Annotated in this window: 51 protein-coding genes (1 of these 51 running past the window's edge); 22 read left to right on the forward strand and 29 right to left on the reverse strand. The window is 72.1% G+C overall.

Annotated features, from left to right (window positions below):
- Positions 1-21: 21 nt before the first annotated feature.
- Entirely contained in the window at positions 22-1362 is a 1341-nt protein-coding gene (locus ABZU32_RS00255) for an NAD(P)/FAD-dependent oxidoreductase (RefSeq protein WP_354915052.1), read from the reverse strand.
- Positions 1363-1463: 101 nt separating this feature from the next.
- Here ABZU32_RS00255 and ABZU32_RS00260 point away from each other — a divergent pair, with 101 nt between their 5' ends.
- The 3 genes from ABZU32_RS00260 (at position 1464) to aceE (ending at position 5823) form a co-directional block, all read left to right on the forward strand.
- On the forward strand, positions 1464-1955 hold the full coding sequence (locus ABZU32_RS00260) for a MarR family transcriptional regulator (protein WP_354915055.1): 492 nt from the start codon (positions 1464-1466) through the stop codon (positions 1953-1955).
- Positions 1956-2147: 192 nt separating this feature from the next.
- The gene (locus ABZU32_RS00265) at positions 2148-2786 is read left to right on the forward strand and encodes a GntR family transcriptional regulator (protein ID WP_354915058.1); all 639 of its coding nucleotides are present in this window, start codon (positions 2148-2150) and stop codon (positions 2784-2786) included.
- Positions 2787-3153: 367 nt separating this feature from the next.
- Positions 3154-5823, forward strand: coding sequence for a pyruvate dehydrogenase (acetyl-transferring), homodimeric type (gene aceE, locus ABZU32_RS00270; protein WP_354915061.1), 2670 nt, complete (start codon positions 3154-3156; stop codon positions 5821-5823).
- A gap of 81 nt (positions 5824-5904) precedes the next feature.
- Here the strand turns inward: aceE and ABZU32_RS00275 are convergent, their stop codons facing one another.
- Positions 5905-9030, reverse strand: coding sequence for a hypothetical protein (locus tag ABZU32_RS00275; protein WP_354915064.1), 3126 nt, complete (start codon positions 9028-9030; stop codon positions 5905-5907).
- 656 nt (positions 9031-9686) lie between these two features.
- On the opposite strand from ABZU32_RS00275, the gene ABZU32_RS00280 reads away from it, so the two are divergent.
- Positions 9687-11207 carry a M1 family metallopeptidase gene (locus ABZU32_RS00280; protein ID WP_354915067.1) on the forward strand — a complete coding sequence of 507 codons (1521 nt, stop codon included), beginning with the start codon at positions 9687-9689 and terminating at the stop codon, positions 11205-11207.
- Positions 11208-11286: 79 nt separating this feature from the next.
- On the opposite strand, the gene ABZU32_RS00285 is transcribed toward ABZU32_RS00280, so the two are convergent.
- Positions 11287-12249 (reverse strand): SAM-dependent methyltransferase, encoded by a 963-nt coding sequence (locus ABZU32_RS00285; RefSeq protein ID WP_354915070.1) that lies wholly within the window; start codon positions 12247-12249, stop codon positions 11287-11289.
- Between the two features lie 115 nt (positions 12250-12364).
- Complete coding sequence (locus tag ABZU32_RS00290; protein WP_354915073.1) at positions 12365-12844, reverse strand: pyridoxamine 5'-phosphate oxidase family protein; 480 nt, start codon at positions 12842-12844, stop codon at positions 12365-12367.
- A gap of 178 nt (positions 12845-13022) precedes the next feature.
- Here ABZU32_RS00290 and ABZU32_RS00295 point away from each other — a divergent pair, with 178 nt between their 5' ends.
- Positions 13023-15257 (forward strand): hypothetical protein, encoded by a 2235-nt coding sequence (locus ABZU32_RS00295; protein WP_354915076.1) that lies wholly within the window; start codon positions 13023-13025, stop codon positions 15255-15257.
- A 55-nt stretch (positions 15258-15312) separates the two neighbouring features.
- On the opposite strand, the gene ABZU32_RS00300 is transcribed toward ABZU32_RS00295, so the two are convergent.
- Entirely contained in the window at positions 15313-16173 is an 861-nt protein-coding gene (locus ABZU32_RS00300; protein WP_354915079.1) for an aldo/keto reductase, read from the reverse strand.
- A gap of 106 nt (positions 16174-16279) precedes the next feature.
- On the opposite strand from ABZU32_RS00300, the gene ABZU32_RS00305 reads away from it, so the two are divergent.
- From ABZU32_RS00305 to ABZU32_RS00315, 3 genes are all read left to right on the forward strand, one after another.
- Positions 16280-17185 carry a LysR family transcriptional regulator gene (locus ABZU32_RS00305; RefSeq protein ID WP_354915082.1) on the forward strand — a complete coding sequence of 302 codons (906 nt, stop codon included), beginning with the start codon at positions 16280-16282 and terminating at the stop codon, positions 17183-17185.
- A gap of 124 nt (positions 17186-17309) precedes the next feature.
- Positions 17310-17744, forward strand: coding sequence for a Fur family transcriptional regulator (locus tag ABZU32_RS00310; RefSeq protein ID WP_354834730.1), 435 nt, complete (start codon positions 17310-17312; stop codon positions 17742-17744).
- Positions 17745-17865: 121 nt separating this feature from the next.
- On the forward strand, positions 17866-19053 hold the full coding sequence (locus tag ABZU32_RS00315; RefSeq protein ID WP_354834733.1) for a VIT1/CCC1 transporter family protein: 1188 nt from the start codon (positions 17866-17868) through the stop codon (positions 19051-19053).
- 30 nt (positions 19054-19083) lie between these two features.
- Here ABZU32_RS00315 and ABZU32_RS00320 read toward each other — a convergent pair whose 3' ends face one another.
- From ABZU32_RS00320 to manA, 3 genes are all read right to left on the reverse strand, one after another.
- A complete protein-coding gene (locus ABZU32_RS00320) occupies positions 19084-19821 on the reverse strand; it encodes a sulfite exporter TauE/SafE family protein (RefSeq protein WP_354834736.1) in 738 nt (245 codons plus the stop codon).
- A gap of 162 nt (positions 19822-19983) precedes the next feature.
- Positions 19984-20517 carry a hypothetical protein gene (locus tag ABZU32_RS00325; RefSeq protein ID WP_354915085.1) on the reverse strand — a complete coding sequence of 178 codons (534 nt, stop codon included), beginning with the start codon at positions 20515-20517 and terminating at the stop codon, positions 19984-19986.
- Between the two features lie 12 nt (positions 20518-20529).
- The gene (manA, locus tag ABZU32_RS00330) at positions 20530-21615 is read right to left on the reverse strand and encodes a mannose-6-phosphate isomerase, class I (RefSeq protein ID WP_354915088.1); all 1086 of its coding nucleotides are present in this window, start codon (positions 21613-21615) and stop codon (positions 20530-20532) included.
- Positions 21616-22147: 532 nt separating this feature from the next.
- Between manA and ABZU32_RS00335 the strand changes: the two genes are divergently transcribed.
- Entirely contained in the window at positions 22148-23191 is a 1044-nt protein-coding gene (locus ABZU32_RS00335; protein WP_354915091.1) for a DUF2293 domain-containing protein, read from the forward strand.
- Between the two features lie 58 nt (positions 23192-23249).
- Here ABZU32_RS00335 and ABZU32_RS00340 read toward each other — a convergent pair whose 3' ends face one another.
- From ABZU32_RS00340 to ABZU32_RS00350, 3 genes are all read right to left on the reverse strand, one after another.
- Positions 23250-23843, reverse strand: a complete 594-nt coding sequence (locus ABZU32_RS00340) for a TIGR03086 family metal-binding protein (protein ID WP_354915094.1) — start codon at positions 23841-23843, stop codon at positions 23250-23252.
- 324 nt (positions 23844-24167) lie between these two features.
- Entirely contained in the window at positions 24168-24632 is a 465-nt protein-coding gene (locus ABZU32_RS00345) for an SRPBCC domain-containing protein (RefSeq protein ID WP_354915097.1), read from the reverse strand.
- Positions 24629-24970 carry a metalloregulator ArsR/SmtB family transcription factor gene (locus ABZU32_RS00350; RefSeq protein ID WP_354834754.1) on the reverse strand — a complete coding sequence of 114 codons (342 nt, stop codon included), beginning with the start codon at positions 24968-24970 and terminating at the stop codon, positions 24629-24631. The genes ABZU32_RS00345 and ABZU32_RS00350 overlap by 4 nt, the downstream gene beginning before the upstream one ends.
- Before the next feature lie 263 nt (positions 24971-25233).
- Between ABZU32_RS00350 and ABZU32_RS00355 the strand changes: the two genes are divergently transcribed.
- A complete protein-coding gene (locus tag ABZU32_RS00355; RefSeq protein WP_354915100.1) occupies positions 25234-27255 on the forward strand; it encodes an N-acetylmuramoyl-L-alanine amidase in 2022 nt (673 codons plus the stop codon).
- A gap of 130 nt (positions 27256-27385) precedes the next feature.
- Here the strand turns inward: ABZU32_RS00355 and ABZU32_RS00360 are convergent, their stop codons facing one another.
- Together ABZU32_RS00360 and ABZU32_RS00365 are read right to left on the reverse strand one after the other, a co-directional pair.
- Positions 27386-28774, reverse strand: a complete 1389-nt coding sequence (locus tag ABZU32_RS00360; RefSeq protein ID WP_354834760.1) for a glycine--tRNA ligase — start codon at positions 28772-28774, stop codon at positions 27386-27388.
- 190 nt (positions 28775-28964) lie between these two features.
- Complete coding sequence (locus tag ABZU32_RS00365) at positions 28965-29249, reverse strand: antibiotic biosynthesis monooxygenase family protein (protein ID WP_354834763.1); 285 nt, start codon at positions 29247-29249, stop codon at positions 28965-28967.
- Between the two features lie 80 nt (positions 29250-29329).
- On the opposite strand from ABZU32_RS00365, the gene ABZU32_RS00370 reads away from it, so the two are divergent.
- Positions 29330-29788: a DUF6703 family protein gene (locus ABZU32_RS00370; RefSeq protein ID WP_354915103.1), complete on the forward strand. Its 459-nt coding sequence runs from the start codon at positions 29330-29332 to the stop codon at positions 29786-29788.
- 17 nt (positions 29789-29805) lie between these two features.
- Here ABZU32_RS00370 and ABZU32_RS00375 read toward each other — a convergent pair whose 3' ends face one another.
- The 4 genes from ABZU32_RS00375 to ABZU32_RS00390 all read right to left on the reverse strand — a co-directional run bounded on the left by ABZU32_RS00375 (position 29806) and on the right by ABZU32_RS00390 (position 32922).
- On the reverse strand, positions 29806-30195 hold the full coding sequence (locus tag ABZU32_RS00375) for a Fur family transcriptional regulator (RefSeq protein ID WP_354915106.1): 390 nt from the start codon (positions 30193-30195) through the stop codon (positions 29806-29808).
- 74 nt (positions 30196-30269) lie between these two features.
- Complete coding sequence (locus tag ABZU32_RS00380) at positions 30270-31103, reverse strand: metal ABC transporter permease (protein ID WP_354834772.1); 834 nt, start codon at positions 31101-31103, stop codon at positions 30270-30272.
- A complete protein-coding gene (locus tag ABZU32_RS00385; protein WP_354915829.1) occupies positions 31100-31855 on the reverse strand; it encodes an ATP-binding cassette domain-containing protein in 756 nt (251 codons plus the stop codon). The genes ABZU32_RS00380 and ABZU32_RS00385 overlap by 4 nt, the downstream gene beginning before the upstream one ends.
- A gap of 74 nt (positions 31856-31929) precedes the next feature.
- Positions 31930-32922: a metal ABC transporter substrate-binding protein gene (locus ABZU32_RS00390; RefSeq protein WP_354915832.1), complete on the reverse strand. Its 993-nt coding sequence runs from the start codon at positions 32920-32922 to the stop codon at positions 31930-31932.
- 208 nt (positions 32923-33130) lie between these two features.
- Here ABZU32_RS00390 and ABZU32_RS00395 point away from each other — a divergent pair, with 208 nt between their 5' ends.
- On the forward strand, positions 33131-33679 hold the full coding sequence (locus ABZU32_RS00395) for a CGNR zinc finger domain-containing protein (RefSeq protein ID WP_354834778.1): 549 nt from the start codon (positions 33131-33133) through the stop codon (positions 33677-33679).
- A gap of 84 nt (positions 33680-33763) precedes the next feature.
- On the opposite strand, the gene ABZU32_RS00400 is transcribed toward ABZU32_RS00395, so the two are convergent.
- Positions 33764-34537: an isoprenyl transferase gene (locus ABZU32_RS00400; RefSeq protein ID WP_354834780.1), complete on the reverse strand. Its 774-nt coding sequence runs from the start codon at positions 34535-34537 to the stop codon at positions 33764-33766.
- A gap of 98 nt (positions 34538-34635) precedes the next feature.
- The gene (recO, locus tag ABZU32_RS00405; protein ID WP_354834783.1) at positions 34636-35364 is read right to left on the reverse strand and encodes a DNA repair protein RecO; all 729 of its coding nucleotides are present in this window, start codon (positions 35362-35364) and stop codon (positions 34636-34638) included.
- A gap of 302 nt (positions 35365-35666) precedes the next feature.
- On the opposite strand from recO, the gene ABZU32_RS00410 reads away from it, so the two are divergent.
- Both ABZU32_RS00410 and ABZU32_RS00415 read left to right on the forward strand, forming a co-directional pair.
- On the forward strand, positions 35667-37244 hold the full coding sequence (locus ABZU32_RS00410) for a CDP-alcohol phosphatidyltransferase family protein (RefSeq protein WP_354915109.1): 1578 nt from the start codon (positions 35667-35669) through the stop codon (positions 37242-37244).
- The gene (locus tag ABZU32_RS00415; RefSeq protein ID WP_354834789.1) at positions 37241-37960 is read left to right on the forward strand and encodes a DUF5941 domain-containing protein; all 720 of its coding nucleotides are present in this window, start codon (positions 37241-37243) and stop codon (positions 37958-37960) included. Before ABZU32_RS00410 ends, ABZU32_RS00415 begins: the two co-directional genes overlap by 4 nt.
- Before the next feature lie 46 nt (positions 37961-38006).
- On the opposite strand, the gene ABZU32_RS00420 is transcribed toward ABZU32_RS00415, so the two are convergent.
- Together ABZU32_RS00420 and ABZU32_RS00425 are read right to left on the reverse strand one after the other, a co-directional pair.
- On the reverse strand, positions 38007-38732 hold the full coding sequence (locus ABZU32_RS00420; protein WP_354915112.1) for an ABC transporter permease: 726 nt from the start codon (positions 38730-38732) through the stop codon (positions 38007-38009).
- Positions 38729-39490 (reverse strand): ATP-binding cassette domain-containing protein, encoded by a 762-nt coding sequence (locus tag ABZU32_RS00425; RefSeq protein WP_354915115.1) that lies wholly within the window; start codon positions 39488-39490, stop codon positions 38729-38731. Before ABZU32_RS00425 ends, ABZU32_RS00420 begins: the two co-directional genes overlap by 4 nt.
- Before the next feature lie 93 nt (positions 39491-39583).
- Here ABZU32_RS00425 and ABZU32_RS00430 point away from each other — a divergent pair, with 93 nt between their 5' ends.
- Entirely contained in the window at positions 39584-40051 is a 468-nt protein-coding gene (locus tag ABZU32_RS00430; RefSeq protein WP_354834798.1) for an Lrp/AsnC family transcriptional regulator, read from the forward strand.
- A gap of 36 nt (positions 40052-40087) precedes the next feature.
- On the opposite strand, the gene ABZU32_RS00435 is transcribed toward ABZU32_RS00430, so the two are convergent.
- Positions 40088-40546: a hypothetical protein gene (locus tag ABZU32_RS00435; protein WP_354834801.1), complete on the reverse strand. Its 459-nt coding sequence runs from the start codon at positions 40544-40546 to the stop codon at positions 40088-40090.
- A 662-nt stretch (positions 40547-41208) separates the two neighbouring features.
- Between ABZU32_RS00435 and ddaH the strand changes: the two genes are divergently transcribed.
- Positions 41209-42009 (forward strand): dimethylargininase, encoded by an 801-nt coding sequence (ddaH, locus tag ABZU32_RS00440; protein WP_354915118.1) that lies wholly within the window; start codon positions 41209-41211, stop codon positions 42007-42009.
- On the forward strand, positions 42006-43307 hold the full coding sequence (gene rocD / locus ABZU32_RS00445; protein WP_354915121.1) for an ornithine--oxo-acid transaminase: 1302 nt from the start codon (positions 42006-42008) through the stop codon (positions 43305-43307). The genes ddaH and rocD overlap by 4 nt, the downstream gene beginning before the upstream one ends.
- 214 nt (positions 43308-43521) lie before the next feature.
- Here the strand turns inward: rocD and ABZU32_RS00450 are convergent, their stop codons facing one another.
- Together ABZU32_RS00450 and ABZU32_RS00455 are read right to left on the reverse strand one after the other, a co-directional pair.
- On the reverse strand, positions 43522-45102 hold the full coding sequence (locus ABZU32_RS00450) for an alkaline phosphatase D family protein (protein ID WP_354915124.1): 1581 nt from the start codon (positions 45100-45102) through the stop codon (positions 43522-43524).
- Positions 45103-45277: 175 nt separating this feature from the next.
- Entirely contained in the window at positions 45278-45799 is a 522-nt protein-coding gene (locus tag ABZU32_RS00455) for a MarR family transcriptional regulator (protein ID WP_354915127.1), read from the reverse strand.
- Between the two features lie 94 nt (positions 45800-45893).
- Between ABZU32_RS00455 and ABZU32_RS00460 the strand changes: the two genes are divergently transcribed.
- The 5 genes from ABZU32_RS00460 to ABZU32_RS00480 all read left to right on the forward strand — a co-directional run bounded on the left by ABZU32_RS00460 (position 45894) and on the right by ABZU32_RS00480 (position 50444).
- Positions 45894-46988, forward strand: a complete 1095-nt coding sequence (locus ABZU32_RS00460) for a substrate-binding domain-containing protein (protein WP_354915130.1) — start codon at positions 45894-45896, stop codon at positions 46986-46988.
- 225 nt (positions 46989-47213) lie between these two features.
- A complete protein-coding gene (locus ABZU32_RS00465; RefSeq protein WP_354915133.1) occupies positions 47214-48665 on the forward strand; it encodes an APC family permease in 1452 nt (483 codons plus the stop codon).
- Positions 48662-49672: an acetamidase/formamidase family protein gene (locus tag ABZU32_RS00470; RefSeq protein WP_354915136.1), complete on the forward strand. Its 1011-nt coding sequence runs from the start codon at positions 48662-48664 to the stop codon at positions 49670-49672. Before ABZU32_RS00465 ends, ABZU32_RS00470 begins: the two co-directional genes overlap by 4 nt.
- A 233-nt stretch (positions 49673-49905) precedes the next feature.
- Entirely contained in the window at positions 49906-50187 is a 282-nt protein-coding gene (locus tag ABZU32_RS00475; protein WP_354915139.1) for a hypothetical protein, read from the forward strand.
- Positions 50184-50444 (forward strand): hypothetical protein, encoded by a 261-nt coding sequence (locus ABZU32_RS00480; protein WP_354834832.1) that lies wholly within the window; start codon positions 50184-50186, stop codon positions 50442-50444. Before ABZU32_RS00475 ends, ABZU32_RS00480 begins: the two co-directional genes overlap by 4 nt.
- Before the next feature lie 168 nt (positions 50445-50612).
- On the opposite strand, the gene ABZU32_RS00485 is transcribed toward ABZU32_RS00480, so the two are convergent.
- The 5 genes from ABZU32_RS00485 to ABZU32_RS00505 form a co-directional block, all read right to left on the reverse strand.
- Positions 50613-51542: a Gfo/Idh/MocA family oxidoreductase gene (locus ABZU32_RS00485; RefSeq protein ID WP_354915142.1), complete on the reverse strand. Its 930-nt coding sequence runs from the start codon at positions 51540-51542 to the stop codon at positions 50613-50615.
- 90 nt (positions 51543-51632) lie between these two features.
- Positions 51633-52148: a GNAT family N-acetyltransferase gene (locus tag ABZU32_RS00490; protein ID WP_354915145.1), complete on the reverse strand. Its 516-nt coding sequence runs from the start codon at positions 52146-52148 to the stop codon at positions 51633-51635.
- Positions 52149-52202: 54 nt separating this feature from the next.
- Entirely contained in the window at positions 52203-53132 is a 930-nt protein-coding gene (locus ABZU32_RS00495; RefSeq protein ID WP_354915148.1) for an NAD-dependent epimerase/dehydratase family protein, read from the reverse strand.
- A 38-nt stretch (positions 53133-53170) separates the two neighbouring features.
- Positions 53171-53515 carry a YrdB family protein gene (locus ABZU32_RS00500; RefSeq protein WP_354915150.1) on the reverse strand — a complete coding sequence of 115 codons (345 nt, stop codon included), beginning with the start codon at positions 53513-53515 and terminating at the stop codon, positions 53171-53173.
- 216 nt (positions 53516-53731) lie between these two features.
- A protein-coding gene (locus ABZU32_RS00505) for a S8 family serine peptidase (RefSeq protein ID WP_354915153.1) crosses the window boundary here: on the reverse strand, positions 53732-56820 show its 3' portion. It continues 664 nt past the right edge of the window; only the last 3089 of its 3753 coding nucleotides appear in the window; its start codon lies off the right edge, out of view; its stop codon occupies positions 53732-53734.

Genomic DNA, 56820 nt, shown 5'->3' on the forward strand with positions numbered 1-56820 from the left:
TCCGCCGCTCCCCGCACCGCCTCAGAGGGCGGCGGCTTCGTCGCCGCCCCGGTAGGTGTGCAGGTCGGTGAGGAACTTCTCCCGCAGGGGCGGGATGCGGCTGCTGAGGAAGAAGTACGTGCGGGTCAGGGCGAGGACGGCGCGGCCGATCACGGGTCTGTGGAGGGGGTCGTGGCCGCTGGTGCCGTTCTGGGCCAGCGAGTCGGCCACCCGGGCGAAGCCGTAGGGGATCATCTCGGCCTCGTAGGCGCGGAGGGCGTCCAGCAGGGGTTTGGCGGCGTTGTGCGCGGCGGTCAGTTCCCGGCACAGCAGGGAGGCGTCGCGCAGGGCGGTGTTGGCGCCGACGCCGTGGCCGGGGGTCATGGTGTGGATCGCGTCGCCGAGCAGGGTCACCGTGGTGGTCTCCCATGGCTCGACGGGAACCGAGGTGCGGATCTTGATCGGGAAGCAGCTCCCGGGGTCCGCCAGGGCGAACAGCCTGCGCATGTCCGGATGCCAGCCGGTGGTCATGCCGAGGGTCAGCCGCATCAGCTCCTCGCCGCGCATCTCCATGACGTTCCCGGGGAACCGGCCGGCCGCGGCGGAGAAGCCCCAGTTGATGTAGTCACGGGTGTTGTCGTACAGCAGGCCGGGCCGGCGCTCGATGAGATCGGCGTCGTTCCCGCCGACGCCGGTCCCGGCGGCGTCGTGCCGGTCGAACTCCATGACGTGCCAGACGCAGAACCTGCCCTTGGGGGCGAAGACCAGGGAGATGCCGTGGAACGCCTCGCGTGGCAGCAGGGCCCGGGTCTCCTCGGTGACGGGGACCTTGGCCGAGATCGCGATGACTCCGGCGTCCTTCACCTCGGCGTGCGGGAGGTACTGCCGGCGGACCCGGGAGTTGGTGCCGTCCGCGGCGACGAGCACGTCACCGGTGGCGGAGGTGCCGTCGGCGAAATGGGCGGTGACCGTGCCGTCGGCGTGCCGTTCGTAGTGGGTGAAGGTCCTGCCGAACCGGACGACGTCCTCCATGCCGGTGAGGAGCACCTGGCGGAGGGTCATCCGGGACACCGACCGCTCGCTGTTCACCGGGTCGGTGTCCTCGCGAAGCGGGAAGGACGCGGTCCGCTTCAGGCGCTCGGTGAACACGTTGAAGTACCTGGGCGGCCGCGCGCAGGTGGCGGTGAAGGCGTCGAACAGCTCGGGCGGCAGGCATTCCTTCAGCGCGCGGTTGCCGGTGGGGTCGATGCCGACTCGGTAGCCGTGCAGGCCGTCGGCGCGCGTGCGGTCGCGCTCGTACACCTCCACCGGGACGCCGGCGCGTTTCAGGCCGTGGGCGAGGCACATTCCGCCCGTACCGGCCCCAATAATGATCACCTTCATGAGACGCTCTCCTCCGGCAACGAACAGGCAGGCAGTGTTCCTTGGACGTCGACTATCTTGATGTTCAAGGGGAATATTAGCTTGATAGTCGAGGTACTTGAATGTCAAGGGAAAATCCGGACCGTCTGAGAGAGCGGCTCGGCGTGGAGTCGCAGGCGCACCAGTCGGCCGTCGACGCGCTGGACGACGCGGCGGCCGCCTGCCTGGGCGTCAACCGCACCGACCTGCGCTGCCTGGAGTACCTGATGCAGCGGGAGACGGCGGCGCCCAGCGAGCTGGGCTCGGCGCTCGGGCTCACCACGGGCAGCGTCACCGCGATGCTCGACCGGCTGGAGAGGCTCGGCTACCTGACCCGCTCCCCCGATCCCACCGACCGCCGCAAGGTCGTCGTACGGGTGACACCGGACGCGACGCGCCGAGGCCGCGACATCTACGGGCCGATCGCCGAGGAGGGCGCCCGGTCCATCGCGGCCTCCTACACCGCCGACGAGCTGGAGCTGATCATCGGCTTCCTCACCGGCTCGCGGGAGCTGTACGAACGGCACCTGGACCGCGTCCGCGGCATGCCCCAGGCCGGGCGGCGCGTCCGCTGACCCGGCGCCGGCGGCGGGCCGGCGGCGCACGGTGCGGCTCGCGCCTGGCCGGGGAGGCGGGGCGTACTAGTCTTTTGGGCAGATGACCGCTCACCGATCCCCATCGGCCGGGCCACCGGTACGGACGCCGGCGCGACGGTGCGAGTCCCGGGCACACGGACCGGGCGGGCGGCGATCTTCCAAGGAGCACTCATGGCCTCGCCCGTCGTCCACTCGCTGCGCGAGCAGATCCGCGAGTACATCGTGGAGGGCATCGTCAGTGGACGCTGGAAGCCCGGCGAGCGCATCGTCGAACGGCGGGTCGCCGTCGAGCTCGAGGTCAGCCAGACCCCCGTCCGGGAGGCGCTGCGGGAGCTGGAGGGGCTGCGGCTGATCGAGTCAGCGCCGAACAAGGGGGTCCGGGTGCGCGACCTCACCGTGGCGGACCTGGAGGAGATCTATCCGGTGCGGGCGGGGCTGGAGCAGATCGCCGCCGAGCTGGCCGCGCCCCGGCTGGGCGAGGATGTCTCGGTCCTCGAGCCGCAGGTGGCCGCGCTGTACGAGGCCGACCGCGGACGCGACGCGGAGGCCCAGGTGCGCCACACGGTCGCCTTCCACCGGGAGCTGGTGCGGGCGTCGGGGAACGCCGTCCTGCTGCACACCTGGGAGTCGCTCGGCATCGAGGTGTGGACCGCGCTCTCCATCCGCTGGCTGGGCACCCACCAGCAGTCCTACGCGGAGGAGCACGAGGCGGTCGTCGCGGCCTTCCGGCGGCGCGATCCGGGGGTGGGCCGGCTGGTCAAGGAGCACGTCCTGGCCTGCGCACCGCGCCGCCCCTCCCCTGGGGACTGAGGCCCGTCCCCGATGGCGGCGGCCGCCGGCACGGCCGAAGCCGTGACACCGGATCTGGACGCCGAACCGTGACACCGAACGCAGACGCCGCATCATGACACCAGACCTAGACACCAGACCTAGACACCGAGCTGTGACACCGAACCCAGACGCCGCACCATGACGCCGGGACCCCGCGCCAGGCGGCGTTGGTAAATATCGCTTTCCTTTCGTTTAGCGAAAAATGGACCCCCTGTTTTGATCGATCATCGATCAGTCGTACAGTGGTCCGCGAGCTCACCTGCTCCTCCGCCCTGTCCGGCCGGCAGGGCCCTTTCTCACCGTCTCGTCCTCCACCGAGGTGCGGGCCACTTGGAAGGCGACCCCCATGAGCGATCCCCTGCGTGACCAGCGGAGCCCTCTCGACCAGCTCCCCGACCGCGACGCGGAGGAGACCGCCGAGTGGGCGGCCTCACTGGACGCCGTCACCGAGGCCGCCGGGCCCAGCCGCGCCGCCTACCTCCTGCGCCGCACGCTCGAGCACGGCGAGCGGGCCGGTCTGGCGCTGCCACATCTGCTGGAGACCGACTACCTCAACACGATCCCCACGGCGGCCGAGCCGGAGTTCCCCGGCGACGAAGCCATGGAACGGCGGATCACCGCCTGGAACCGCTGGAACGCGGCCGCCATGGTGACCCGGGGCAGCCGCCTGGGCCTCGGCGGCCACATCGCCACCTTCGCCTCCGCCGCGTGGCTCTACGAGACCGGCTTCCAGCACTTCTTCCGCGGCAAGGAGGCCGACGGCTCGGGCGACCAGCTCTTCATTCAGGGCCACGCCTCCCCCGGCATCTACGCCCGGGCCTTCCTCGACGGACGGCTCACCGAGGAGCACCTCGACCGCTTCCGGCGGGAGACGGGCGGCGACGGCCTGCCCTCCTACCCGCATCCCCGCCGGCTGCCGTGGCTGTGGGAGTTCCCGACCGTTTCGATGGGCCTGGGTTCGCTGGCGGCGATCTACCAGGCGCGGTTCAACCGCTATCTGCAGCACCGCGGCATCAAGGACACCTCCGGCTCGCACGTGTGGGCGTTCCTCGGCGACGGCGAGATGGACGAGCCCGAGTCGACCGCGGCGCTCGCCCTGGCCGGGCGCGAAGGGCTCGACAACCTCACCTTCGTGATCAACTGCAACCTGCAGCGGCTGGACGGGCCGGTACGCGCCAACTTCAAGATCGTCCAGGAGCTGGAGGCCCAGTTCCGCGCGGCGGGCTGGAACGTGGTCAAGTCCCTCTGGGGCTCGGCCTGGGACGAGCTGTTCGCGCTCGACACCACCGGCGCGCTCGTACGCCGGCTGCGCGAGGTGCCCGACGGCCAGTTCCAGACGTACGCGACCCGTGAGCCCGCCTACATCCGCGAGCACTTCTTCGGCGCCGAGCCCGCCCTGGCCGAGATGGCGAAGGTGCTGACCGACGCGAAGATCGCCGAGTGCTTCCGCACCTCCCGGGCGGGCCACGAACCGCGCAAGGTGTATGCGGCCTACCGCGCCGCGGTCGAGCACCGCGGCGCGCCCACCGTGATCCTCGCCCAGACGGTCAAGGGCTACACCCTGGGCGCCGGATTCGAGTCGCGCAACGCCAACCACCAGATGAAGAAGCTGACCGGCAAGCAGTTCCGCGAGATGCGCGATCTGCTCGAACTGCCCATCCCCGACAGCAAGCTGGACGAGGAGCTGGTCCCCTACGTCCACCCGGGCGCCGACTCTCCGGAGGTGCGTTACCTCCAGGAGCGCCGGGCCGCTCTGGGCGGCCCCGCCCCGGCCCGCAGGGTCCACGCGGTGGCGTTGCCCGAGCCGGCGGCCAAGCCGTTCGAGGCCCTCGCCAAGGGGTCGGGCAGCCAGGAGATCGCGACGACGATGGCGTTCGTCCGCCTGGTCAAGGACCTCATGCGCGAGAAGGAGACCGGCAGGCGCTGGGTGCCGATCGTCCCGGACGAGGCGCGCACCTTCGGCATGGAGTCGCTGTTCCCGAGCGCCGGCATCTACTCCCCGCTCGGCCAGACCTACGACCCGGTCGACCGCGACATGCTCATGTACTACAAGGAGGCCGCGGACGGCCAGATCCTCAACGAGGGGATCACCGAGGCCGGCTCGATGGCGGACTTCACGGCGGCCTCCACCTCCTACGCCACCCACGGCGAGCCGATGATCCCGTTCTACATCTTCTACTCGATGTTCGGCTGGCAGCGCACGGCCGACCAGATGTGGGCGATGGCCGACCAGCTCGGCCGCGGTTTCCTCATCGGCGCGACGGCCGGCCGCACGACCATGACCGGCGAGGGCCTGCAGCACGCCGACGGCCACTCCCACCTGATCGCCTCCACCAACCCGGCGGCGCTGGCCTACGACCCGGCCTTCGCCTACGAGGTGGCGGTGATCGTCCGCGACGGCCTGCGCCGCATGTACGGGCCGGACGCGGAGGACGTGTTCTACTACCTGACGGTCTACAACGAGCCGAAGGTCCAGCCCGCCATGCCCGAGGGGGTGGAGGAGGGCATCCTCAAGGGGCTCTACCGCTTCCAGCAGGCGCCGAGCCTGGCCGAGGACGCCCCGCGCCTGCAGCTTCTCGCCTCCGGGACCGCCATCCACTGGATCCTCCAGGCCCAGCGGCTCCTCGCCGACGACTGGGGCGTGGCCGCCGACGTGTGGTCGGCCACCTCCTGGAGCGAACTGCGCCGCGACGCCCTGGCCTGCGACGAGGCGCAGCTCAGGGGCGAGGATCACCTTCCGTACGTCACCCGCGCGTTGGACGGCGCGCCCGGGCCGGTGCTGGCCGTCAGCGACTGGATGCGGGCCGTCCCCGACCAGATCAGCCAGTGGGTGCGGCAGGACTGGCACTCGCTCGGCACCGACGGCTTCGGCCTGTCCGACACCCGCGAAGCGGCCCGCCGTCACTTCGGGGTCGACCCTGAGTCGATCGTGGTCGCGGCGCTCGCGGCGCTGACCCGGCGCGGCGAGGTCAAGCCGGAGACCGTCCAGGAGGCCCGCGCCCGCTACGGGCTGTGACGCAGGGCGGGTCGCGCCGGTCGGCGCGACCGTTCCGCCGGCCGGGGCAGGCCGGCGGGACGGTCGCGGAGGCAGGGCGGATCAGCTCGTCACCAGGTCGAAGGACTCCCAGGCGCCGACGGCGTCGCGGTTGGCGATGAGGGGGGCGGCTCCGCCGTTGTCGGCGCAGACGTACCTGCCGTTGGCCTGGGCGCGCAGGCTGATGGTGCCGTCGGAGTTGGCGACCTGCTGGAAGGTCTCCCACGGGCCGATGGCGTCCCGGTCGGCGACGAGAGGGTCGGCGCCGCCGTTCTCGGCGGTGACGTACCGGTTGTTCGACCGGGCGCGCAGGGCGATGCCGCCGTTGCCGAGGTCCACGCGCTCGAACTGCTCGCCGGTGCCGGCGCTGGAGGCGCCCGCGATCAGCGGGGAGCCGTCCACGGCCGTCACGAACCTGCCGTTCGCGCGGGCGCGCAGGCTCACCGAGGGCGTCCCGGTGGCCTGGGTGCGGACGCGCAGGGCGTCGACCATGCCGACGGAGGTCGCCTTGTTGACGATCTTGATGGTGTGCTGCCCGTTGGACAGGCCGGTCTTGCTGTAGACGACCTGCTGCGCCTGGCGGGCGCCCGCGGCGTACAGGGTGACGTTGGCCTGGAAGACGTTGTCGAGGTACACGTCCACGTTGCCCATGTCGCCGTTGCGCTCGGACAGGTAGTCGATGCCCGTGCCGGTGAAGGTGTACTGGGCGGTGGCGCCGACCGTGGTCGTGTGGTGGGTGTCGTCGTTGTAGTCGCCGTAGCCGCGGCCGGTGGTCTGGTACCAGTTCGCGTCATAGGTCAGCTCGGTGTCGTTGACCAGGCCGCCGCTCTGGCCGGGGACGCCGAGACCGAGGGTGGAGGCGGTGTTGCGCAGGGTCTTGACGCCCTGGTTGGCGGCGCCGGTGAGGCGGGCGGAGGTGTAGGAGCCGAGCGGCTTGGCGGTGCGCTCGACCACGTACACCGCGCCGGACGCGGTGGCGAAGGTGATCTCGGCGGCCGAGCTCGTCGTGATGACCGCGTTGTCGGAGGTCCGGCGGACGCGCACCTGCTGGCCGCTCCACGGGTTGACCACGGTGGCCTGCTTGCCGTAGAGGCTCTTCAGCCCGACGTACTTGGTCTCGCCGCCCTCGCGTTCCGAGCTGACCAGGAAGCCGTCCTTGGCGAGCAGCGTGAACTTCCCGACGAAGGAGGAATCGCCCGGGACGGCCGGGAAGACGCGCACCTTGCCGTTGTAGCTCTGCAGCAGGGACTCGTTGAGCGCGGTGAGGTGGACGCCGAGGTACTCGAAGACGCCGTTGGTGTTGGCGGTCATGCCGTTGGGGTAGTTCTGGTACTTCTGCAGCATGGTCTTCATGCCGTTGTAGGCCTGGTCGCCGAGGCCCAGCCGGGCCGCCTGCACCGCGTCGTTGGACCAGACGTTGCCGTAGGGGAAGGGCCGCTGGTTCCAGGTGTTCACGGCGGTCTGGTAGTCGGGGTAGCCGATGCCGGTGAGGTCGTAGGGCCAGATCAGCTCGGCCGAGACGTTCTCGTTGTTGCGGGTCTGGGAGATCGGCGGCTGGTGCGGCTGGTAGGCGCCGTTGGAGACGACGTAGGGGGTCAGGTGGTCCACGACGTTCTGCCACCCGGCGCGCAGCCCGCCGTCCACGCCGAGCTGCTGGCTCACCTGGATGGTGAGCGGGAAGATACTGCGCACGGCGGCCAGGTCGGTGATGGCGTTGCGGACGTTCCAGTACGTCTCGTGCGAGTTGGAGTTGGCCATGTAGTACGTGCCCGTGCCGCTGTCGTAGGACAGCATGGCCGAGTAGAACTTCGCGGTCTCGCGCATGAACGGGTAGGCCACGTCGCGCAGGTAGCCGGCGTCGTTGGTGTACCGGTACCGCGTGTACATGCTGTAGGCGGCCTCGTACCCGGTGGACAGGATGTTCTTGGTGTAGTCGCTGCCGACCGTGCCGCGCGCGTTGCCGTCCCAGCCCATGGTCTCGGGCACCCACAGGCCGTCCACGCCGTACCGCGTCTGCGTGTAGGACTTCAGCGCGTTGTAGTTACGGCTGTAGAGGTTGTTGTGCCGGTCGACCAGCTCGGGGTGGTTGGCGGCCAGGAAGGACAGGTAGACGTCGCGCTGGTTCCAGTACCAGTAGGCGTTGCTCCACTTGGTGTTGTCCTGCGTGGCGCGGAAGACGCCGTTGATGAAGTGGGCCGGGTAGTTCCCGTAGCCGGCGGCGGCGATCATGTAGGTGGACAGGTAGTAGAGGTTCTCCAGGTAGTCGGCGTCGCCGGACAGGCCCGAGTACTGGACGAACGACCTGGCCCAGAACGCGTGCCACCAGTTGCGGTAGTTGTTCAGCGTGGTGGAGTACCCGGTCGACTTGACCGACGAGAGCTGGCTTCTGGCCTGGGCGACCGAGTCGCGGTTCGGCGCGTTGATCCGGCTGGCCGCGGTGAACCAGATCGTGTAGCTCGAGGACGGCGTGATGGTCAGCCGCACCGTCCGGGAGTCGACCACCTGGGTCGCGTACCCGGCGCCCTCGACCGTGGCGGCCAGCGTGTAGCCGAAGCCGTTGGGGTCGGCCTGCCCCCGGCTCAGGCCCGCGCCGGCGGCGTCGGCGAAGGTCGAGACGGTCTTCCAGGTGGTCAGGTCCGGGACGTCCGCGCTGTTGGTCACAGTCGCCGGGTCCCACATGCTCAGCGTGAGGGCGATGCCGGAGACGCCGCCGCGTGTGTCGTCCACGTGGATGCCCATCACCTCGGAGTTCGGCGACCCGAGGACGGTGACGGTGCGGTTGGCGTCGTACTTGGTGACGAGCGTGCCGTCGTACAGCGAGAGCCGCTGCTGGAAGGTGGTGTAGCCCGACTCCATGCTCGGGGTGGTCGCCAGGTTCACCAGCCCGGCCGCGTACGCGGACTGCTCGGACAGGTCCACGCCCGAGGTCTGCATGGTGAGGCCGTTCTGGCTCCAGGCCATGGCGCCGGTTCTGCCGTTCCCCACGGTCAGGCCGTACAGGGGGTTGGTGTTGGGCCGGTTGTAGACGACGTCGTGCTTGGCGAGGTAGCTCGCGTAGTCGACGTTCAGCGCCCCGGCCGTCTGGTCGAAGGCGGCGTCGGTCGTCGAGGCCGCCGCCGGCGCGGCCGGCGTCCCGGCGAGCAGGCCCGCGGCGAGCGCGAGCAGCGGCAGCGAACGTAGGAACCTCATCACCATGATCACCCTTTCTCGGTGTTCTCCTGGTGGTGGTCGCCGCCCCTCGTTTCCTCGGGTGGACGCATCGCGGCATGGTCGATCGTCACGCGGCCGGGCTCCGGCCGGTGATGGGGTGGTGGTGCGCGGTCAGGGGGAAGGATCGCGAGGTCGCCGGTGGGAGAGGCCCGGACGTGCACGCCGGTGATCGGCGACCGGCGGTGCACGCCGCGGGCCTGTTCCACAGCGCGGCCCTGTGGAGGGGGTTTCCATGCGCCGCCTCGGCACCAGGCGGTGCACAGCCCCTCCCTCAGAACCGTTAGGCGCAGTTAACATCGGATGAATTTCCCCGTCAATAGGGTCTCGCGAGATTCGTGCATGCACATCCCGGACATGCCATCCCATGCCACCACGCTTCTTGGGCGTTATAGGGCTATACATCCAAATAAGTAGGCGAACGTCCGGATTAAAAGAGATCCGATGTGTCCTGGCTCGACTTTCGCCCGCCCCGTCGCGTCACCAGGCCGGTCCGTCGGCCGGTCCATCGGCCGGTACACGGTTGATACACGGCTGAGCGGCGGTGAAGGCCGTGCTCCGACGGGCCGGACATGTCGCTCGCCCAAAGTGGTCCGAGCGCGCCGGAAGCGGCGCCCCGACACCCCGAAGGCGGTCCTTTGTCCTCCAGCATCAACCCCCGGCTCACCAGACGGCTCACCAGGCTGACCAGGCTGACCGCCGCGTCGGCACTGACGCTGGCGATGTCCACCGCGCTCTCCCCCGCCTGGGCGGCGGGCCCGGGCCGCGAGGCGCCGAAGCCCGGAGCGCACACCGCCGGCGACCCGCTCTTCACGTACCTGGGGAACGGCGGGTACGACGTCGAGTCCTACGACATCCGGTACGACTACCGGCCCGGCACCCTGAAGATGGACTCCTCCGTCCGCATCACCGCCACGGCGAAGCAGGCCCTGTCCGGCTTCAGCCTGGACTCGGCGGTGGAGCACGTCGGCTCGGTCTCCGTGCAGGGCGAACCGGCCGCCTTCAGAGTCTCCGGCGAGAAGCTGCTGGTCACTCCCAGGCACGCGCTGCGCGAGGGACGGCGCTTCCGCGTCGAGGTCTCCTACCGCGTCGACCGGGGCCAGAACCCGCCGTCGCCGTCCTATCCTCCCGGCACGCACATCATCGACCACTGGATCAACAAGCCCGACGGGTTCGCGCTCATGGGCCAGCCGGACCGCGCCCACATGTTCTTCCCGTGCGACGACCGGCCGAGCGACAAGGCCCGGGTCACCTTCCGCATCACCACGCCGAAGGACCTGCAGGCCGTCGCCATCGGAACCCTCCGATCACGTGTCACGACCGGGGACCGCACCACCTCCACCTACGCCGGCCGCGACCTGGTCCCGACCCACGTCGTGCAGGCGGCCGTCGGGCATTTCACGATGACGACGGCGCGCGGCCCGCACGGGCTGCCGATCCGCAGCTACATCGCGACCGATCGGTACAAGGCGGCCAAGCCACGGGTGGACGACATCCCCGGCCAGGTCGCGTGGATGGAGAAGCGGCTCGGCCGCAGGTTCCCCTACACGGCCTACGGGGTGCTCGGGGTGCCGGGGGACTACGACGGGGTCGCCCTGGAGTCGGCGACGCTGTCGACCTTCAGCGTCGAAGGGCTGACGCGCCCGGCTCCCGACATCGCCCCGACGATGATCCACGAGCTGGCCCACCAGTACTTCGGCGACGCCGTCTCGGTGCGGAACTGGAACGACATGTGGATCAGCGAAGGCCACGCCGACTACTACCAGTTGCTCTATTCGGTGGACAAGGGATACCACCGGCTCGACGACATCCTCAAGCAGCGGTATGAGTTCGAGTTCGGCAAGCGAGTGGAATCCGGCCCTCCGGCCCGGCTGAAGACGGCGGCGGACGTGCTGACCGGCGGGAACAACGGAGGGCTGCTGATGCTCGCGGGGCTGCGCCAGCAGGTCGGCGACGCCGTCTTCACGCGCATCGAGCGCGCGTTCTTCGACCGGTACCGCGGCACGTCGGCGACCACCCGGGACTACATCGACATGGCCAACAAGATCAGTGGGCGCGACCTCACCGCCTACATCGAGGGGTGGCTCTACAGCGACAAGGTGCCGCCCATGCCGGGGCATCCGGACTGGACGGCGCCGCAGGCCGAGAAGACCTCCTGACACCTCCCGAGACCTCCTGACACCTTCTGAGCCGCACCGCCGCCCGGGACCGCGCACGCCGGCCGCCGGTGCGGCCGGTTCACTTGCGGCCGAGCGCGCAGAACTCGTCCATCTCAGGGAGGCCGTGGAGGGAGATCAGATCCGGGCGCCACCGGGGGCAGGAGACGATGCCCGGGTCCAGCAGCGTGAGGCCGTCGAAGAAGCCCGCCATCTGGCCGGGGGTGCGCAGGTGATAGGGGGCCGGCGCCACCGCGTTCCACTGGCGGACGGCCTCGATCACCCGGTCGCCGGTGACGGCGCTCGTGCTGTGGGTGATGGCCAGGTGGCTGCCCTCGGGCACGGCGTCCAGCAGGCGGGTGACGATCGACCTGGCCTCGGCGTCGTCGCCGACGAACGGCAGCACGCCCAGCATGATCACGCCGACCGGCCGGGTGAGGTCCAGCGTCGCGGCCGCGGCCCGCAGGATCGCCTCCGGGTCGCGCGCGTCGGCGTGGACGTAGCCGGTCATGCCCTCGGGAGTGCTGGTCAGCAGTTCCTGGGCGTGCGCCAGCACCAGCGGGTCGTTGTCGACGTAGACGACCCGGCATTCGGGCGCCACCCGCTGGGCCACCTCGTGGGTGTTGTCGACGGTCGGCAGGCCGGCGCCCACGTCGAGGAACTGGCGGATGCCCGCCTCGGCGACCAGGTAGCGGACGGCCCGTTCGAGGAACGCCCGGGAGTGGCGGGCGATGTCCACGATCTCGGGCAGCACCCGCATGGTCTGCTCGCCGGCCGCGCGGTCGACCGGGTAGTTGTCCTCGCCGCCCAGCCAGAAGTTCCAGATGCGCGCCGCGTGCGGCACCGAGGTGTCGACCCCGGCCGGCACCGCGTCGAGACCGGGCCGCGTTCCGTCCGAGGTGTGCGCACCGGCCGACGCCGCGTCGGCGGCCGCGGCGGCCCCGGGCCGCTCCGCCGGCCCGCCGGGGGACACGGCGACCTCGTCCAGCGCGGTGTCGCGAGAAGGGGGCCGGGGCCGGTCGAGGGGCGTCGCGTGGTCTGTCACCGGGCACTCTCCTGCACTGCGGCTACGCGACGTCCGCCGGCGCGTACCCGAGATCATCGCACCCGGCCCCGCCCGCCGGTAGGGCGATGACGGCCCGGCGGCCCCGCGCACCGGATCATTCGCGGCGCACGACGCGGTGGCCGGTGGCCTCGTGCCACATCTCGATCACCAGATGCCGCCCGTCGGCGTCGACGCGGGTGAAGACGACTTCGGCGACCTCGACGCGGAACAGGTGGAAGTCGTGCCCGGGCGGCGCGCCGTACGCCTCGCGGACCCGTTCGTCGGTGATCTCGACGGCCCTCCCGGCGAGCTTGGCCTCACCGCTCCAGCGCCCCGGGTCGGCCTCGTCGGGATCGCTGGTAGGGCTGTGGATCGCCACGCGGGGGTCTCTGCGCAGGTCGAGGGCCTTGACGGCGCCGAGCATGGAGCCGAGCCACACCTGGCCCTGCTTGAACTCGACCTCGATGCCGCTGATGCGCGGCGAGCCGTCCTTGCGGAGGGTGGCCATCGTCTTGTGCTTGCCCTTGCCCATGACCTCGGTCACGCGGGCGGCCAGTTCGGGGACGGCCTTCTCGATCTCCTGCCATGAAGCCATGCCTCCCATCGTGCCGAACGGCCCCGACAGTTCCCTCTTCTGGCGTTTCCCGCCCAGGCATCACTCTCCGGAGTGAACATGTAGGCCGTGCGTGACATCCGGCGCGGCGGTGCTCGCGTCCAACAGGAACGGGGGACCTGGCCGTACCTTTCACCATTGACCGACCGAAGGGCAGACAGTGGGGTCCACGACACGGCTGTACCAGGCTGTACTGCGAGACGGCGCGAGGCCCATCTGGGTCCGGCTGCATCGCACCTTTTCGCGGTGGGGAGAGGAGAAGGGCTTCCCGGCCGCCGACGCCGCGCGGCAGCGGACGCGGCACGAGGTGGGCGGGGCGCGGCTGACCATGGAGCGTCGTGACGAGTGCGGCCGGTATGTCCTTGAGGAGCCGTGCGACGGCGGCGCGCTGCGCACCGAAGCGGTCTTCCTGGACGGGACCGACCGGGTGCCGGGCTGGGTCGTGGTGACCGTGGAGCGATCCGGCGGCGGGCATTCGGGGACGGCGCACGCGCCGGGGTTCCTCCCTGCCTACCTGCGCACCCATCGCATCACCGACGGCGCGGTCCACCTGGAGGACGCGCCGGTCGTCCTGGCCGAGCAGGAAGTGTCGCACTTCGTCCATATGCTCACCGAGCCGCGCCGTCGCGTGCCCATCGCCGTGGTGACCCCCGACCCGGGCAGCGCCGGGCGCGCGGAGTGGCTGGCGGCCGCGGTCGCCGGCGCCGGGGTGGTGGTACGGCTGGCCGACAAACCCACCGAAGACCTGTTCAACCAGGCGATCGGCCGGGATCTCGGGGTGTACGGCGGGGCGATCCGCACCTACGCCGCGCCGTTCGATCCGGCCACCGAGCGCCACAGCTACCGTCATCCGCCGATGCGCCCGGCCAAGCTGCGCGAGGAGGGGGAGGCGGCGCTCGGCAAGATCGTCGAGGGCATGATCGGCCGGTCCGCGGGCGCCGACCTGCCCGAGGAGGTACGGCGTGCCCTGCCGGTGGTCCACCGGGTGCTGGTGGGTCGCTCGCCGTCCGGGGACCTCGCGGGCGCGCTGGACCCCCGCCTGGCGCCCTCCGGGCCGGCGCGCGAGGCACTGCGACGCCGGCTGATGTCGCCGCCCGCGCGTCCCGGCCCGGCGGGCGCGCCCTTCCCGCCGAGTCCCGGCTCAGCGGCGACGCCCCTCCCCCGTCCCGGCGCCGCGCCCATCCCCGGCGCCGTGCCCGTCCCTGGCGTCGCGCCCACTCCCGGACCAGGGGACACACCCGTGCCGGGGCCCGGGGCCGTCCCGGCGCCCCGGCGTCCCGTCGTGCCGTTGCCCCCCTCGGCCGCGCCGGGCGCCTCACCCGCCCACGCGGCCGGACAGGCGCCGACGGCAGGACGCGCGGGCGAGGCGACCGGGCCGGACGCGAGCGGGGAACCGGAGGCGGACGCGGGCGGAGAGGCGGCGGCGGGCGGCAGCGGGAAAGCGGCGGCGGACGCGGGCGGGGAGGCAGGGGCGGACCGGCGCGCGGACGAGGGCGCGCGGGCGGGCGAGGGCGTACGGGCGGAGATGAACGCGCCCGGGGAGGCGCCCCCCGGGCTGGCGTACGAGGTGGCGGAGCTGGTGGTCAAGGAGGTGCGCGAGGAACTGGAGACGGCCCTCGGGCTGGCGGCGGGCATGGACACCGGACAGCGGCTCCTGCGCGAGGTGCGCACGCTGGGCCTGCGGCTGGACGCCCTGCGCGACCTGGTCATCGACGACCCGGCCCCGTCGGACGAGCCGGAGGACCCGCGGGTCGCCTACCGGCTGCTGCAGGAGGAGTACGCCGACGCGGTGGACTCGGCGCGCACGCTCGCCGAGCGGGTGCGCTGGCTGGAGGGCGCGCTGGCCGCGCTCGGCCACCCGATGTACGGCGTCGCCGTCCCCGAGGAGGTGTTCCAGCCCGGCAGCCTGGCCGAGGCGCTGGTCGAGGCCAGGTCCCGGCTCACCCACGTGGTGATCGGCGACACCGACTCCCCTGCCGCGCGGCTGGACGTCGTCTACCCGGGGCTGCGCCGCAGCTGGGCCGGCAAGGCGTGGGACGCGCTGCACGCGCTGAACGACTTCGCCCGCGCCCGTTCCAGCGGGGAGTTCGCCGGCGGATTCTACGACTGGTGCGCCGTCGGGGAGCCCGGACGCTACAGGGTGCCGACCGGGATGCTGGTCATGCGCGAGTCCAAGAGCGTCACCAGCCGCGACAAGTTCCGCGACCCGCGGACCTTCCCTGTGCCGACCGAGGTCGACCCGCGCGGCGAGATCCTCATGGAGGCCCACATCAAGCTGCGCGCGGTCGGGTACCCGGCGCCGCGCATGCACTTCCACGACGACTCGGGGGGCGCCACGGGCAAGGTCTACGTCGGCTACCTCGGCGCGCACCTGCCCAACACCCGGACCAACTGACCGCGCGCGCCCGGGTGGCGTCCATCGGCGGACTGCCACCCGGGACCGCTCGCGGTCAGGCCGCGTCGAGGCGGGACAGCTCCTCGGGCGACAGCTTCAGGTCGACCGCGGCGGCCGAGTCGCGGATGGTCTCCGGACGCGAGGACCCGGGGATCGGGATGACGACCGGGGCCTTGGCGAGCATCCACGCGAGGCAGACCTGCTGAGCGCTGGCGCCGTGCTCGCGCCCGATCTCGGCGAAGACGTCGAACCGCGAGCCGAGCTCCCCTGCCCGGGCGATGCCGCCGAGCGGGCTCCACGGCAGGAAGGCGATGTCCATCTCGGCGCACAGTTCAAGCTCGGGATCGCTGGAGCGGAAGGCGGGCGAGAACTGGTTCTGGACGCTCACCAGCCGCCCGCCCAGGATCTCGTTCGCCTGGCGGATCTGGCCGGGGTCGGCGTTGGAGATGCCGGCCATCCGGATCTTCCCGGCGTCCAGCAGGTCGCGGACGGCCCCGACGGAGTCGGCGTAGGGCACGCGCGGGTCGGGCCGGTGGAACTGATAGAGGCCGATGGCCTCCACGCCGAGCCTCTTGAGCGACGCCTCGCAGGCGCTCTTGAGGTAGTCGGGCGAGCCGTTCAGCGTCCAGGAGCCGTCGCCGGGGCGCAGGTGGCCGCCCTTGGTGGCGACCAGCACGTCGGAGGTGTCGCCTCCGTAGCTCGCGAGGGCGCGGGCGATCAGCGCCTCGTTGTGGCCCACGTCGCTGGCGAGCAGGTGGTAGGCGTCGGCCGTGTCGATGAGCGTGACGCCGGCGTCGAGCGCGGCGTGAATGGTCGCGATGGAACGCTGCTCGTCGGGGCGCCCCTCGATGGACATGGGCATGCCGCCCAGACCGATCGCGCCGACCTGGACGTCGCCGATGCGGCGAGTCTGCATGAGAGTTCCTCCTCGGAGATGTCTTGTCCTTCGCAGTCTCCTCTGCCCACGATTAAGCTGTCCAACAGAAGAAACTGATCTCATTGAGCAGCGATGGTGATAGATCATGGAGCTCCGGCAGCTCGAGTACTTCGTGGCCGTCGCCGAGGACTGCCACTTCACCCGGGCCGCCAAGCGGCTGCGCGTCGCCCAGTCGGGCCTGTCCGCCTCGATCCGGTCGCTGGAGCGCGAGCTGGGCGCCCCGCTGTTCCTGCGCAGCACCCGGCAGGTCGAGCTGACCCCGGCGGGCCGGGCGCTGCTGGTGGAGGCCCGGCGGGCGCTCGCGGCGACCGGCGCGGCCGTGGACGCCGTGGCGGCGGTGCAGGGCCTGCTGCGGGGCAGCCTCGCCATCGGCTCGCTGCAGTGCCTGCACGTGGTGCACCTGCCGGCGGTGCTCGCCCGGTTCGTGGCCGCGCATCCCGGCCTGGAGGTCAGCCTGCGGCACGGCGGTTCCGGCGAGCTCGTCGAGCAGGTGCGGACGGGCCGGCTGGACGTGGCGTTCGTCGCCCGCCCGGCCCGGTGCCCCGGCGACGTCGTGGCCACGCCCCTCGCCGGCGAGCCGCTCGTCCTGGCCTGCCCATCGGACCACCCGATGGCCTCCCGCGCGGAGGTCGGCCTGGCCGAACTGGGCGCCGAGCGGTTCGTGGACTTCCCCGCCGACTGGGTCAGCAGGAACCTGGCCGACAGCGTGCTGGCCGGCGCGGGGGTGGAGCGCCGGGTGGCGCTGGAGGTGACCGACGTGCACTCGCTGCTGGACCTGGTGACCTTCGGGCTGGGCGTGGCGCTCGTACCGCGGTCGTTCTCGGCGAAGACCGACCGCGTGCGGTTCGTCCCGCTCGCCGGCGCGGTCCCGCCCTGGGAGATCGTCACCGTCACCGGCGACCCGACCAGCGCCGCCGCCGCGGCCCTGCTCCGCGAGGTCGCCGCAGAGGGCTCCCCCGCCGTTCCCGCCGTCTCCGTCGCCGCCGGCTGACGGGCATGAGGCCGGCCGGGCCGGCGGCGGACGCCGTAGGACCGGCATACCGGCACTTGTACCGGCGATGTAGACTTATTTGCACAATATCCATATAAGACTGGGCCGATGGCCGGAGGAGCCGGTGGGTGAGTTCGCCGACGACACCGTGGCGTCGCTGCGGGCGTCCGGGCTGCGGGCGACGCGGCCCCGCCTCGCCGTGACCGAGGCGCTGCGCTCGATGGGCGGGCACCGCACGGCCGACGACGTGCACGCGCACCTGGCGGGGCGCGGGATCACGCTGCCGCGCACCAGCGTCTACAACTCGCTGGTCACGCTCGCCGAGCTCGGGGTCGTGCTGCGCGCCGACGTCGGGCCGGGCGCGGCGGTGTACGAGGTGGCCGACCGGTGGCACCACCACTTCGTCTGCCGTCGGTGCGGGAAGGTCAGCGACGTCGCCTGTGTCGTGGACGCGAAGCCCTGCCTCACCCCGGGTGACGACATGGGCGAGGTGGACGAGGCACAGGTCATCTTCCGGGGGGTCTGCCGCGCCTGCCTCGGCGGGAGCGCACCGGACTGAGCGCCGCGGCCGGCGCCCCAGAGCCCTGGAAACGAGCGGGTCCTCCTGCGACCAGACCCGCACCAGTGATGATCGGCGCCGCGTGGTCGGACGCGCGGTGACCGGGCAGGAGACGTGGACGATGAGCGCCGAGACCGGCAACACCCGAAACGAGCCCCGTGGCGCCCGCGGGGACCGGCAGGCCGCCGCCCGCTACCGCGGCGCCCTGGAGGCCGAGCGGCAGAGCGCGGTCCTGTACCGCGGGCTCGCCGCCGGCGCCGAGGGAGAGCGGCGCGAGGTCTTCCTCCAACTGGCCGCCGTGGAGGAACGGCACGCCGCGCACTGGGCCGGCAAGCTCGCCGGCCTGGGCGAGAAGGTGCCCGACCCGAGCCGGCCCAGCCTGCGCACGCGGGCGCTGTCCTGGCTGGCCCGCCGGTACTCCGTCGACGCGGTGCTGCCGTTCGTCGAGCGCGCCGAGCACGCCGACGCGGGCCTGTACGACGCCGACCCGGACGCCGATCCCGGCATGGCCGTGGACGAGCGCTCGCACGCCCGCGTGCTGACCCGGCTGCGCCAAGCGGAACGGGTGGACACCGGAGAGGGCCTGCCGCTGGTGGGCGGCCGGGGCGTGGCCCGGCGCGAACGCTGGCACCGCAGCGACCGGTCGGGCACGCTGCGCGCGGCCGTGTTCGGCGTCAACGACGGCCTGGTGTCCAACACCTCCCTGGCCATGGGGTTCGCCGGTTCGGGAGCCGCCGGGCACACCATCCTGTTCGCCGGGCTCGCGGGACTGCTGGCCGGCGCGTTCTCCATGGCCGTCGGCGAGTACATCTCGATGCGCAGCCAGCGCGAGGCCTACGAACGGGAGATCGCGCTGGAGGCGGAGGAACTGCGCGACGACCCCGAGGCCGAGGAGGAGGAGCTGGCGCTGATCTACCGGGCCAAGGGCCTGGACGCCGAGGAGGCGGAGCGCGTCGCCAAGACGATCATGAAGGACCACGACACCGCGCTGGAGACCATGGCCCGCGAGGAACTGGGACTGGATCCGGAGGAGCTCGGCTCGCCGTGGTCGGCGGCGCTCTCGAGCCTGGTCGCCTTCGCCCTGGGCGCCGTCGTGGTCGTCATCCCGTACCTGTTCGCGGACGGGACGGCCGCGCTGGTGACCGCGGTGCTGCTGGCGGGGCTCGCCCTGTTCGCCGTGGGCGCCTTCCTGGGCCTGCTCAACGGCAGGCCCGCCCTGCGCACGGGCGGCAGGCAACTGCTCGTCGGCGGGGGCGCGGCCGTCGTCGTGTACGTCATCGGCCACGCCATCGGCGCCACAGGCGCCTGACCCTCCGGGCCGCGCGCCGGTCGCGGGAGGTCAGAACATCAGCCGGACGGCGGCCAGGAAGGTGAGGGCCAGGGTGATGCGCTCGAACCAGGTCCGGTTGATGTGCCGGACGACCACGCGCCCCGCCACGCCTCCCGCGACGACGGCGGCGGCGGTGGCCGCGGCGAAGACCAGCGTGGCCGGGGTGACCAGGCCGAGCGCGACGCTGAACGGCACCTTGAAGGCGTTGATCGTCAGGAAGAACCACGCGGTCGTGCCGAGGAAGCCGAGCATCGGCAGGCCCGCCGCCAGGAAGTACAGGGCCATGATGGGCCCGGCGGCGTTGGCCGTCATCGTGGTGAAGCCGGCGAACACTCCCGCGAACGCCGCCACCGCGGGCCGGTTGGCGAGCGAGGCGTCCGATCCGCGCCGCCGGTTCCACAGGCTGAGCGCGATGATCACCAGCAGGATCGCCCCGATGATCCGCCGCATCTGCGCGTCGTCGACCCAGCGCACCACCACGGCTCCGACCAGCACCCCGGCGGCCACCCAGGGGAACAGCTTGAGCAGCCTCGGCCAGTCGGCGTGCCTGCGGTAGGAGACCACGGCCACCACGTCTCCGACCAGCAGCAGGGGCAGGAGCATCCCCGTCGAGCTCTTCGTCGGCAGGACCAGGGCGAACAGCGCGACCGCCACCGTCCCCGCGCCGGAGATCCCGGTCTTGGAGAAGCCGACCAGGACGAGCGCGAGCACCAGCACCGCCCACTGGGCCAGGTCGAGCGCCGGCATCAGCCCCGTCTCCGGCCCGCGCGCCGCAGGGTGCGCGGAAGATGGTGGGTGCGAGGCATCGGCCTTCCGCGGCCGGGCGCCGCGGCTCTCAATCTGAACTCCAGCACCACGGCAGAATACGGGCAGGTGCGGATTTGTCGGGCGGCGGGCGGCGAGTCGCGGTCAGCCGGAGAACAGCTCGTCGGGGTGGGGGTCGAAGCAGACCAGGTCGTGCCGGTCGGCGAGGCGCAGGACGGTGCGGCACACCTCGGCGGCGCGGGGGAAGACGATGGACATCACGACGAACTCGTCGCCGACCGTCAGCGGCGTCGCCCACGGCGAGGTCGCGTAGTCGCCGTCGGTGAGGTCGGGGAACTCCTCGGTCAGAGCGTTGTAGAAGGCGGCCACCTGCGGGACCGGCCCCGAGACCGGTTCAGGGACCGGCTCGGGGAGCGGTTCCCGCACGGGGTCCGGGACCGGCTCGGGGACCGGCTCGCGCACGGGATCCGGGACCGGCGCCGGAATCAGCTCCAAGGTCGCCTCGGCGACCGGCTCAGGGATCGGCTCTGAGGCCGGCTCGGATACCGGCTCAGAGGCCGGTATCCGGGCGTCCGAGGCGGGCGTGGTCCCGCCGGCGCGCCAGGCCGCGTACCTGCGCGCCGCCTCCTCGGGCATGAGCGGGGGACGCGCGTACCAGACCCCGAGGTCGACGCTCATGGGCCTCCTCGCTCAGGTGCCGGGTTCGGCGACGAAGACGGTGCCGGTCGTGCGGACGGTGAGCGCGGGCCCGGCGGCCGGGACGAACACCGACTCGCCCTGGCGCAGCTCGGTCGTCCCGGCCGTCGCCGTCCCCTCGGTGACCAGCAGGATGCGCGGCACCCCCGCGGGAAGGCTCTGCTCGGCGCCCGCGCCGTCGATCCGGCGCAGGCGGAACTCCGGGCTCGGGGTGTCGTACACCCCGCCGGGGCCGGCCGCGAGAGCCAGCGGCGCGGTGGCGGGGTCGGTGATGCGCAGCAGTTCGGCGACGTTGAGCAGCTTGGGGGTGAGACCGGCGCGCATCACGTTGTCGGAGCTGCCCATGATCTCCACGCCGAAGCCCTTGAGATAGCAGTGGAGCACGCCGGCGCCGAGGAACAGGGCCTGGCCGGGGGCCAGCTCGTGCCGGCGCAGCAGCAGCGGGGCCAGGCACGCGGGGTCGCCCGGGTAGCGCCTGGCCAGGCGAACCACCAGCTCGTAGTCGGGATGGTGCACCGCCGAGGCGGCCCACACGATCTGCTCGGCGGCCTGCCGCTTGCCGAGCAGGGCCTCCAGCGCTCCGAGCGACTCCCCGCCCTCCAGCAGGGAGACGACGTCCTTCAGGTCGGGGACGCCGAGCCGGTCGACGAGCATCGCGGCCTGCTCCGGCGGGCGGAACCCGGCGAGCGCGGTGAACGGCGTGAGCGCGCACACCAGCTCCGGCTTCGGCCACGGGTCGCCGTAGACTCCGCGGGCGTGGCCGTCGACGGCCTGCTCCGCGGAGGGATGGACCTGAAGCGACAATGGCTGGGCGACGGCGATGAGCTTCAGCAGATACGGCAGGCGCTCGCCGAACGCCTCCAGCGTGGCATCGCCGAGTCCGGCACGCGGGTCGGCCCCGATGAGATCGGCCAGGGTGCGGCCGTCGTCGCCGCCGAGGCGCGACGGGCCGGAGGGATGGGCACCGAGCCACATCTCCGCTTCAGGACCCTGCGCGGGGACGGGCCTGCCGGTGAGCTCGGCGATGTCCGTGCGCGATCCCCACGCGTAGTCCTTGACGGGGTTGGTCAGCAGGTGCACATGTGCTCCTCGGTCGGATGCGGGCGCCGCGCGGCGGCGCCCTCGGCCTGGTGCCCGATAGAGCCCGGCGGCGACCCGTATGAGCACGGCCGACCCGGGGGACGCGTCCGAACTCCAACGGGCGGAACGTGGTGGGCCCGCCCGCATCATTTCACCCTTCGGGGACATCGAGGTGACCGCCCCTCGAATGTCAATGGCCCTCCCGGCCGCGATGCGCCGCTCACCCTGCCCGCCGCTCCCGGGACCCGCGGGGCTCCATGGGCGGCGCCGGCCCGGTCGGGTTCGGCCGTCGACCCGGTCGGGCTCGGCCGTCGACCCGGTCGGGCTCGGCCGTCGACCCGGTCGGGCTCGGCCGTCGACCCGGTCGGGTTCGGCCGTCGGTCCGTGAGCCCGGGGGTCCCCCGGCCGCCGGGACGGGACACGGCGAGCTGAGGCCGGAAGACCGCGGGCCGAGCGCCCGGAGCACGACCGGGACGACCCGAGAGCGGCGAACCGGCACACGCACGTGCCCGCGTGCGGCAGGGTTGGACGCGTGCGCAGCAAGCTCGGCGGCCGGGTGGCCCAGGCGGCGGAGGTCGCCCTCGCCACCCGCCGGCACGTGACCTCCATCGACGTCCTGACCGGCCTGGGGTGGCTGGCGGTCCGCCACGTCGAGACGTGGCGGCAGGGCCGCGCCGACAGCCTGGAACGGCTGGCGCCCGTGGACCGCCCCAGAATGGAACAGGCCCTCTCCCACCTGCGCGAATGGGCCCTCGCCCGCGGCCTGGTCGAGAGCGAGGCGGCGTACGCGGCGGCCGGCCGCGACCGGCGGCCGTTGCGCTTCACCGCCGACGGCGACGAGGACACCGAGCGCCGGTTCCGCGTCCACTGGATCTCGCCGGAGCTCAGTGAGCCGCGGCGCAGGCAGATCGAGGAACGGCACAACAAGGCCCCCGACCTGGTGGCCGTGGTGCCCGAAAAGGAGTGGTCCTGCGCCGGATGCGGGGACACCGGGCCCTACTTGATCATGGAAGACGAGCAGCCGCACTGCCTGACGTGCGTGGACATGGACCATCTGGTCTTCCTGCCCGCGGGCAACGCCGCGCTGAGCCGCCGCGCGAAGAAGGCCAGCGGCCTTTCGGCCGTCGTCGTCCACTTCAACCGGCGGCGCAAGCGGTACGAGCGGCTCGGCGTGCTGGTCGAGGAAGAGGCCCTGGCACGCGCTGAGGAGCAGTGCCTGGCCGACGAGGAGGTGCGGCTGCGCCGACGCGAACGCGACCGTGATCGGCGGGCCGGCGAGGACGCCGGCTTCCAGGCGAGGATGGCCGAGGAGATCCGCCGCCTGTTCCCCGGCTGCCCGGCCGAGCGGGCGAGCGCCATCGCCGGCCACGCCGCGGTGCGCGGCAGCGGCCGGGTGGGACGCACCGCCGCCGCCCGCGTGCTGGACGAGAACGCGATCACCCTGGCCGTGGTCGCGAGCGTGCGCCATCTGGACACCGACTACGACGAGCTGCTGATGTCGGGCGTCCCGCGCATGACCGCCCGCGAGCGCATCCGCTCCCGCGTCGACCAGATCCTGACCACCTGGCGCCCCTGACCTCCCACGCCACCCTGTCCGCCTCTGGTCTGCTCTGTGGCAGGCCGTCCAGGGGACGTCAGGGGCGGCGTCCGGTGAAGCAGAGGAACGCGGTCTGCGGGTCGGCGTCGCCGGGGGGCGTGACCTCCCCCTGAAAGGCGCCGGTGCTCCGCAGGGCTGCGTAGTGCGGGCGCAGCTTCTCGTGCGTCCTGACGACGGCGTCCCGGTCCAGGGTCTCGTCCCCGCCCACGGCGCGGGCCAGGTCCCAGGTGTGGACGAGCAGTTCCATGGCCCCCACGCTGTCGGCCGCCTCCGCCACCGCGACCGGCCCGATCGGGCTGTAGGGCAGGGGCGTCGCGGCCAGCTCCGGATCGGTGAGGACGGCGCGCAGATCCGCCCGGGCCTCGGCGTAGGCGGCGGCGAGGTCCGCGTCCGGCTCAACTCGCGGCGCGTCGGCCATGCCGGACACGCCCACGCCGTGGGAGGGCCGGGGCGGGGTGCCGCGGACCACCGCGATGATGCCGCGGTGCCCGTTGACGACGTGCCCCACCAGGTCGCGGGCCGTCCAGCCAGCGCAGGGCGTGACCCGGTCCCATCGGTCGGCGGGCGTCGCCTCGACGCGTGCCAGGAAGTCGCCCGCGAGGCGATCGAACCGCTCGGCGATCTCGGACATAGCTGAATCCAATCGTTGATATCGGGATAAGAAGGGCTTTCGAGGTCGCGACCTCCGCCGCGGCCGGGGGTCTCCCCGAGAGCCGGGGGCTTCGCATGCGGTCACGGTCAGCACGAGGTCGCGGACCGGACCACGATCGGGGTTCCACCGGAGGTCCTCGCACGGGCCAGGTCCGCACGAGGCTGCCGAATGAACCACGATCAAGGGTTCCGCCGGAGGTCTTCGCACGCGGCCAAGGCCCGCCCTAGGTCGCGGAATGGACCACGATCAGGGGTTCCACCGGAGGTCTTCGCACGCCGTCGGGTGCCGCACGAGGGCGCGGGTTCACATGCGGTCGAGGACGGTTCGCAGGCCGCGCAGGACGCCCGATCGCCAGCCGCCGCCCATGATCCGGCGGGCGCGCTGCTGGAGCGGGTTTCCAGGGTCGAAGCCCTCGTGCAGGAGGAACAGCCGGGTGCCCCTGCCCTCCGGCTCCAGCGTCCAGGTGATCGTCCAGTCGGCGTCGTTGCCGGGGTCGGCGTCGTTGCCGGGGTCGGCGTCCCGCCAGCCGATGCGGAGCATCCTGCCGGTCTCGAAGGCGAGCACTTCGGCCAGGACCGTGCCGGAGAAGCCGGTGCCCGGCATGGGGACCGCCCGCATGGTGTACCGATGGCCGACCTGGAGCCGGAAGTCGCCGGGCATCAACCACCGGGCGAGCAGGTCGGGCTCGGTCAGGGCCCGCCACACCTTGGCGGGCGGATGCGGCAGGAACTCGTCGAGGTGGACGACGGCCGGGTCGTCGCCGGTCATCGCTCGTCGTCCATCTGGTCGAGCAGGTCGCGCAACCCGGCGAGCCGCTCGCGCCAGAACCGCTCGAAGGGGCTGAGCCACTGCTGCACCTCGTTCAGCGGCACCGCTTCGAGCCGGTAGAGCCGCTGGCGGCCGACCTTGCGCTCGGCGACCAGCCCCGCCTCGCGCAGCACCCGCAGGTGTTCGGAGAAGCTCGGGCGGGCCATCGTGAAGTTCCCGGCCAGCCGCTGCACCGGCTGCGGCCCCTCGTCCCTGAGCAGCCGCAGCACCTCGCGCCGCACCGGGCTGGCCAGCGCGGCGAAGACCAGATCCTCCGCCGGAGCGTGTGTGGGTGGCATGCACCCCACTATAGGTAGGAGATTTCCTACCTGTCATCCCGGCCCGCTTCGGCGCCGCTGATGCCGGGCGGGGCGGCGTTCCCCATGAACGTCACATAGGAGTGCAGAAGACCTCGCCAGGTGAAGGCGGTCTTTGACACGCCGCATGACAAGCAGTGGATCGGGCGACGGCAAGTCGTAAGGTGACCGTCGATATCCCGGGCTCACGCAGTCCCGCAGGAGCGTTCGCACTGCCCGCGTGACTGCCTGAGAAAGGGTCCTCCATGCGCAGAACGCCGGCCGCCGCCGTCCCGCTGGCGGCCTCGCTGGTCCTCGCCGGCCCCGCCTCCCCACCCGCCTGGAGCGCTCCGGCGCCCGCGTGGTCCCGGCATCAGGCCTCCGGGGCCACGCCTGCCCGGTCCCAGCAGGAGCCGTCCGTAGCCGCACCCGCCCTGTCCGGACAGAAGGCGTCCATAGCCGCACCCGCCCTGTCCGGACAGAGGGCGTCCGGGACCACGCCCACCCGGTTCCAGCAGGAGGCGTCCGGGGCCGCGCTGTCGCGGCAGCGGGCGTTCCAGGTCGCGGCGGCCATGTACGGCGTCCCGGAGCAGATCCTGCTCGGCGTCTCCTACCTGGAGTCACGCTGGGACGCCAACCAGGGACTGCCCAGCACCTCCGGCGGATACGGGCCGATGCACCTCACCGACCCCCGCCTCGCCCTGCACGGCCGTCACGGGCCCGGGACGGCCGAGCGGGCCGCCCGGCTCACCGGCATCCCGGCCGACCGGCTCGTCCGCGACCCGGACGCCAACGTGCTGGGCGGCGCCGCGCTGCTCGCCCGCCACCAGAAGGCCCTCGGCCGGCCCGCGAGCCGCGACCCGGCCGGTTGGTTCGACGCCGTCGCCCGGTACTCGGGCGCCACCGAGGCCGGCAGCGCCCGCCGGTTCGCGCGCGAGGTCTTCGCCCTGATCGAGCGGGGCGCGGGCCGGGTCACCGACGACGGCCGGCAGGTTTGGCTGCCCGCCGCACCGGAGATCGCTCCGCGCATGGAGCACGTCGAGCGCGAGGGGCCGCCCGAGGCCGGGGCCGGGAGGGCCGAGTGCCCGAAGGGCCTTGCCTGCGAGTGGCTGCCGGCGCCGTACCGCGAACTGCCCGGCGGCGGCTACGGCAACCACGACCGGTCCGACCGGCCGCGCCGGCACCGCATCGACTACATCGTCATCCACGACACCGAGGAGACCTACGGCAAGACGCTGCGGCTGGTGGACGACCCGGCGTACGTGAGCTGGCACTACACCATCCGCTCCTCCGACGGGCACATCGCCCAGCACGTCCGCGCCCGGGACGTCGCCTGGCACGCCGGGAACTGGTACTTCAACGCCAAGGCCATCGGCATCGAGCACGAGGGGTTCATGGCCAAGGCGGGCACCTGGTACACCGAGGCGATGTACCGCGCCTCCGCCCGGCTCGTGCGCTACCTGGCCCGCCGGTACGGCATCCCGCTGGACCGCGCGCACATCCTCGGCCACGACAACGTCCCGGGTACCGTGCCGGGCACGGTCGCCGCGATGCACGTCGACCCCGGGCCTTACTGGGACTGGGGCCACTACTTCGAGCTGCTGGGCAACCCGGTCAGGTCCACTGGCGGCGACCGCGGCGGCCTGGTGACGATCAGGACCGACTACGCGCGCCACCGCCCGCGCTACACCGGATGTGCGGAGCCGGGCGAGCCGTGCCCGCCGCACGGGTCGTCATCGGTCTGGCTGCACACCGCGCCCAGCGACGACGCCCCCCTGGTCAGGGACGTCGGCCGCAGGTCGGACGGCGCGTCGACCCACGACGTCCACGACCACGGCGCGCGGGCGACCACCGGCCAGCAGTTCGCCGTGGCGGGTCGCAGCGGCGACTGGACGGCCATCTGGTATCTCGGCCGGCGCGCGTGGTTCCACGACCCCGACGACGCGCCGACCGCCGTCGACGCCACCGGGCTGGTCGTCACGCCCGGACCCGGGCGCGCGAGCGTGCCGGTGTACGGCAGGGCCTACCCCGAACCCCAGGCGTACCCGAAGGGAGTGCCCGTGCAGCCGATCGTGCCGTTGCAGTACACCATCCAGCAGGGGCAGCGGTACGCGGTCGGCCTGGCGACGCGCGGCGAGTACTACCACTCGACCTCCTTCGACGAGAAGGCCCACCGGCTGGTCCGCGGCCGCACGATGTACTACCAGGTGCAACTCGGCCACCGCGTGGCCTTCGTCAAGGCCGACGACGTGGAGATCATGCCCTCCACCACCGACCTACCCGGCTGAGGCGTCCCACCAGGACACGTGCCTCCGCCGATCTACCGCGGGTGTCCGCCGGCACGCGGGAGCCCCTGGACTGCATCCCCGGAGGCGGCCGCCGCGGGGGCGGCCGCCATGCTCGGGCGTGCGGGCGGGGTCAGTCGTTGAGGTGCTGGCGGAGGTAGGAGTCGACCTGGTCGAGAGCGATGCGCTTCTGGGCCATGGAGTCGCGTTCGCGGATCGTCACGGCGTGGTCTTCGAGGGTGTCGAAGTCGACGGTGACGCAGAACGGCGTGCCGATCTCGTCCTGGCGGCGGTAGCGGCGGCCGATCGCCCCGGCGTCGTCGAACTCGACGTTCCAGCGGCGGCGGAGCTGGGTGGCCAGGTCACGGGCCTTGGGCGACAGGTCGCTGTTGCGTGACAGGGGCAGCACCGCCACCTTGACCGGCGCGAGGCGGTGGTCAAGCCGCATGACCGTGCGCTGCTCCATGACGCCCTTGGCGTTCGGGGCCTCGTCGACCGTGTACGCGTCGATCATGAAGGTGAGCGCGCAGCGGTCGACGCCGGCGGCCGGCTCGATGACGTAGGGCACGTAGCGCTCGCCGCTGTCCTGCTCGAAGAACGACAGGTCGGTGCCGGAGGCGGCGGCGTGCGTGGTGAGGTCGAAGTCGGTGCGGTTGGCCACGCCCTCGAGCTCACCCCACTCGGAGCCGGTGAAGTTGAAGCGGTACTCGACGTCCACCGTGCGCTTGGAGTAGTGCGACAGCTTGTCCTTGGGGTGCTCGTACAGCCGCAGGTTGTCGCGGTTGATGCCCAGGTCGATGTACCACTGCAGGCGCGTGTCGATCCAGTACTGGTGCCACTCCTCGTCGGTGCCGGGCTTGACGAAGAACTCCATCTCCATCTGCTCGAACTCGCGCGTGCGGAAGATGAAGTTGCCCGGGGTGATCTCGTTGCGGAACGACTTGCCGATCTGGCCGATGCCGAACGGAATCTTCTTGCGGGACGACTGCTGCACGTTGAGGTAGTTGATGAAGATGCCCTGCGCGGTCTCGGGGCGCAGGTAGGCGAGGCCCGAGTCGTCCTCGACGGCGCCGAGGAAGGTCTTGAGCAGGCCGTTGAACATGCGCGGCGCGGTGAAGGCGCCCTTGGTGCCGCAGTTGGGGCAGGTGAGGTCGGCCAGGCCGTTCTCGGGGGCCCTGCCGCCGTGCTTCTCGGCGTAGGCCTCCTCGAGGTGGTCGGCGCGGAAGCGCTTGTGGCACGACTGGCACTCGGTCAGCGGGTCGACGAACTCCCTGACGTGGCCGCTCGCCTCCCAGACCTCGCGCGCCAGGATGACCGAGGAGTCGAGGCCCACGACGTCCTCGCGGCCCTGGACCATGGACTTCCACCACTCGCGCTTGACGTTGTTCTTGAGCTCGACGCCGAGCGGGCCGTAGTCCCAGGACGCGCGCAGACCCCCGTAGATCTCGCTCGACGGGTAGACGAGCCCGCGGCGTTTGGCGAGGCTGACGATCGTGTCCATGATGTCGGTACGGCGGGCCATCAAGAATCTCCATCCGGCTGGCGGTCGGGGTTGGGTTGGTCGATCAGAGGGCGCGTCACCTGCCCGATCACTCCAAGCTTAGGGGAACCGCCGACGCGACCAGCCCACAATCACCCGCGCGCCCCGGGGAGCCTGCCCGCGGACGGCCCCGGCGGCCCCCGGCGAGGCTTCCCGGGCTACCGCAGGACGGTCATTCCGGGCTGCTGGCAATGATCTCGAACGCGCTGGGCTCGTTGATCATCAGGGTCATGAGCGGGTACATGTCCATGCGCGCCGCCGACAGGGCGCGCCGGTAGTAGCCGGCCCCCTCCCACTCGCTGACCAGCGCCCACAGGTCGGGCTCGTCCACCGACCTGCCGATGTGCCCGCCGAGGAACCCGGTCTGGGCGGCCAGCGTGGCGAGGATCGTCCTGGCGCCGTCCACGAACTCCCCGGCCTGCGAGCCGGGCACCGAATACCTGATGAGCGCGAGCATGCCGCCCAGCATGCCAGCCGCCGCGGGATGCGGCGGACGGCGGCCTGCAGGCTGGGGGCGTTCGCCGTTAGGCTCGAACCGTGGCCGACAAGCACACGCGCGGTGACTCCTCGCGCTCCTCGTCTTCTTCGGCGTCCTCTCCGGCGTCATCTTCGGCGGCGCGCGGGCGCGCCGTGCCCGCCCACCCGCTGGCGCGCGACCGGCGTCCCGCCCCCCGGCCGCTGCCCCCGGGCGAACAGTTCCTCACTCCCGGCGCGACGGGCCTGCGCAGAGCGGTCGAGCGCAAAAGCGCGGTGCCGCTGGTGTTCCTGTACGGACTGCCGCGCTGGATCATCCCTGTCGTCCTGGTGATCCTGCTGCTGGTGGGCTTCGCCGTCGCCGACTGGCGAGGCGGCGTCGCCGTCCTGCCCGTCCTCGGTTTCGTGGTGTGGCTGGCGTACATGTCGTGGCCGTCACTCGGGCACTGGGCACGGCTGATGCGGGTGGCCATGGCCGCCTTCCTCATCGCGATGGCGGCCAGCCGCTTCGGCCTCTTCTGACGCGTCTCGGGGGACGGTCAGCCGGTGGGGGTGGTGGTGGTGCAGGAGGCGCAGGTGCCGAAGATCTCCAGGGTGTGGGTGATCGCCGTGAAGCCATGCTCGGCCCCGACGACCTCCGTCCAGCGCTCGACGTCCGGGCCGGCCACCTCGACCGTGCGGCCGCAGTCGCGGCAGACCAGGTGATGGTGGTGTGTGCCGGTGGCGCACGCGCGGTACACGCATTCGCCGTCGTCGGTGCGCAGGACGTCGACCTGGCCGGACTCGGTCAGCGTCTGCAGCGTCCGGTACACCGTGGTCAGCCCGATCTTCGCGCCGTCGGCGCGCATCTGGGCGTAGATGTCCTGGGCGCTGCGAAAACCGTCGCTGTGGGTGAGGATCTCCCGCACGGCGGCCCGTCGGGTGGTCATCGGCGCACCTCCTCTCGCGTGTGTCCTGTCCGCCTGGCCTTTGTCTTCACGTGCGGTGAGCACGCGACCGCCGGTCATGGAGCGGCCTCGCGGGCGCGGCTCCGCCGGAGCAGCCGACCGGCGCCGAGCGCCAGGACGAAGCCGGCGAGGGCCAGCAGGACGATCGCCGCGCCCGGCGCGACGCTCGCGTAGAACGCCGAGGTCAGCCCGCCGACCGTCGCCACGACGCCGAGGACCATCGCCAGTGCCATCGTCGTGCGAAAGCCGCGGGTGAGCTGCTGGCTGGTGGCCACGGGGACCACCATGAGGGCGCTGACCAGCAGCAGCCCCACCACGCGCATCGCGATCACGACGGTCAGCGCGGCGGTCACGGCCACCAGCAGGCTGAGGAAGCGCACCGGCAGCCCGTTGACCTTGGCGACCTCCTCGTCCTGGCACAGGACGAACAGTTCGCGGCCGAACGTCGCCACCACGCCGAGCACGAACGCGGCCAGCACGGCGATCACCCACACGTCCTCGGTGGTGACGCTGCTGATCGACCCGAACAGGTACGACGTCAGCGTGGCGTTGCTGCCGCCGGGGGCGAGCCCGATCAGCATCACGCCGCCCGCGATGCCGCCGTAGAACAGCAGGGCCAGCGCCACGTCGCCGGTCGTGCGGCCCCGGGCGCGGACCAGTTCGATCGCGACGGCCCCGAGGATGGAGACCAGCACCGCGGTGAGCACCGGGGCGGTGCCGGTGAGGAACCCGAGCGCGACGCCGGTGAGCGCCACGTGGCCGATGCCGTCGCCGAGCAGGGCGAGCCGCCGCTGGACGATGAAGGTGCCCACCGCCGGGGCGGCGAGGCCGACAAGAAGCGCGGCGATCAGCGCGCGCACCATGAAGTCGTACTGGAAGATCTCGATCATTGCGTCGTCCCTGAACCGATCGGGCCGCCGGCCACGTCGTAGGCGGGCGGGCGCTCCCGCTCGTGGCCCGGACGCGGGTGGCACCCCGTGCCGCCGCCGGTCGCCGGCCCGTCGTGGGCGACCCCGCCGTCCCGCAGGACGATCGACCGGGTGATGAGCGGGGCCATCGGGCCGATCTCGTGCGCCACCAGCAGGACGGTCTTGCCCTGCCGCACCAGGGTCGTGAGCGTGCCGGCCAGGTCCGCCTGACTCTCGGCGTCCACACCGGCCGTCGGCTCGTCCATGACGAAGGCGTCGGGCTCACCGGCCAGCGCGCGGGCGATGAGCACCCGCTGCTGCTGACCGCCGGACAGCCAGGCCACCGGGTCGCCGGCGCGGCCGGTCAGGCCGACGGCGTCGAGCGCGTCCGCCACCGCCGCGCGGTCCTGCCGGCCGGCGGGACGCAGCCGCCGTTGCCGGGCGACGCGGCCGGAGGCCACCACCTCGCGAACCGTGGCGGGGACGCCGCCGCCGACCGAGAGCCGCTGCGGGACGTACCCGACGCGCCACCATTCGCGGAAGCGGCCGGGCGGCACGCCGAACAGCTCGGCGGAGCCGGTCGACAGCGGGGTCAGCCCGAGCAGGGCGCGGACGAGCGTCGACTTACCTGAGCCGTTCACGCCGAGGATCGCGACCACCTCCCCGGCCTCGATGCGCAGGTTCACCCCGCGCAGGACCGGCCGCCCGTCCAGATGGACGTGCCCGTCGGTCATGGCGAACGCGGCGGGCGCGCCGGCGGTCCGCGGCGCCGGCCCGGAGACGCCGGCCGCCTGTGCTGATCGGGTCATCATGAGCATCCAAGCGCGGTGCGGAGGACGGAGAGGTTCTGGCGGGCGGCGGACAGGTAGTCCCCCGACGCCGGGCGGCTCTCGATGGGGTTGAGGACCGCGGTCGTGGCGCCGACCTCCTTGGCGAGGACCGCGGAGACCTTGGGGCTGAGGAGTTCCTCGGTGAAGATGGTGGTCACCTTCTCCCGCCGGGCCGCCGCGGCCACCTCGGCGATGCGCGCCGGGGAGGGTTCGGCCTCGGGGTCGAGGCCGCTGATGCCCACCTGCTTCAGGCCGTACCGGTTCGACAGGTAGCCGAACGCGGCGTGCGAGGTGACGATCGTGCGGCCGGCGCAGGTGGCGAGCCCCTTGCGGAACTCCTCGTCCAGGGCCTTGAGCTCCCCCGCGGTGGTGTTCGCCCTGCCGGTGTACGCGGAGGCGTGCGCGCCGTCCGCCTGCCCGAGCCTCTTGCCCAGGTCGGCGGCCACCGTGGCCAGGCGGTCGGGGTCGAGCCAGAGGTGGGGGTCGTAGGGCACCGGCTCGTGCGCCTCGCCTCCCCCGGCCTGCTCCTGGTGCTCCTGCTCACCGGTGCCGGTGAGGACGGGAACCAGGGAGGCGGCGTCGAACGCCTTGTCCGGCGCCTGCTGCTGGACGGCCTCGTCGACGGCCGGCTGGACGCCCTTGATGTAGACGACCAGGTCGGCCCGCTGGATGTCGGCGATCTGGCGCGGGGTCAGCTCCAGGTCGTGCGGCTCGACGCCGGGCCGCGTGAGGCCGGTGACCGCGGCGTCCGGCCCGCCGACGCGCGTCGCCAGCCATTCGAGGGGATAGAAGGCGGCGAGGACCTTGGGGCCGCCGGAAGTGCCCGCGCTTCGCGTGGAGGCGGAGTCGGCGGGAGCGCACGCGGCGGCGGTGAGCAGGGCCGCCAGGGCGGCGAGGACGCTCAGGAAGGTGGTGGGACGGCGGGGATATGTCGATCGTGCACAGTGATCGTACCTGGACGAAAAGGGCATCACACTGCCGAGTATCGCGCAAAATGAAAACCGTTGTCAAAACCGTCCGCCACCTTCGCGAGTCCGCCCACCCCGCACGCAGGGAGTGTCCCCGTGGCGGCGGGTCACGGGATACGCTTCCCTGGCGGTGGAGACCGGGATGTGATGCCGTCCGCGCCGCGCCCCGGTGACCCGCGCCCTGTCCACGACCGGCCCGGCAGGAGACGACATGCCGTTCAGCCATGACATGGTGTGCTCGCTGGCCGCCGTGGCCGACCTGGTCAACACCGCTCCCGAGACGGGCGGGCTCGACGGGCTCACCAGCGTCGCGGAGCTGGACGCCTACGTCCGGCGCAACGAGCTGAGCGGCGTCGAAGGCGTCGGCGCGGGCGATCTGCGGGAGGTCCGCGCCCTGCGCGCCACGTTCCTCGCGATCTTCGCCGCTCCCGACTCCGCCTCGGCGGTCGCGCTGCTGAACGTGCTGCTCGAGCGCACGCGCATCACCGCCCACCTGACCGAGCACGACGACTACCCCCTCCACGTGCACTACTTCGCCAAGGGGGCGCCGGTGGCCGAGCACCTGGCCGCCGAGCTCGGGGTGGCCCTGGCCCACCTGCTGGTCGACGGCGAGTGGGAGCGGCTGCGCACCTGCGCGGCCCCCGACTGCGGGCGGGTCTTCGTGGACGAGTCCCGCAACCGCTCGCGCGTCTACTGCGACAGCCGCACCTGCGGCAACCGCATGCACGTCGCCGCCTACCGGGCCCGCCGCCGGGCCTGATCGCGGCGGGCCCGGGCGGCACGGCCAGACCCGGTTGGAGGCGGCCAGACCCGGCTGGGGAAGATCGGACCTGGTTGGGAAAGGTCAGACCTGGTTGGGGAGGGCGCCGCCGTAGCGGCGGTCGCGCTTGGCGTAGATCTCGCAGGCCTGCCACAGGTCGCGGCGGTCGAAGTCGGGCCAGAGCTGGTTGAGGAACACCATCTCGGCGTAGGCCGACTGCCAGAGCAGGAAGTTGGAGGTGCGCTGCTCGCCGGAGGAGCGCAGGAACAGGTCGACGTCAGGGATCTCAGGTTCGTCGAGGTAGCGGGCGAAGGTGCGCTCGGAGACCTTGTCGGGCCTGACCCGGCCGGCGGCGATGTCCTGGGCCAGTCGCACGGCGGCGTCGACGATCTCGGCCCGGCCGCCGTAGTTGACGCAGAACTGCAGGGTCAGCGTGCGGTTGTCCCGCGTCATCTCCTCGGCGTCCTGCAGTTCCTTGATGACGCTCTTCCACAGCCGCCCGGGACGGCCGGCCCAGCGCACCCGCACGCCCATGGCGTGCAGCTCGTCGCGGCGGCGGCGGATGACGTCCCGGTTGAACCCCATGAGGAAGCGGACCTCGTCGGGCGAGCGCCGCCAGTTCTCGGTGGAGAAGGCGTAGGCGGAGAGGTTGGGGATGCCGAGCTCGATCGCGCCCTCGATCACGTCGAACAGCGACGCCTCGCCCGCCTTGTGCCCCTCGGTCCGCGGCAGCCCGCGCGTCTTGGCCCAGCGCCCGTTGCCGTCCATGACGATGGCGACGTGCCGGGGGACCAGATCGCGGGGGATCGGCGGCGGGACGGCGCCTGAGGGGTGCGGGGTCGGCGGGCGGACTCTCACGGTCTGCTTCTCCTGTGGGTGTGTGTCGGAAAGGCGCGCGGCCGCGAAGCCGGCCGTCGTGCCGGGTCCGGCGGCGGCGCGCCCGGGCGCGCCGGCCTTCAGACGCGTTCGACGTGCCGTAGCGAGCGTATTCCGTGTTCCAGGTGCCATTGCAGATAGGCGGCGACCAGCCCGCTGCACTCGGCGCGGTGGCGGGACTCCGAGGCGTCGGCGGAGGCCCAGTCGCCGCGGGTCAGCGCGATCATGAGGCCGATCGTCTCGGCGGCCGGGACGGCGGCGCCCGGCGGGCGGCACCCGCCGCACACCACGCCGCCCGCGGCGATGGCGAAGGCCCTGATCGCGGGGGTCGAACAGCGGGCGCAGGATTCGAGGGCCGGCGCGTACCCGGCCACGGCCAGGGAGCGCAGGAAGTAGGCGTCCAGGACGAGCCTGGCCTCGTGGCCGCCCTCGACCAGGGTGCGCAGGCCGCCGAGCAGCAGCAGGAACTGCCGCAGCGCGGGCTCCTTCTCCCCCACGGTGAGCCGGTCGGCGGTCTCGAGCATGGCGGTGCCGGCGGTGTAGCGGGGGTAGTCGGAGACCAGCCCCTCCCCGTACGGGCGGAGCGTCTCGGCCTGGGTGATCACGTCGAGCGAGCGCCCGGTGTGCAGTTGGAGGTCGACGTGGGTGAAGGGCTCCAGCCGCGCGCCGAACCTCGACTTGGTGCGCCGCACGCCCTTGGCGACCCCGCGGACCTTGCCGGTGCGCTTGGTCAGGACCGTGACGATGCGGTCGGCCTCGCCCAGCTTCTGGGTGCGCAGCACGATGCCCTCGTCGCGGTACAGGTTCACCCGCCCAGTCTAGGGACGACGCGACACCTCCGATGGACGAATCGGACGCGCTCGCCGGCCGCCGGCCGGCGCGTGGGAGGGTGGAACCGAACGGTCGCGGGTCGGGAGGCGGCGCATCGCGCGGGCAAATCGGGCGAGCGCCCATGAGACTCGTAAATCCGGATGCGCCTCCCGGAAGCGACGAATCGATCTCGGGTCAACCCTGGATGGCATCCTTAGGAAGAACAGTCACTAAACTTTGCCCCCTGGCGACACCCCCTGAAAATCGCCTCCGCCCCCTGCACGCTGCCTGAAAGGGTGACATGACCCGCGTGGTCCTGCTGGGCGCCTCGCCCGGCCCGATCGGTTCCCCTGAACCACACGTCCCGCCCGGTCGCCTGGCGCTGACGTCGCTGCCCGGTTCGCCCACCGTCCTGGACCGGCTGTACGGCCAGGTCACGGCGATGGACCCCGACCCGATCGCCATCGTGCGCCCCGAGGAGGCCGGCGACCACCGCCGCTTCCCCGGCCAGGTCGTGGAGTCCGCCGACCTCGCGGCCGACCTGCGCGCGCTGGCGGACGCCGCCGAGCAGGCCACCGACAACCTGTTCCTCATCCCGGCCGGCGTCGTGATCCACGACGAGCTGATCTACCAGATCACCAAGGCCAAGCGCGGAGCGCTGGCGCTCATCGCCAGGGAGCCGCGCCCGGAGGACGAGAACGGCGAGCGCATCGGGTACGAGATCCCGATCGAGGAGGCCGAGCCCGAGATCGGCGACCACATCTACGAGGGGCTGCCGGTGCGCGCGCGCGTCGGCCGCTCCCGGATCATCTCGGTCGGCTCGGCCCACCACGCGGTCACCCGCCCCAACTCGGTGCTGCTCGGCCCGCTCCACCTGCACCAGCGCCACGCGGCGACGCTCGCCGAGGCGGCCCGCGAGCTGGCCGACCTGGCCCACCTGTTCGGCCCCGAGGACGACCTGGTCCAGCTGCTGGCGCTCGGCCTGGTGCGCAAGGGCGTCTCGCTCGGCAGCCGCGGCCGCAGAGACCTGTTCTTCAGCCGCGTCGGCACGCAGGCCGAGGCCGACGAGGCCGTGGCCGTCATGGCGACCTACGACGAGGACCGCGCGCGCCTGAACAACGCGGTCAAGGGCGCCGACGGGTTCTTCACCACCTACTTCGTCAGCACGTACTCGCGCTTCATCGCCCGGTGGGCGGCGCGGCGCGGCCTCACGCCCAACCAGGTCACGCTCATCTCGATCGCCCTCGGCGTGCTGTCGGCGGTGGCCTTCGCCACCGGCACGCGGGCCGGCGCGGTGACGGGCGGCCTGCTCATCTACTTCGCCTTCGTCTTCGACTGCGTGGACGGCCAGGTCGCCCGGTACGCCCGCAAGTTCGGCGTGCTCGGCGCGTGGCTGGACGCCACCTTCGACCGCGCCAAGGAGTACGTCGTGTTCTTCGGCCTGGCCGTCGGCTCGGCCGTGGCCGGTCAGGGCGACGTGTGGACGCTGGCGCTGATCGCCCTGTCGGTGCAGTCGGTGCGGCACCTGCTCGACTTCTCCTACGGCGCGGCCAGCAGGCGCAGGCCGCCGAACCCGCTGCCGACCCTGGCGCTGACCGTCCCCGACGACCGGCCGCTGCGCGACGCGCTGGAGAAGCGCAAGGCCTCGCGCACCGGCGGCGTGCGCGGCCTGCTGAAGATGTGGACCAGGGCCGGGCGGTTCCGCGCCGTGCACTGGGCTCGCAAGATGATCGTCTTCCCCATCGGTGAGCGGTTCGCCGCCATCGCGATCACCGCGGCTCTGTTCGAGCCCCGGGTCACGTTCCTCACGCTCGTGATCTGGGGTTGCGTGGCGGCCGCCTACACCCTCACCGGACGTCTCATGAGGTCGCTCGCATGATCACCCACCCGCAGGCCGCATCCGTTCCCGTCCCCGACCCCGACGAGGAGCGCCGCCGCATCCAGACGGCCCGCCTGCTCGCCTACCGTGACGACGGCCCGCTGGTCGCGCTGGTGCGCGGCAAGCTCGGCCCCGGCCTGCCGCCGGTCCCGGCCGGGCTGGCCACGCTGCTGGCGGTGGCGGCCATCGGCGCGACGGGCGTGCTGTCCGCCGGCCGCGGCGCGATCATGCTGCTGCCGGTGCTGGTGATGGTGCTGCTGATGGTGCCCACCGCCCCGCGCGACCACCTCGGGCGCTTCGACTGGCTGGTCCCGCCGCTGATCAGGGGCACCGAGTTCCTCGCGATCATCGTCCTCGGCCTGGCCTCCGGCATGCCCAAGTGGCTGCTGTTCGTGCTGATCTACGTGATCGGCTACCACACCTACGACACGGTGTACCGGACGCGGCAGAGCATCTGGCCGGCCCCCTGGGTGTTCCAGGCCGGGCTCGGCTGGGAGGTCCGGCTGCTGCTGCTCGGCGTGGGCGCCGCGCTCGGCGTGCTCACCTGGGTGGTCGCCGTGATGTCGGTGTACCTCGGGGTGCTGTTCGCCATCGAGAGCATCACGAGCTGGGTGCGGCTGGACAAGCAGACGGCGCTCGCCCAGGCGTCCGACGACCTGGAGGCCTCCCCCGAGGACGCCCTGGAGCAGGCCACCGGCGAGGCCGAGAAGGCCTAGCGGCGCGGCGCCCGCCCCGCGAGGCGGGCGCCGGTCATGGGTGCGGTCAGGCGTTCTCGGCCTGGAAGCGCCGGGTGCCGACGATGAGGCACCCGACCGTGAACAGCGCCGTCACGCCCGCGCCGAGCAGCGCGGAGCCCGAGGTGTAGGACCCGGCGAAGCACGCGCGCAGCCCCTCCACGGCGTAGCGGAACGGGGTGAGCCGCGACAGCGCGTCCAGCCACGCCGGCGCCAGCGACATGGGCAGCAGCGCCCCCGACAGCAGCAGCAGCGGCACCAGGACGGTGCTCATGATGGGCGCGAACAGGTCGGGGTGCAGCGTCAGCGCGAGCGCGTACGACAACGCCGACAGACCGGCCGCGAGCAGCAGCATGAGCGTCAGGCCGAGCAGCACGCCCGGCAGCGGCGCGCGCAGCCCGAAGGCCCATCCGAGAACGACCAGCGCGACGGCCTGCACCAGCAGCACCAGGACGTCTTTCAGCACCCGGCCGAGCAGCAGCGACATGCGGCTCGCGGGCGTGACGCGCAGTCGTTCGAGCACCCCCGCGCGCTGGTCGAACACCACGCCGAACCCGCTCATGCCGGCGCTCAGCAGCCCGAGCTGCACCAGCAGGCCGGGGACGAGCACCTCCCACGAGCCGACGCCGCTGCGGGCGAACAGCGGGCCGAACAGCACCAGGTACAGCACCGGCTGCAGCGCGCCGAAGACCAGGGCGAGCTTGGTGCGCATGACCTCGCGCACGTAGTGCCGGGCGAGGATGAGGCCGGTCACGCGGCGGCCCCCTGTTCGCGCAGCGCGCGGCCGGTGACGGCGAGGAAGACCTCGTCGAGTGTCGCCCCGGGGCCGATCTCGGCCTTCAGCGCCGCGGGCGCGCCCTCGCGGACGATGCGCCCGCCGTCGATGATCAGGACGCGGTCGCACAGCGCGTCCGCCTCCTCCAGGTAGTGGGTGGACAGGAACACCGTCAGGCCGTGCTCGGCGCGCAGCCGCCTGACGTGCTCCCACAGGCCGGCCCTGCTCTGCGGGTCCAGGCCGGTGGTCGGCTCGTCCAGGAACAGCAGCGCGGGCTCGTGGAGGAGCCCCATCGCGATGTCGACGCGCCGCCGCTGACCGCCCGAGAGCGACGCGGCGGGACGGGCGTCCATGCCGGCCAGCTCCAGCCGGCCGAGCAGTGCCTCCACCCGTGACCGGGCGGCCGCCGCGTCCATCCCGTACAGCCGCGCCTGCAGCCGCAGCTCGTCGCCGACCCGCGAGGCGGGGCCCACGGTGCCGCCCTGGGGGACGTAGCCGATGCGCCTTCTGACCTCGGCGGGCTCGGCGAGCAGGTCGCGGCCGGCGACGGTGGCCGTGCCGCCGGTGGGGCGCAGCAGCGTGGTGAGCATCCGGAGGGTCGTGGTCTTGCCCGCGCCGTTCGGGCCGAGGAAGCCGACGATCTCGCCCGGGGAGACGTCGAGGTCGACGCCGCGCACGGCGTCGACGGTGGCGGCTTTGGAGGTGTAGGTCCTGCGGAGACCTCTGGCGTGAATCATGTCGAGCACAGTAACACTAAAATTGGTGTCACTTAAAGATTGGAGTGACCCCGGACTGTGTGCGGAATACGGTCCGGCTGTATACAGGTCTCCGTGGAGTTGGACGCGCTTGATCGTGCGATCGTGGGGGCCCTGGTCGAGGACGCCCGGTCGACCTATGCCGAAATCGGGCATCAGATCGGTCTTTCGGCCCCCGCGGTCAAGCGGCGCATCGACCGGCTGCTGAGCAGCGGCGCCATCACCGGCTTCACCGCCCGCGTCGAGCCGTCCGCCCTGGGCTGGACCACCGAGGCCTACGTGGAGCTGTTCTGCCGGGGCAAGACCTCCCCCGCCGAGATCGGCCTGGCCGTCTCCCGCCACCCCGAGGTGATCTCCGCCTGCACGATCACCGGCGAGGCGGACGCCCTGCTGCACATCCGCGCCAAGGACGTCCGGCACGTCGAGCAGGTCATCGAACGGGTGGCCGCCGAGCCGTTCGTCATCCGGACCAAAAGCGCGATCGTGCTGTCCCGCCTGATCGACACCCCGCACGCCCGCGACGCGATGCCGCAGTCGTCCTGACCCTCGCCCGGCGGGCCCCTCCAGCCCATATGGCGCCTACGAGGTGCCGCTGTACAGGGTGGCGAGGCTCCCGCACATACCATTCGACGAGCCGATCCACAGGATCGTGAAGCGGTAACCCTGGCTTCTCCTGGTGACGGCCTCGGCGCAGAAGGCTGGACGCATCTCCTCGGGTGTGGTGGTCCGGGGGACGTCGAGCGGCAGCCTCTTCAGCAGCCAGCAGACTCCGCTGTCGACCAGGGCGTCGATGTCCCCCCGGACGACCGCGACCATGCCGATCGACCACGGGGTGGCGTCGTGGTGGTACACCCCGACCGCCAGGTGGTCGGTCTCATAGGCGCACTCCGCCGCGTCGTTGACCGCGTTCACCCGGGAGATGAACCGTTCGAGCCCGCCCCGGAACTCTCTGAACTTCTCCGACTCCCCTTCGGGGATGAAACCGACGACCTCTTCGGCCAGGCCCGCGATGCTGACGCAGGGGTTCTGCGTGATCACACTGATCCCGTCCGCCGATGGGAAGTCGGGCAGTTGGGACCGCGTGATGGGCCCCGGCTGGGGGCACACCGGCCCTTTGGGCTTTTTGCTCTTCTTCGGTTTCTGGACCTGCCCCTGCTCGGTCTCCGTGGCGTTCGAGCCTCCCCCGGAGTCCTCGTCCGGACATGACGTGGCCAGAAGGCAGAGCGAGACGAGAACGATCAGAAAGCTGACCGTGACGGAACGGCCGGCCGCGAACACGGACACACGAGAACGACGACGCATCAGGCTTCCCCCACCGATGTCCGGCACTCACCCTTACCTGCCTATCGTCGTCACATCCTCGTCCGGGCCGGGGGGCGCAGCGACGTCCCGGTCCACTCAGCGGACCGCCGCCCGCCGGCCATGTGATCGCGGACATGACCGCAGCGCCAGGACGGCCCGCGCGACGTCACACCGCCGACATCGTGCCGACACGGCGGTGAAACATAGCGGGCCCCGGAGGAGGGGACCAAGAGGAGATCTAAAACAGAGCAGCAGGATCGCCGCAACGGATCGCCGCGAACCGGGCCGAGCACGCAACCGATCGACGTGGGCGCGCAAGCTCCGCACCTGGTTCACGGCGATCGTCGTTTCTAGGCTGATGCCATCCCTGACCAGCCGTTTTCCCGACGGAGTGATAGATGGCGCACAGCCGGCACTACCTCATGTGTCGTCCCGACCACTTCGCGGTCGAGTACGCGATCAACCCTTGGATGGACCCGGAGGCCGGCGCCGACGCCGCCACCGCCGTGCGCCAGTGGGAGGGGTTGAAGGACGCCTATGAGGAACTGGGGCACAAGGTCAGCCTGATCGACCCGATCGACGGCCTGCCGGACATGGTGTTCGCCGCCAACGGGGCCCTGGTGGTCGGCGGGCGGGTGTACGGGGCGCGGTTCGCGAACGCCGAGCGCGCCGCCGAGGGCCCCGCCTACCTGCGCTGGTTCACCGACAACGGTTTCGCGACGGCCATGGAGCCCACCGAGACCAACGAGGGCGAGGGCGACTTCCTCACCCTCGACGAGGTGATCCTGGCCGGCACCGGCTTCCGCACCGCCATCACCGCGCACAAGCAGGCCCAGGAGTTCCTCGGCCGCCCGGTGGTGACCCTCCAGCTCGTCGACCCCCGCTACTACCACCTGGACACGGCGCTGTTCCCGATCGACGGGCGCAACGTGGCCTACTACCCGGGGGCGTTCTCGCCGGGCAGCCGCGAGGTGCTCCGCCACATGTTCCCCGACGCCGTGCTCGCCTCGGCGGAGGACGCGGCGGTGCTCGGCCTCAACGCCGTCAGCGACGGGCACAACGTGGTGATCAACGTCGAGGCCGGCGAACTGGCCCTTGAGTTGAAGCGCCGCGGCCTCAATGTCATCCCCGTCGACCTCAGCGAACTGCGCAAGGCCGGCGGCGGTCCGAAGTGCTGCACCCTGGAGATCCGCGTATGAGCACCACCGACGAGATCATCGAGCTGAGCGAGCGGCACAGCGCGCACAACTACCACCCGCTGCCCGTCGTGGTCAGCGAGGCGCGCGGCGCGTGGGTGACCGACGTGGAGGGCAGGCGCTACCTCGACTGCCTGGCCGGCTACTCCTCCCTCAACTTCGGCCACGGCAACCCGGCGATCCTCAAGGCCGCCCAGGAGCAGCTCCAGCGGGTGACGCTGACCAGCCGCGCCTTCTTCCACGACAGGTTCGCCGACTTCTGCGCGGGCCTCGCCGACCTGTGCGGCAAGGACATGGTCCTGCCGATGAACACCGGCGCCGAGGCCGTCGAGACGGCGGTCAAGGTCGCCCGCAAGTGGGGGTACGAGGTCAAGGGCGTCGCCCCCGGCCGCGCCGAGATCATCGTCATGGCCGGCAACTTCCACGGCCGCACGACGACGATCGTCAGCTTCTCCACCGACCCCGACGCCCGCGACGGCTTCGGCCCCGCGACGCCCGGCTTCACGATCGTGGAGTACGGCTCGGCCGAGGCGGTCCGCGAGGCGATCACCCCCGACACGGTGGCGGTGCTGCTGGAACCCATCCAGGGCGAGGCCGGTGTGCTGGTGCCCCCGGCCGGCTACCTCACCCGGGTCAGGGAGATCTGCACCGAGAACAACGTGCTGTTCATCGCCGACGAGATCCAGTCGGGCCTCGGCCGCACCGGCGACACCTTCGCCTGCGAGCACGAGGGCGTGGTCCCGGACATGTACGTGCTGGGCAAGGCGCTCGGCGGCGGCGTCGTCCCGGTGTCCGCCGTCGTCGCGGACGCCTCCGTCCTCGGGGTGATCAAGCCGGGGCAGCACGGCTCGACCTTCGGCGGCAACCCGCTGGCCTGCGCGGTCGGTGGCGCCGTCCTGGACCTGCTGCTGACCGGCGAGTACCAGGCGCGGGCGCGTGAGCTCGGCGCGCTCCTGCACGAGCGGCTGCGCGCTCTCATCGGGCCCGCCGGCGAGGGCGGCCACGGCGTCGTCGCGGTGCGGGGACGCGGGTTGTGGGCGGGGGTGGACATCGACCCCTCCATCGCCACCGGGCGCGAGGTCTGCGAGGCGCTCATGCGGCGCGGGGTGCTGGCCAAGGACACCCACGGCTCGACGATCCGCCTCGCGCCGCCGCTGATGGTGTCGGAGGAGGACCTCAACTGGGCCGTCGACCGGCTCGCCGAGGTGCTCGACGAGCTGTCCGGCACGGCCGCGCCCGCGGAGGCCGCGGAGCAGGCTCCGGTTCCGTCCCCGCGGACCCCGGAGCTCTCCGGCCGCTGAGACCCGAGGCGCCGTCCCCGCGGACCCCGTACCTCTCCGGCCGCTGAGATTTGAGACTCCGGCTCCGCAAGCGCCGAAGCTCTCCGGCCGCTGAGACCTGAGAGGGGCCGGCTCCGAGGACGCCGGAGTTCCCGGCGCGCCGGGATCCCTTCCCGCGCCGCCCGGGTCGCCAATCGTTTGACCGACGGTGGCGGCCCGGGTGGGGGCGGAGGGCTCAGGGGGCGAGCGTGATGCGGGTCATCTCCTGGAAGTCCGGGCGGGCGGTGTGCCAGCGGACGCTCGCGGAGCGGCCGTCGAGGTCGAGCGAGGCGAGCGCGTTCGGGAACCACGGCCCGTTGGTGATCTTCCACCGCAGCGCCCGCCGCGGCAGGCGCACCGTGCGGGTCAGGATGCCGCCGACCAGGCTGGCCACGCCGAACGACCCGATCACGTTGGCCAGTCGCAGGCTGCGGCTGAGGGGGTTGCGGATCGGGGAGCACACCGCCTGGTAGATGCGCGCGGACTCGAGGTCCGCCGACGCCGGGCCGGCGGCCGCCAGGTAGGAGTAGTGGACGTCCCCCGACAGCAGCACGATCGTCGCCGGGGCCCTGCCGCGCCGTCCCGCGGCGACGTCCACCAGCAGGCGTCCGAGCTCCTCGAACGACCGGCGGAACGCCCCCCAGTGCTCCAGGTCGAGTGCTTGGCGGATCTTCTCGCCCCACACCACTCCGCGGGGTCCCCACGCCCCGCCGGCGACGGCCTCGTTCCAGCTCTCGACGTCGAAGATGCCGCTGGGCAGGAACACCGGCACCGAGGACCCGATGAGCAGGTGGTCGACGTCGCCGGTGGCCACCTCGGTGAACCACTCCCACTCGGAGTCGTCGAGCATGCGCCGGTGGCCGGGCTCCAGCTCGCGGGCGCACCGCGTGTCCAGCATGACCAGCCGCGTGCGGCCGACGTCGCGGGTATAGCTCCACCGCATGGAAGAGGGGTCCTCGTCGGCCTTCTTGGCGAAGGCGTCCAGCGCCGCTCCGCCGTCCCCGTCGCCCGCGCGGATCTCGGCGTACATCGGGTCGGCCTTGCGCTCGGACGGCGAGAGGTTGCCCAGGTGCTGGTAGACCCAGTAGGCGCCGAGCGCGGACAGCACGCGCGTCGGCCACCACGGCACCTCGGCCATGGTGCGCCGCCAGGCCATCGAGGTGTTCCAGTCGTCGCGCACGTCGTGGTCATCGAAGATCATCGCGGTGGGGACGGTGGACAGCACCCAGCGGACCACCGGGTCGCTCCACGCCTGCCGGTACAGCTCGGCGTACTCCTCGAAGTCCACGATCTCGTCGGGGCCGTCCTGACGGCGGGAGCGGATGTAGTCCAGCATCTCCTGGGACGGCTCGTCGGCGTACACCTGGTCGCCGAGGAAGATCAGCAGGCTCGGCAGGTCCTCGCCGTCCAGCAGGCGCAGGCCGAACTCGCGCAGCACGTCCTTGCCGTGCGTGCGCTCGTGCACAGCGTCGTGCGGCACGCTGGTGCGGCAGGACCCGAACATCACGCGGTTCATCTCGGCCAGCGGGCAGATCTTGCTGTCGGGGTAGCCCTCCAGGGGCCACACCCTTCGCCCGTCCAGCTCGACGGAGTACGCGCCGGTCTCCTCGACGTCCACGATGGCGTAGTGGTGGCCGTGCACGGTGAACGTGCGTTCGGTGGCCCGGGCGCCCGCCACCTCGATGGCGACCTCGCACGGATCGCTCGTTTCCACCCATATCGACGCGCTCGTCTCATCGACGTAGCGCAGCATCGGCCCTACCAGCAAGTCGGGCACGTTACCTCCCCTTTTGAGCAGCGTTATGAACCATATGCTCAACTCATCCGGTGGAGGAGGACGGCCTGCCTAAATGGCACGGCGATGACCCGGGCCCGCCGAGCGGCCACGGCGCGGATGCCCCCCCATGGAGCGGTCGCCACGCGCCGCGTCCACCTCGGCGAACGCGCGGAGGTCAGCCGTCGAGCGAGCGCACCAGGTGTTCCAGGTCTCGCATGAGCCGTTCTGTGCGGACGGCGCCGTACGTCGCGAGAATCGCCCGGTGGTGCTCGGCGATGCCGGCCTCCAACCGGCTGAGAAGCTCACTGCCCCGGTTTGCGAGGAATACCGCCACTTTGCGACGATCGGCCGGATCGTGCCCCCGGTAGACGACGGCGCGCTCGACGAGCCGGTCCACGGCCTTGGTCAACGTCGGGTGCGGCATCAGCGCCGCCCCGGCCAGATCGCCCATCGAGTGGCCGCGCCCGTCCGCGAGCGCCTGGAGGATGCGCCACTGCTCGACGGTGACCTCCTCGGCGGCGAGCGCCGCCGACAACCCCCGGTTGACGCTCCGCTCGGCGCGACTGAGCAGGTACGCCAGCGACGCCCCCAGCCCGCCCCCCGCCTCCGCGTCCCGGACCTCCCGCGTGGCCGCCGGGGCCTGGGCCGGCACGGCGGGCCTCGCGGTCGTCCCGCCCTCGTCGGCGCCGCTCACCACGGGCCTGTCCGTCCGTCCTCCGGCAGAGCGGTTGCCGCCGTCACCACTGAGGGCTCCCTTCGTCCGCGAACGCGCCAGGAGGATACTCTTCCACGTGGCCGAACCTGTCGCCCTGGTCATCGACCCGCTCGAGGCCCACCTGCTGCGGGCGGACGCCCTGCGCGTCGGCCTGGTGGTGCCCGTCTCCGGCGTGCTCGGGCTGCTCGGGCCGTGCGCCATCAACTGCGCGGTGCTGGCCGCGGCCGAGATCAACGAGGCCGGCGGGCTGCTGGGCAGGCCGGTCGAACTGGTACTGGTCGACGGCGGCCGCCCACCCTGCGAGGTCGCCCGCGAGGTGGCCGGGCTGGTACACGCAGGAGCCGTCCAAGGGCTGGTCGGCACGCACGCCAGCGACGTGCGGGCGGCGATCGAGCGCGCCCTGGGCGGCGCCGCCCCGCTGGTGTACACCCCGCCGTACGAGGGCGGCGTCCGGCACCCGGGCGTCTACTTCCTCGGCGAGCCCGCCTCCCGCCAGGTGGGCCCCGGGCTCGACTGGCTGGTCGAGCGCAGGCGGGCCCGGCGGTGGTTCCTCCTCGGCAACGACTACGTGTGGCCCCGCCTCGTCCACGCCTCGGCGCGCCGGCATCTGCGAAGGCGGTCGGCGACCGTCGTCGGCGAGCGGCTGCTGCCCTCCGGCACCCGCGCCTTCGGGCCGCTCATCGAGGAACTGGCCGCGGCGCGTCCCGACGCGGTGCTGCTGAACCTCATCGGCAGCGACCTGGTGGCGTTCAACCGGGCGTTCAGGGCCAGCGGGCTCGACTGCGCGCGGCTGTGCGGCGCGCTGGAGGAACACGGCCTGCTGGCCATCGGCGGCGACGCCTCGGGCGAGCTGTACGCCGCCATGGGGTACTTCGGCAGCCTGGCCACCGACGCCAATCTCGCCCTGGCCGAGCGCTACACCCGCCGGTTCGGCTCGGCGGCGCCGCTGCTGAACGGGCACGGGCACGGCTGCTACGAGGGCGTGCTGATGCTGGCGGCGCTGATCCGGCGGGCCGGCTCGACGACCGTGCCGGCCATCGAGGCGGTCGCCGACGGCACCTCGATCACCGGCGGCCGCGGCCGGCTCACGCTGCACGACCGCCACGTGCGGCAACGCGTCTACGTGGGACGCGCCGATGGCCTGGACTTCGATGTCGTGACCTCCATGTGAGTCGCGCCGGTCCGCGCCGGGAGCGTGACACTCGCTCGTGCGGCGCCCGCCTCCTTCGCCCGCTCCGATCCCTCGGCCTGGTGTTCCGGCTTCGACGACCTGCCGTCTCGTGTGACGCTCGCGTAACGGTGTGGCGGCCGTCGTAAATCTTTCCATAGAAATCTTTTCACTTTCAAGGAATGGCTCTATCGTACGGCTCTGCCCCCGCATGTGAAGGAGCCGTCCATGTCCTCCCCGTCCGGAACGTCGCCGTCCCCCTCCGGCGCCCCGCTCGGCGGCGCGTCCGATTCGACCCCGGCCGCCGGCGTCGAGCGTTTCGGCTACAAACAGGAGCTGCAACGCTCACTGAGCTTCGCCGACCTGCTGATCTACGGCCTGATCTTCATGGTGCCGATCGCCCCGTTCGGCATCTTCGGCGGCGTCTTCCAGGGCTCGGGCGGCATGGTGGCGCTCGCGTACATCATCGGCATGATCGCCATGGCCTTCACCGCGTTGTCCTACGCGCAGATGGCCCAGGCGTTCCCGATGGCCGGCTCGGTCTACACCTACGCCGGCCGGGGCATCGCCGCGCCGGTCGGCTTCCTCGCCGGATGGGTGATCCTGCTCGACTACGTGCTCGTGCCGGCCCTGCTGTACCTCATCGCCAGCGCCGCCATGGCCTCGTTCGTTCCCGCCATCCCGATCTGGGCGTGGCTGATCGGCTTCATCGTGCTCAACACGGCCGTCAACTACCTCGGCATCGAGATGACCGCGCGGATGAACAAGATCATGCTGGTGGCCGAGCTGATCGTCCTGGCGATCTTCCTGGTCATCGGGATCACCGCCCTGGCGCAGGGCAAGGGCAACGGCGACCTGCTCAGCCCGCTGTACGACTCCTCGACCTTCTCCTGGCCGCTGGTGTTCGGGGCCGTGTCGGTGGCGGTGCTGTCGTTCCTCGGCTTCGACGGCATCTCGATGCTCGCCGAGGAGAGCCGCGAGGACACCCGCAGGCTCGGCCGCTCCATGGTCGCCGCGCTCGCCCTCGCCGGCGTGCTGTTCGTCGTCCAGACGTGGGTGGCCGCCCTGCTCACCCCCGACCGTTCGACCCTGCTCACCAAGGGCGACCCGGCCGGCACCGCCTTCTACGACACCGCCGCGTACGCGGGCGGCCACTGGCTGAGCGTGCTGACCGCGGTCGCCACCGCCGTGGCCTGGGGCTTCGCCAACTCCCTGGTCGCGCAGGCGGCCACTTCCCGCCTGCTGTTCGCGATGGCCCGCGACGGGCAGCTCCCGAAGTTCCTCGCCAAGATCCACCCCAAGCACAAGATCCCGGTCAACGCCACGTTCGTGGTCGCCGCCGTCTCGCTGGTCTTCGGCATCTTCATGAGCCGGCTCGCCGACGGCATCCAGGTGCTCACCTCGCTGGTGAACTTCGGCGCGATGACGGCCTTCCTCGCCCTGCACGTGTCGGTCATCGTCCACTACGTGATCCGGCAGGGCAGCCGCGACTGGTGGCGCCACGTCATCGCCCCGGCCATCGGCTTCCTGATCCTGCTCTACGTCGTCATCAACGCCAACATCGCCGCCCAGGTGCTCGGGTTCGTCTGGCTGCTCGTCGGCCTGGCGATCCTCGCCTACTCCTACCGCGTGGGCCGGCGTCCCACCCTGCCCGCCATGACCACGGAGGTCTCCGAGTGAACGTCGTCTCCTACCGTCCCGCCGCCGACGAGCTGTCCTACACCTTCGGCGGGCGCCCCGCCGTCGGCACGGTCGAGCCCGGCACCGTCCTCGAGCTGTACACCGAGGACTGCTTCGGCGGGCGCGTGCGCGGCGTGGACGACCTGCCCTCCGCGGTCTGCGAGTTCCCCTACCTCAACCCGGTCACCGGCCCCTTCCACGTCCAGGGCGCCGAGCCGGGCGACACGCTCGCCCTGCACTTCATCTCCATCGAACCGGCACGCGACTGGGCGGTCTCCACGACGTTCCCGCACTTCGGGGCGCTGACCGGCACCCACACCACGGCGATGCTCCAGCCGCCGCTGGACGAGGTCGTGTGGATGTACGAGGTGGACAAGGAGCGGCGCACCGTCACCTACCGGGCGCGGCGCGGCGACTTCACCGTGGAGATGCCGCTGGACCCGATGCACGGCACCGTCGGCGTCGCGCCGGGCGCCTCCGAGGCCCGCATGACGATCACCCCGGACGCGCACGGCGGCAACATGGACACCCCCGAACTGCGGGCCGGCGTCACCGTGTACCTCGGCGTCAACGTCGAGGGCGGGCTGTTCGCCGTCGGCGACGGCCACTGCCGGCAGGGGCACGGCGAGGTGTGCGGCACGGCGGTGGAGGCCGCCATGAACACCGTCGTCGCCGTCGAGCTGATCAAGGGCGTGCTCACGCCGTGGCCCCGGCTGGAGGACGACGCCCACCTGATGTCCACCGGGTCGGCGCGCCCCCTGGAGGACGCCTACCGCATCAGCCAGCACGACCTGGTGACCTGGACCTCCACGCTCACCGGCCTCGACCTGCTCGACGCCTACCAGCTCGTCAGCCAGGGCGGCGAGGCCCCGGTCGGCAACGTCTGCGACACCAACTACACGATGGTCGCCAAGCTCCCCAAGGCCTACCTCGGCACCCCCGACATCTACGAAGGCGCCCACTCCCGCCTGCGCGCCCTCGGCGAGCGGTACCTCGCCTCCCGCTGAGGGGCGCGCGCGATTATGTGAATACATTTCTCTTGTTCGGCCGGGCGTGGCCGCGACGGAACATTTCTCTTTCCGAGCGGCCACGGACCCGGCCGACGTCTTTCCGCGGCGGGCGGGCCGCTGTACTAGTGGAGGAGACGAACGACCGGCTCTCGGATGACCACCGCGCCGCACCCGACCCCCGGCCACGTTTATCGGACAAATTCTCCGAAACCGAGCGAATGGGGCAGCGGATGGCAACCGTGACGCTTTTCCGCAATGACTTCGCCTGGACGATCCCGCCGCGCGGGCCGGACGGCCACGTCTACTTCTGGCTGGAGAGCCCCCTGTTCGGCAGGGGCGCGGTCACCGTCACCGCCGTGGCCACCTACGCGCCGGAGAGATATCTCGAGGTGACCCAGGTCGCGACCCGGGGCGACTACGCGGGCCGCTTCTATCTCGACATCGTCGTCACCAACAACGGGCCCATAACCGTCGGCGGCTTCTACGTCCACACAAGTGTGATATCCCCATGACAGAAAGCGGGACGGAAATGCGCGTCGTCGTGGTGTACGACCCGGCCGGGAACATCAAATCGATGGCCACCGCCCCGGAAGGCGGGGCCCTTCCGGGAATGGCATTGGCCCCCGGCGAGGAACTCGGGACGATCGACGTCCCCGACCTGCCTCACGACCTGGACCCCGAGGAGACCAACAAACGGCTCACCGCCATCGCCGAACGCCACATCGTCGAGCCGAACGACACCCGGATGCGCCTACGCGTGAAGGAGTGACCACCAGGCCGCCTCGCCCCCTCGGCGTCCCCCTGCCCGAGAACGCCGACGGCGACCGCCCAGCGCGACGGCCCGCATACCCGGTGAGCGTCACGGTCGGGCATGCCGGGCGAACGTCACCGCCTCACGTACCGGGCGAATCTCACGGCGCCGCGGGCCTGGCGAAGGTCATAGTGTGGCGGCGGCGACGATCTGTTCGCAGAGGGCGTGGGTGCGCAGGGCGTCGTCGGCGGTGATCAGGCGTCCCTCGCGGACGGAGGCGAGGAACTCCTGGCACGCCTGCTCGATGCCGCGCTGCCGGGCGACCGGCGTCCAGTCGGGCCTGCGCGCGAGGGTCTCGCCGCCGTCGAAGTCGACGACGTCGCCGAGGTTCACCACCCGGCGCTTGACGCCACCGCCGATCACCTCGCAGGTCTCCTCGACCGCCCCGCTGACCCGGCTCATCATCCCGATCGCCGTGAACCCTCCCCCACTGTGAGCGGCGATGGGCGGACGGTCCCCGGTGAGGCGCAGGACCACGTGCTCCAGCAGGCCGTCCCGCACGCGCACATCCACCGATGTCTCCGAGATCTCGCCCGGCGCCAGGAATCGCAGGGTGTCCACCACGTGGATGAAGTCGTCGAAGACGACCCGGCGCGGGTCGTCCGCGAGGCCGGTGCGGTTCTTCTGCATGACGACCAGGTCGCGCGGCAGGTCCCGCAGCCCCGCGTACCCGGGCGCGTACCTGCGGTTGAACCCGACCATGAGCGAGAGCCCGCGCTCCTCGGCCAGGCGCGCGACCTTCTCGGCCCCGGCGAGGTCGTACGCGATCGGCTTGTCCACGTACACATGCGCCCCGGCCCGCAGCAACGCCTCCACGATCTCCACGTGCGCCTCGGTCGCGGCATGGACGAACGCCGCCTCGACGCCCTCCGCGACCACCTGCTCCACCGAAGTGAACCGCGCCGGAACGCGGTAGGCGTCACCGAGCCGGTCCAGTCTGCCCCGGTCACGCGTGCACAGCAGCAGCTCCAGGCCGGGTGTGGCCGACAGCACCGGCAGGTAGGCCTTCTCCGCGATGTCCCCGAGCCCGATCATCGCCACGCGCGTCCGATCCATGCCGAGAGACTACGAGGCGGACTGTTCAGGACGAGCACCGAGGGCGGTCCAGGACACAGAGGAGCCACCATGCACGTGGCATGAGGGCGCTCAAGGACGCGGGGTGAGGGGCGACTCGGAGATCCTGAGCTGGAGGGCGGGAAAGCGAGGCGCCACGAAGCCGGTCGCGCGGTACAGCTCGGCGCCGTCCCCGGTGGCGTTGAGTTCGATCACCTTGGCCTCGGTCTCGTCGCGGAACCAGGCCAGCAGCGCCGCGAGGCACGCCCGCGCGTGCCCGCGCCGTCGTCGCCGGACGTCGGTGCTGATGTTGAAGACACGACCCTGTGTGCCCGTGAGGTTGGACGGCCCGGGCGCGCGCCGCTCGATCATGCCCACCGCCGAGCACACCACGCCCAGCTCCGGATCTTCCATCACGAACGCGGCGAAGCCCCCGGTGTCCGCGAGCCGCTCGGCGAACCACGCCTCCGCGGCCTTGCGCCACTCCGCGTCCTGGCCACCGACGGGCGTCCCCATCTCCTCCAGCATCAGCGCCCGCAGCCGCGTCAGCGCCCCCGCGTCCGCCCCCACCGCCCGCCGCACGGCGCGACCGGCTTCCTCCTGACCCATGGCGGACATCAAACCATCCGGGGATGAGCGTCGCCGCTCCGGTATTGCGAGGGGCTATCGGGTGCGCCACCAGTCGAGGGTCTGCTTCAGGGCGACGTCCGTCGGGGTCGGGGCGACGCCGAACGTCGACTCGAAGGCCGAGGAGTCGACGACGAACGGCCGGACGAACTGGTAGCGCGTCTCCTCCAGCTCGCGCAGCAACGGCGAGAACAGCCCCGCCGCCCGCATCACCACATGCGGGATGGCCGAGACGCGGGGCGCGGGCGCCCCGGCCAGCTCCGCCATCCGCTCGGCCAAGTGCCGGACGGTCGTCGCGGGCGGCGTGGGCACGTGCCAGGGCCGTCCCCAGGCCCGCTCGTCCACCGCGACCGTCGCCAGCGCCCGCACCACGTCCGGAATGTAGGTGAGACTGTGCGGCTGGTCGGGATCGGCGGGCACCCGGATCGGTTTGCCGGCCATCAGCGGCTTGAGGAAGCGGTCGCTGAAGATGGCCTGGCCGGACATCCCCGGCCCGAAGAAGTCGGATCCGCGCACCTCGGTCGCCCGCACACGGCCCGCCTCGTGCGCGGCGAGCGCGTCGCGCCACATCGTGGCGCGCACCTTCCCCTTCGTCCCGGTGGCCGCGAGCGGCATCTCCTCGGTCATCGGACGGTCCACCGGCCCGTACCCGTACAGGTTGCCGGTGACGACCAGCACCGCCCCGCTGCGCTCGGCCGCCGTCAGCAGCGCGGCCGCCATCGGCGGCCAGTCACGCGCCCATTCGTGGTAGCGCGGGTTCGCGCAGTTGTAGAGGGCGTCGGCGTCCTTGACGAGGCCCGCGAGCCGGTCGGCGTCGCGCACGTCAGCGGCGACCCGGGTGATCCCCGGATCCGCCGGCCCCGAGCCGGAGCGGGTGACGACGACGACCTCGTGCCCCGACCGCGCCAGCGTCTCCGCCAGTTGCCCGCCGACCTGCCCCGACCCGACGATGACGTGCTTGCCCATGTTCGACCTCCTTGTGATGACGCCTCTTCGGCGGTGTCTCAGACCTGGTGCCAGAGGAGCCGCAGCGCGGCGTTGACGACGAACAGCGCGGCGAACACCACCGAGGTGGTGACGAGGCCGGCCCCCGCCGCGGCCGCGACGCCCCCGCCGAACCAGAGGACCTCAAGGGCCGCCCGTCCCAGCCCGTGCACCGGGATGCTCGCCTTCGGCGACCCGAAGACGCCCCAGACGACCGCGAACAGCAAGGGCCCGCCGATGCCCAGCAGCAGTTTGAGCCCCCAGTTCGGGCTGAACGTGAACCCCCAGTACCCGACCGCCAGGTAGACGCCCAGCTCCAGCAGGAACATCAGGCCCGCGTTGGCGCCTTTCATCACGGTCAGCATCGAACGGCCCCATCTCGATGAACGCATTGCTCTCGTTCGAGAGCAATGCTCTCGCATGGAGACCGGCGTCGTCAAGAGCGCCGCTCTCGCTTCATTCTTCCGCTCCACTCCTCACCCAGCCGAACCCCGGGCCGCGGGCGAACACCCGGAGACAGACGAAACCGGCGGGGCACACCGTTGTGGCCCCGCCGGTCGCGTGAACCGGTTCTCTCAGGACTACTTCAGGCCGAAGGCCCGGGTGATGGTCTGGGAGATGCCCTCGCCGTCGCGCTGGTCGGCGGTGACCCGGATGGAGACGTAGCCGGCTCGCTGCGGCGCGCGCAGCGAGGCCTGCCAGGTGCCCTTCTTCTCCTTCAGGCTCTGCCGCCGCCAGGTGGCGCCGTCGTCGTAGGAGACCGCCAGCGTCACCGCGGAGATCGGGTTCTTCGCGAAGTCGCCGTTGAGCAGCACCGGCGTGATGGACAGGTCCGACGCGCGCCGCGCCCGGCCCTCGGCGTCCACGTCGATCCCGTAGTCCAACTGGACCAGGGGGATGGCGGCGAAGTCCGCCCCCACCGGGGCGCCGGAGGTGAACCGCCATTCGGTCTGGCCGGCGATGGAGTAGGGGTTCACCGTGCCGTCGTTCTTCGTCTGGACGACGATCCGGTAGGGCAGCCGCTGCGGCGCCAGGTCTCCGGCGTTGAGGTAGGGCCAGCCCACGACCTGGGCGACCTGCCTGTCCCCCTGGTACATCGTGATCGTCTCGACCACGCCGGGGATGCCGGACCCGCCGCTGTGCGCCGCTCCCGCGTCGCCGAAGCCCTGGATGTCGGCGCTGAGCCCGGTCTCGCCGCGGAACGGGCCCTCGGCGCTGATCATGCGCGGCCGGGTGATGGGGCCGAACCACCGGTCCTTCTGCACGCTGCCCGGCCGGTAGGACAACGGCTCGGTCTGCGACCCTCCCCAGCCGTTCACGGAGGCGGTCTGCTGCCAGACGACGCCCTCTCCGGCGGAGACCCAGTCGGTACGCTTTCCGGCGGCGACCCGCTCCAGCGGGAACGCCGGGGCGGAGTAGTACTCGTACGGCGGGAACTCCGTCCGCATCTCGGTGACCTGCATCTTGGAGGGCGGAGCGAACTCCAGGTCGACGCGGGCGAGGTCCCGCGGGTCGGTCCTGGCGGAGGGGTCCTCGGGCACCCCGCCGTGGTGGTAGTCGACCAGGTCGTACAGGTACTCCGGCGCCGGGTGGGCCTCGACGTCCAGCCGCAGCGCCTTCCTGCCCGCGGCGGCGATCGCCTTGATCAGCTCCTCCCCCTCGTCCAGCGTGACCGAGGCGACCGGGACGGTCCCGGTCGAGAAGCCGTCGGCGGCGCCGTACCAGTCGCTCCTGCGGCCGGGTGCGTTGTTGACCACCAGGAGCATCGCCGCGCCGGCGGCACGAGCTGCCGCGGCCTGGTCGGCGGGGGTCACCGCGCCGGCGCGTACGACCGCGGCCTTGCCGCGGACGGACAGGCCGGCGTAGTCGGCCTGCGCACCGTCGCCGGCGAAGGCGGCGTCCAGGCGCGAGGCGCCGTCCGGCATCGCCGCGGAGCCGGGCTGCACGAGGACGTCGTCGAGGTCGTGGCCCTGATAGCCGATCTTCAGCGGCGTCTGCCTCGCGCGGAACCGGGTAGTGAAGACGAAGCTGCCCTTGGTCACCTTCTTTTCGCTCGGCAGGGCCCACAGGCTGTCATAGGCGGGCGGAGTCATGATCACTTCATGCAGGGCGGTGCCGTCGCCGGGTGCGGGCCTGCTGGAGGTGAAGGAGCGGAAGATGTCGACCCTGCTGTCGACGACGGCGGTCGGCTTGGGCGTGGCCACCTTCACCTGGCGTGCCCGCGAGGCGTCGAGCTCCACGGTGCGGTCGGCCGTCAGGTCGACCTCGGGAGCGATCAGCGTCGCGACCCCGAGAGAGTCGGGACCGTGCAGACCTTCCACGTCCGGGATGGCGAGGACCGTGTAGGAGCCGGGAGCCCAGCGGCTGGTGAGCGTGCCGTCCGGGACCCACATGAAGGTGCTGCCTCCGTCGGCGCCCTTGATCTCGACATCGCCGCTCAGGGGCCGGCCGGCGCGGTCCTTCAGGTGGACGGTGAGGGCGTACTTCTCGGATTCCACCGAGACGCCCACGACCGTGTGCACCTCACCGGCCGCGTGCCGCGCCCTGACCTGGGCGGTGTACCTGCCGGGCGCGAGCCCGTCGGGGTTCACCGTGACGTCGACCGCCGAGGTCCCGCGCGCGGGCACGGTGAGGTGGTCGGCGGCGATCGTGAACGCCTTCTCGGGCGAGCCGCCGCGGTCGACGGACAGGTCCAGCGTGACGGGGGCGTCCGTGGTGTTGGTGTAGGTGATCTTCTTCTTGACCGGCCGCCGCGGCTGGTCGCCGGACGACCACTGGACCAGCCCGGTGTCCACCGATCCGGTCGCGACGATCTGGTCCTTCACGTAGGCGGCGCCCACGTCCAACCGGCCGGCGCCGGCCTGGTAGGGGCTGTAGTCCGGCGTCGGCACGCTGGTGCTCATCAAGGCGTCCTTGATCTGCCGCGCCGTCCACTCCGGGTGCTTCTGGGCCAGCAGCACCGCCGCACCGGCGACGTGCGGCGTCGCCATGGAGGTGCCGCTGTCGGTCCGGTAGTAGCCCTCGCCCCACTCCATGTACTGCGAGCGCGCCGCCAGCACGTCCACGCCGGGAGCGGTCAGGTCGGGCTTGAGCCCGTCGTCGTTCAGGCGCGGCCCGGCGCTGGAGAAGTCGGCGAGGTGGTCGGAGCCGTCCACCGCGCCGACGGTGAGCGCGGCGTCCGCGGTCCCCGGCGAGGCGACGCTGTACGGGCCGGGTCCGTCGTTGCCCGCGGCGACGACGAAGAGCGCGCCGGTCTCGGTGCTCAGCCGGTTCAGCGCCTGACTCAGCGGATCGTCCTGGGTGTGCCAGCCGCCGACGCCCAGGCTCATGCTGACCACCTTGGCGTGCTCGGTCCGCGTGGCCCACTCCATGCCCGCGATGACGCCCGAGATCGGCCCGGAGTTGCCGTCGTCGAGGACCTTGCCCACCACCAGGTCGGCGCCGGGGGCGACTCCCCGCTCCTTGCCGCCGGACGCGGCGCCCGTCCCGGCCACGGTGGAGGCGGTGTGGGTGCCGTGCCCGTTCCGGTCGGTGACCTCCTGGCCCGGGACGAAGCTCTTGGACGCCGCGACGCGGCCGGCGAGGTCCGGGTGGGTGGCGTCCACTCCGGTGTCCAGGACGGCGACCCGGACGCCGGTGCCCGAGCCTCCCGCGGCCCAGGCCGCGGGGG

Origin of the sequence: Sphaerisporangium sp. NPDC005288 (assembly GCF_040607475.1) — a bacterium.
GTDB classification, from domain to species: Bacteria; Actinomycetota; Actinomycetes; order Streptosporangiales; family Streptosporangiaceae; genus Sphaerisporangium; species Sphaerisporangium rhizosphaerae.

Coding starts and splice junctions, on each gene's coding strand:
- ABZU32_RS00390 (WP_354915832.1), bottom strand. CDS start 32,922: ATGCCCTTTTCGTCCAGGTACGATCACTGTGCACGATCGACATATCCC.
- ABZU32_RS00425 (WP_354915115.1), bottom strand. CDS start 39,490: ATGATTCACGCCAGAGGTCTCCGCAGGACCTACACCTCCAAAGCCGCC.
- ABZU32_RS00410 (WP_354915109.1), top strand. CDS start 35,667: ATGACCCGCGTGGTCCTGCTGGGCGCCTCGCCCGGCCCGATCGGTTCC.
- ABZU32_RS00385 (WP_354915829.1), bottom strand. CDS start 31,855: ATGACCGACGGGCACGTCCATCTGGACGGGCGGCCGGTCCTGCGCGGG.
- ABZU32_RS00365 (WP_354834763.1), bottom strand. CDS start 29,249: ATGCTCGCGCTCATCAGGTATTCGGTGCCCGGCTCGCAGGCCGGGGAG.
- ABZU32_RS00300 (WP_354915079.1), bottom strand. CDS start 16,173: ATGCAGACTCGCCGCATCGGCGACGTCCAGGTCGGCGCGATCGGTCTG.
- ABZU32_RS00255 (WP_354915052.1), bottom strand. CDS start 1,362: ATGAAGGTGATCATTATTGGGGCCGGTACGGGCGGAATGTGCCTCGCC.
- ABZU32_RS00475 (WP_354915139.1), top strand. CDS start 49,906: ATGGCAACCGTGACGCTTTTCCGCAATGACTTCGCCTGGACGATCCCG.
- ABZU32_RS00315 (WP_354834733.1), top strand. CDS start 17,866: ATGAGCGCCGAGACCGGCAACACCCGAAACGAGCCCCGTGGCGCCCGC.
- ABZU32_RS00290 (WP_354915073.1), bottom strand. CDS start 12,844: ATGGCTTCATGGCAGGAGATCGAGAAGGCCGTCCCCGAACTGGCCGCC.
- ABZU32_RS00490 (WP_354915145.1), bottom strand. CDS start 52,148: ATGGGTCAGGAGGAAGCCGGTCGCGCCGTGCGGCGGGCGGTGGGGGCG.
- ABZU32_RS00325 (WP_354915085.1), bottom strand. CDS start 20,517: ATGAGCGTCGACCTCGGGGTCTGGTACGCGCGTCCCCCGCTCATGCCC.
- ABZU32_RS00465 (WP_354915133.1), top strand. CDS start 47,214: ATGTCCTCCCCGTCCGGAACGTCGCCGTCCCCCTCCGGCGCCCCGCTC.
- ABZU32_RS00345 (WP_354915097.1), bottom strand. CDS start 24,632: ATGACCGGCGACGACCCGGCCGTCGTCCACCTCGACGAGTTCCTGCCG.
- ABZU32_RS00275 (WP_354915064.1), bottom strand. CDS start 9,030: ATGAGGTTCCTACGTTCGCTGCCGCTGCTCGCGCTCGCCGCGGGCCTG.
- ABZU32_RS00480 (WP_354834832.1), top strand. CDS start 50,184: ATGACAGAAAGCGGGACGGAAATGCGCGTCGTCGTGGTGTACGACCCG.
- ABZU32_RS00340 (WP_354915094.1), bottom strand. CDS start 23,843: ATGTCCGAGATCGCCGAGCGGTTCGATCGCCTCGCGGGCGACTTCCTG.
- ABZU32_RS00415 (WP_354834789.1), top strand. CDS start 37,241: ATGATCACCCACCCGCAGGCCGCATCCGTTCCCGTCCCCGACCCCGAC.
- ABZU32_RS00375 (WP_354915106.1), bottom strand. CDS start 30,195: ATGACCACCCGACGGGCCGCCGTGCGGGAGATCCTCACCCACAGCGAC.
- ABZU32_RS00495 (WP_354915148.1), bottom strand. CDS start 53,132: ATGGGCAAGCACGTCATCGTCGGGTCGGGGCAGGTCGGCGGGCAACTG.
- ABZU32_RS00395 (WP_354834778.1), top strand. CDS start 33,131: ATGCCGTTCAGCCATGACATGGTGTGCTCGCTGGCCGCCGTGGCCGAC.
- ABZU32_RS00320 (WP_354834736.1), bottom strand. CDS start 19,821: ATGCCGGCGCTCGACCTGGCCCAGTGGGCGGTGCTGGTGCTCGCGCTC.
- ABZU32_RS00260 (WP_354915055.1), top strand. CDS start 1,464: ATGTCAAGGGAAAATCCGGACCGTCTGAGAGAGCGGCTCGGCGTGGAG.
- ABZU32_RS00265 (WP_354915058.1), top strand. CDS start 2,148: ATGGCCTCGCCCGTCGTCCACTCGCTGCGCGAGCAGATCCGCGAGTAC.
- ABZU32_RS00380 (WP_354834772.1), bottom strand. CDS start 31,103: ATGATCGAGATCTTCCAGTACGACTTCATGGTGCGCGCGCTGATCGCC.
- rocD (WP_354915121.1), top strand. CDS start 42,006: ATGAGCACCACCGACGAGATCATCGAGCTGAGCGAGCGGCACAGCGCG.
- ABZU32_RS00305 (WP_354915082.1), top strand. CDS start 16,280: ATGGAGCTCCGGCAGCTCGAGTACTTCGTGGCCGTCGCCGAGGACTGC.
- ABZU32_RS00355 (WP_354915100.1), top strand. CDS start 25,234: ATGCGCAGAACGCCGGCCGCCGCCGTCCCGCTGGCGGCCTCGCTGGTC.
- ABZU32_RS00360 (WP_354834760.1), bottom strand. CDS start 28,774: ATGGCCCGCCGTACCGACATCATGGACACGATCGTCAGCCTCGCCAAA.
- ABZU32_RS00485 (WP_354915142.1), bottom strand. CDS start 51,542: ATGGATCGGACGCGCGTGGCGATGATCGGGCTCGGGGACATCGCGGAG.
- ddaH (WP_354915118.1), top strand. CDS start 41,209: ATGGCGCACAGCCGGCACTACCTCATGTGTCGTCCCGACCACTTCGCG.
- ABZU32_RS00500 (WP_354915150.1), bottom strand. CDS start 53,515: ATGCTGACCGTGATGAAAGGCGCCAACGCGGGCCTGATGTTCCTGCTG.
- aceE (WP_354915061.1), top strand. CDS start 3,154: ATGAGCGATCCCCTGCGTGACCAGCGGAGCCCTCTCGACCAGCTCCCC.
- ABZU32_RS00350 (WP_354834754.1), bottom strand. CDS start 24,970: ATGCCACCCACACACGCTCCGGCGGAGGATCTGGTCTTCGCCGCGCTG.